This window comes from Nitrosomonas sp. (assembly GCF_019752095.1).
Lineage (GTDB): Bacteria > Pseudomonadota > Gammaproteobacteria > Burkholderiales > Nitrosomonadaceae > Nitrosomonas.
Map to the genome: position 1 here is coordinate 1 of NZ_JAIEMO010000042.1, position 45,629 is coordinate 45,629.

47 protein-coding genes and 2 pseudogenes are annotated in these 45,629 nt (G+C 44.8%); 22 read left to right on the forward strand and 27 right to left on the reverse strand.

Going from position 1 to position 45,629, the window contains the following annotated elements:
* Nucleotides 1-269 (reverse strand): annotated as a pseudogene (locus tag K2Q13_RS12050) (hypothetical protein); the annotation flags it as partial.
* 823 nt (nucleotides 270-1,092) lie between these two features.
* On the opposite strand from K2Q13_RS12050, the gene K2Q13_RS12055 reads away from it, so the two are divergent.
* From K2Q13_RS12055 to K2Q13_RS12070, 4 genes are all read left to right on the forward strand, one after another.
* Complete coding sequence (locus tag K2Q13_RS12055) at nucleotides 1,093-1,740, forward strand: PEP-CTERM sorting domain-containing protein (RefSeq protein ID WP_292921393.1); 648 nt, start codon at nucleotides 1,093-1,095, stop codon at nucleotides 1,738-1,740.
* 425 nt (nucleotides 1,741-2,165) lie between these two features.
* On the forward strand, nucleotides 2,166-2,774 hold the full coding sequence (locus K2Q13_RS12060) for a protocatechuate 3,4-dioxygenase (RefSeq protein WP_292921394.1): 609 nt from the start codon (nucleotides 2,166-2,168) through the stop codon (nucleotides 2,772-2,774).
* Nucleotides 2,775-2,779: 5 nt separating this feature from the next.
* Nucleotides 2,780-3,730, forward strand: coding sequence for a thioredoxin-disulfide reductase (gene trxB, locus K2Q13_RS12065; RefSeq protein WP_292921395.1), 951 nt, complete (start codon nucleotides 2,780-2,782; stop codon nucleotides 3,728-3,730).
* Nucleotides 3,731-3,773: 43 nt separating this feature from the next.
* The gene (locus K2Q13_RS12070) at nucleotides 3,774-4,322 is read left to right on the forward strand and encodes a Smr/MutS family protein (protein WP_292921396.1); all 549 of its coding nucleotides are present in this window, start codon (nucleotides 3,774-3,776) and stop codon (nucleotides 4,320-4,322) included.
* A gap of 20 nt (nucleotides 4,323-4,342) precedes the next feature.
* On the opposite strand, the gene K2Q13_RS12075 is transcribed toward K2Q13_RS12070, so the two are convergent.
* The 6 genes and pseudogenes from K2Q13_RS12075 to mutL form a co-directional block, all read right to left on the reverse strand.
* Nucleotides 4,343-4,714, reverse strand: a complete 372-nt coding sequence (locus K2Q13_RS12075) for a TraR/DksA family transcriptional regulator (RefSeq protein WP_292921397.1) — start codon at nucleotides 4,712-4,714, stop codon at nucleotides 4,343-4,345.
* Nucleotides 4,715-4,817: 103 nt separating this feature from the next.
* Nucleotides 4,818-5,351: a peroxiredoxin gene (locus K2Q13_RS12080; RefSeq protein ID WP_292921398.1), complete on the reverse strand. Its 534-nt coding sequence runs from the start codon at nucleotides 5,349-5,351 to the stop codon at nucleotides 4,818-4,820.
* 15 nt (nucleotides 5,352-5,366) lie between these two features.
* Nucleotides 5,367-5,750, reverse strand: coding sequence for an MFS transporter (locus tag K2Q13_RS12085; protein ID WP_292921399.1), 384 nt, complete (start codon nucleotides 5,748-5,750; stop codon nucleotides 5,367-5,369).
* A 48-nt stretch (nucleotides 5,751-5,798) separates the two neighbouring features.
* Nucleotides 5,799-5,942: a hypothetical protein gene (locus K2Q13_RS12090; protein WP_292921400.1), complete on the reverse strand. Its 144-nt coding sequence runs from the start codon at nucleotides 5,940-5,942 to the stop codon at nucleotides 5,799-5,801.
* A 4-nt stretch (nucleotides 5,943-5,946) separates the two neighbouring features.
* Nucleotides 5,947-6,678: pseudogene (locus K2Q13_RS12095) on the reverse strand (IS3 family transposase); the annotation flags it as partial.
* A gap of 68 nt (nucleotides 6,679-6,746) precedes the next feature.
* The gene (mutL, locus tag K2Q13_RS12100) at nucleotides 6,747-8,540 is read right to left on the reverse strand and encodes a DNA mismatch repair endonuclease MutL (RefSeq protein WP_292921402.1); all 1,794 of its coding nucleotides are present in this window, start codon (nucleotides 8,538-8,540) and stop codon (nucleotides 6,747-6,749) included.
* A 93-nt stretch (nucleotides 8,541-8,633) separates the two neighbouring features.
* On the opposite strand from mutL, the gene K2Q13_RS12105 reads away from it, so the two are divergent.
* From K2Q13_RS12105 to K2Q13_RS12115, 3 genes are all read left to right on the forward strand, one after another.
* The gene (locus K2Q13_RS12105) at nucleotides 8,634-9,239 is read left to right on the forward strand and encodes a glycoside hydrolase family 19 protein (protein WP_292921403.1); all 606 of its coding nucleotides are present in this window, start codon (nucleotides 8,634-8,636) and stop codon (nucleotides 9,237-9,239) included.
* Between the two features lie 2 nt (nucleotides 9,240-9,241).
* Complete coding sequence (locus tag K2Q13_RS12110) at nucleotides 9,242-9,757, forward strand: hypothetical protein (RefSeq protein ID WP_292921404.1); 516 nt, start codon at nucleotides 9,242-9,244, stop codon at nucleotides 9,755-9,757.
* 181 nt (nucleotides 9,758-9,938) lie between these two features.
* Nucleotides 9,939-10,397 (forward strand): PEP-CTERM sorting domain-containing protein, encoded by a 459-nt coding sequence (locus K2Q13_RS12115; RefSeq protein ID WP_292921405.1) that lies wholly within the window; start codon nucleotides 9,939-9,941, stop codon nucleotides 10,395-10,397.
* A gap of 252 nt (nucleotides 10,398-10,649) precedes the next feature.
* Here K2Q13_RS12115 and K2Q13_RS12120 read toward each other — a convergent pair whose 3' ends face one another.
* From K2Q13_RS12120 to K2Q13_RS12140, 5 genes are all read right to left on the reverse strand, one after another.
* Entirely contained in the window at nucleotides 10,650-11,948 is a 1,299-nt protein-coding gene (locus tag K2Q13_RS12120) for a GGDEF domain-containing phosphodiesterase (RefSeq protein ID WP_292921406.1), read from the reverse strand.
* Nucleotides 11,949-11,978: 30 nt separating this feature from the next.
* Entirely contained in the window at nucleotides 11,979-13,322 is a 1,344-nt protein-coding gene (locus K2Q13_RS12125; protein ID WP_292921407.1) for an HD-GYP domain-containing protein, read from the reverse strand.
* 142 nt (nucleotides 13,323-13,464) lie between these two features.
* Entirely contained in the window at nucleotides 13,465-14,343 is an 879-nt protein-coding gene (locus K2Q13_RS12130) for a hypothetical protein (protein ID WP_292921408.1), read from the reverse strand.
* Nucleotides 14,344-14,353: 10 nt separating this feature from the next.
* Nucleotides 14,354-14,755, reverse strand: coding sequence for a biopolymer transporter ExbD (locus tag K2Q13_RS12135; RefSeq protein ID WP_292921409.1), 402 nt, complete (start codon nucleotides 14,753-14,755; stop codon nucleotides 14,354-14,356).
* Entirely contained in the window at nucleotides 14,742-15,389 is a 648-nt protein-coding gene (locus K2Q13_RS12140) for a MotA/TolQ/ExbB proton channel family protein (RefSeq protein ID WP_292921411.1), read from the reverse strand. Before K2Q13_RS12140 ends, K2Q13_RS12135 begins: the two co-directional genes overlap by 14 nt.
* A 382-nt stretch (nucleotides 15,390-15,771) precedes the next feature.
* Between K2Q13_RS12140 and K2Q13_RS12145 the strand changes: the two genes are divergently transcribed.
* Nucleotides 15,772-16,158 carry a surface-adhesin E family protein gene (locus K2Q13_RS12145; RefSeq protein WP_292921412.1) on the forward strand — a complete coding sequence of 129 codons (387 nt, stop codon included), beginning with the start codon at nucleotides 15,772-15,774 and terminating at the stop codon, nucleotides 16,156-16,158.
* Nucleotides 16,159-16,235: 77 nt separating this feature from the next.
* A complete protein-coding gene (locus K2Q13_RS12150; RefSeq protein WP_292921413.1) occupies nucleotides 16,236-16,589 on the forward strand; it encodes a DUF488 family protein in 354 nt (117 codons plus the stop codon).
* A 95-nt stretch (nucleotides 16,590-16,684) separates the two neighbouring features.
* On the opposite strand, the gene K2Q13_RS12155 is transcribed toward K2Q13_RS12150, so the two are convergent.
* From K2Q13_RS12155 to K2Q13_RS12195, 9 genes are all read right to left on the reverse strand, one after another.
* Nucleotides 16,685-17,221, reverse strand: a complete 537-nt coding sequence (locus tag K2Q13_RS12155) for a YaeQ family protein (RefSeq protein WP_292921414.1) — start codon at nucleotides 17,219-17,221, stop codon at nucleotides 16,685-16,687.
* Between the two features lie 69 nt (nucleotides 17,222-17,290).
* Entirely contained in the window at nucleotides 17,291-17,935 is a 645-nt protein-coding gene (locus K2Q13_RS12160) for a DUF2959 domain-containing protein (RefSeq protein ID WP_292921415.1), read from the reverse strand.
* Nucleotides 17,936-17,995: 60 nt separating this feature from the next.
* Nucleotides 17,996-19,990 carry a diacylglycerol kinase family protein gene (locus K2Q13_RS12165; protein ID WP_292921416.1) on the reverse strand — a complete coding sequence of 665 codons (1,995 nt, stop codon included), beginning with the start codon at nucleotides 19,988-19,990 and terminating at the stop codon, nucleotides 17,996-17,998.
* Between the two features lie 26 nt (nucleotides 19,991-20,016).
* Nucleotides 20,017-21,249, reverse strand: coding sequence for a CDP-alcohol phosphatidyltransferase family protein (locus tag K2Q13_RS12170; RefSeq protein ID WP_292921417.1), 1,233 nt, complete (start codon nucleotides 21,247-21,249; stop codon nucleotides 20,017-20,019).
* A gap of 268 nt (nucleotides 21,250-21,517) precedes the next feature.
* Entirely contained in the window at nucleotides 21,518-22,576 is a 1,059-nt protein-coding gene (lptG, locus tag K2Q13_RS12175; protein WP_292921418.1) for an LPS export ABC transporter permease LptG, read from the reverse strand.
* Nucleotides 22,576-23,658: an LPS export ABC transporter permease LptF gene (gene lptF, locus K2Q13_RS12180; protein ID WP_292921419.1), complete on the reverse strand. Its 1,083-nt coding sequence runs from the start codon at nucleotides 23,656-23,658 to the stop codon at nucleotides 22,576-22,578. The genes lptG and lptF overlap by 1 nt, the downstream gene beginning before the upstream one ends.
* The gene (locus K2Q13_RS12185) at nucleotides 23,655-24,467 is read right to left on the reverse strand and encodes a nucleotidyltransferase family protein (protein WP_292921420.1); all 813 of its coding nucleotides are present in this window, start codon (nucleotides 24,465-24,467) and stop codon (nucleotides 23,655-23,657) included. The genes lptF and K2Q13_RS12185 overlap by 4 nt, the downstream gene beginning before the upstream one ends.
* Entirely contained in the window at nucleotides 24,464-25,615 is a 1,152-nt protein-coding gene (locus K2Q13_RS12190; protein WP_292921421.1) for an N-acetyltransferase, read from the reverse strand. The genes K2Q13_RS12185 and K2Q13_RS12190 overlap by 4 nt, the downstream gene beginning before the upstream one ends.
* Nucleotides 25,616-25,704: 89 nt before the next feature.
* On the reverse strand, nucleotides 25,705-26,175 hold the full coding sequence (locus K2Q13_RS12195) for a hypothetical protein (protein WP_292921422.1): 471 nt from the start codon (nucleotides 26,173-26,175) through the stop codon (nucleotides 25,705-25,707).
* 529 nt (nucleotides 26,176-26,704) lie between these two features.
* Here K2Q13_RS12195 and K2Q13_RS12200 point away from each other — a divergent pair.
* The 4 genes from K2Q13_RS12200 to folE2 all read left to right on the forward strand — a co-directional run bounded on the left by K2Q13_RS12200 (nucleotide 26,705) and on the right by folE2 (nucleotide 30,610).
* Entirely contained in the window at nucleotides 26,705-26,968 is a 264-nt protein-coding gene (locus K2Q13_RS12200; protein WP_292921423.1) for an exodeoxyribonuclease VII small subunit, read from the forward strand.
* Nucleotides 26,958-27,851: a polyprenyl synthetase family protein gene (locus K2Q13_RS12205; protein WP_292921424.1), complete on the forward strand. Its 894-nt coding sequence runs from the start codon at nucleotides 26,958-26,960 to the stop codon at nucleotides 27,849-27,851. Before K2Q13_RS12200 ends, K2Q13_RS12205 begins: the two co-directional genes overlap by 11 nt.
* Before the next feature lie 41 nt (nucleotides 27,852-27,892).
* Entirely contained in the window at nucleotides 27,893-29,737 is a 1,845-nt protein-coding gene (gene dxs / locus K2Q13_RS12210) for a 1-deoxy-D-xylulose-5-phosphate synthase (RefSeq protein WP_292921425.1), read from the forward strand.
* 66 nt (nucleotides 29,738-29,803) lie between these two features.
* A complete protein-coding gene (gene folE2, locus K2Q13_RS12215; protein ID WP_292921426.1) occupies nucleotides 29,804-30,610 on the forward strand; it encodes a GTP cyclohydrolase FolE2 in 807 nt (268 codons plus the stop codon).
* Between the two features lie 202 nt (nucleotides 30,611-30,812).
* Here the strand turns inward: folE2 and K2Q13_RS12220 are convergent, their stop codons facing one another.
* Nucleotides 30,813-32,417 carry an ABC-F family ATPase gene (locus K2Q13_RS12220; RefSeq protein WP_292921427.1) on the reverse strand — a complete coding sequence of 535 codons (1,605 nt, stop codon included), beginning with the start codon at nucleotides 32,415-32,417 and terminating at the stop codon, nucleotides 30,813-30,815.
* Between the two features lie 348 nt (nucleotides 32,418-32,765).
* On the opposite strand from K2Q13_RS12220, the gene K2Q13_RS12225 reads away from it, so the two are divergent.
* The 3 genes from K2Q13_RS12225 (at nucleotide 32,766) to K2Q13_RS12235 (ending at nucleotide 34,287) form a co-directional block, all read left to right on the forward strand.
* Nucleotides 32,766-33,362, forward strand: a complete 597-nt coding sequence (locus K2Q13_RS12225; RefSeq protein WP_292921428.1) for a hypothetical protein — start codon at nucleotides 32,766-32,768, stop codon at nucleotides 33,360-33,362.
* A 200-nt stretch (nucleotides 33,363-33,562) separates the two neighbouring features.
* The gene (locus K2Q13_RS12230; protein ID WP_292921429.1) at nucleotides 33,563-34,048 is read left to right on the forward strand and encodes a VOC family protein; all 486 of its coding nucleotides are present in this window, start codon (nucleotides 33,563-33,565) and stop codon (nucleotides 34,046-34,048) included.
* Between the two features lie 98 nt (nucleotides 34,049-34,146).
* On the forward strand, nucleotides 34,147-34,287 hold the full coding sequence (locus K2Q13_RS12235; protein ID WP_292921430.1) for a hypothetical protein: 141 nt from the start codon (nucleotides 34,147-34,149) through the stop codon (nucleotides 34,285-34,287).
* A 14-nt stretch (nucleotides 34,288-34,301) separates the two neighbouring features.
* Here the strand turns inward: K2Q13_RS12235 and K2Q13_RS12240 are convergent, their stop codons facing one another.
* The 5 genes from K2Q13_RS12240 to pgeF all read right to left on the reverse strand — a co-directional run bounded on the left by K2Q13_RS12240 (nucleotide 34,302) and on the right by pgeF (nucleotide 38,723).
* Complete coding sequence (locus K2Q13_RS12240) at nucleotides 34,302-35,048, reverse strand: hypothetical protein (protein WP_292921431.1); 747 nt, start codon at nucleotides 35,046-35,048, stop codon at nucleotides 34,302-34,304.
* 75 nt (nucleotides 35,049-35,123) lie between these two features.
* Complete coding sequence (locus tag K2Q13_RS12245; RefSeq protein WP_292921432.1) at nucleotides 35,124-36,392, reverse strand: OFA family MFS transporter; 1,269 nt, start codon at nucleotides 36,390-36,392, stop codon at nucleotides 35,124-35,126.
* Nucleotides 36,393-36,638: 246 nt separating this feature from the next.
* Nucleotides 36,639-37,055 (reverse strand): DUF4019 domain-containing protein, encoded by a 417-nt coding sequence (locus K2Q13_RS12250; RefSeq protein ID WP_292921433.1) that lies wholly within the window; start codon nucleotides 37,053-37,055, stop codon nucleotides 36,639-36,641.
* Nucleotides 37,056-37,101: 46 nt separating this feature from the next.
* Nucleotides 37,102-37,902 (reverse strand): ZIP family metal transporter, encoded by an 801-nt coding sequence (locus K2Q13_RS12255; RefSeq protein ID WP_292921434.1) that lies wholly within the window; start codon nucleotides 37,900-37,902, stop codon nucleotides 37,102-37,104.
* 74 nt (nucleotides 37,903-37,976) lie between these two features.
* Complete coding sequence (gene pgeF / locus K2Q13_RS12260) at nucleotides 37,977-38,723, reverse strand: peptidoglycan editing factor PgeF (protein WP_292921435.1); 747 nt, start codon at nucleotides 38,721-38,723, stop codon at nucleotides 37,977-37,979.
* Nucleotides 38,724-38,964: 241 nt separating this feature from the next.
* Here pgeF and K2Q13_RS12265 point away from each other — a divergent pair, with 241 nt between their 5' ends.
* From K2Q13_RS12265 to K2Q13_RS12290, 6 genes are all read left to right on the forward strand, one after another.
* Nucleotides 38,965-40,122 carry an ankyrin repeat domain-containing protein gene (locus tag K2Q13_RS12265; RefSeq protein WP_292921436.1) on the forward strand — a complete coding sequence of 386 codons (1,158 nt, stop codon included), beginning with the start codon at nucleotides 38,965-38,967 and terminating at the stop codon, nucleotides 40,120-40,122.
* 15 nt (nucleotides 40,123-40,137) lie between these two features.
* Nucleotides 40,138-40,899 carry a glycerophosphodiester phosphodiesterase gene (locus K2Q13_RS12270; protein ID WP_292921437.1) on the forward strand — a complete coding sequence of 254 codons (762 nt, stop codon included), beginning with the start codon at nucleotides 40,138-40,140 and terminating at the stop codon, nucleotides 40,897-40,899.
* The gene (locus K2Q13_RS12275; RefSeq protein WP_292921438.1) at nucleotides 40,896-42,485 is read left to right on the forward strand and encodes a glycerol-3-phosphate dehydrogenase/oxidase; all 1,590 of its coding nucleotides are present in this window, start codon (nucleotides 40,896-40,898) and stop codon (nucleotides 42,483-42,485) included. Before K2Q13_RS12270 ends, K2Q13_RS12275 begins: the two co-directional genes overlap by 4 nt.
* A complete protein-coding gene (locus K2Q13_RS12280) occupies nucleotides 42,458-43,873 on the forward strand; it encodes an FGGY family carbohydrate kinase (RefSeq protein WP_292921439.1) in 1,416 nt (471 codons plus the stop codon). The genes K2Q13_RS12275 and K2Q13_RS12280 overlap by 28 nt, the downstream gene beginning before the upstream one ends.
* 185 nt (nucleotides 43,874-44,058) lie before the next feature.
* Nucleotides 44,059-44,649 (forward strand): protoglobin domain-containing protein, encoded by a 591-nt coding sequence (locus K2Q13_RS12285; RefSeq protein WP_292921440.1) that lies wholly within the window; start codon nucleotides 44,059-44,061, stop codon nucleotides 44,647-44,649.
* Between the two features lie 77 nt (nucleotides 44,650-44,726).
* On the forward strand, nucleotides 44,727-45,452 hold the full coding sequence (locus K2Q13_RS12290; protein WP_292921442.1) for a glycosyltransferase: 726 nt from the start codon (nucleotides 44,727-44,729) through the stop codon (nucleotides 45,450-45,452).
* Nucleotides 45,453-45,629 lie beyond the last annotated feature (177 nt).

Below are 45,629 nucleotides of genomic sequence, written 5' to 3' on the forward strand. Positions count from 1 at the left end.
CAGGGATATCCTTTTACATTGCGCAGATACAGGAAGCATAAACCAAAGCCCCAGTTTCTCCGATTGTGTGTCAGCCGTAGCAGCAAATCAGCGATGGTACGATTATCATCGCTGAGCCTAGCTCGATAGCGGTAGCAGTTTTCACTGATATCATAGGTCTTACAGGCCAAACGGATACGGATCTTTCTTTGCTTAACTGCCTGTTTGGCCATATCGCGCCGATCAGGTGCAGGTTCGCTTGACTCCGCCTGTTTGAGAATCGCCTTGATCTGGCTATCACTGAATCTCGATTATTTCATTGCAGAACCTACTGTTTATTCATTACAAGAAGATTCTACTTTTGATCTCCGTTATTTTTCGGGGGGGCTACCGGACGACCTTCATCGTGGTAACAATCAATAAACCAAGCTTTGCTTGGTGCCGAGAATGCTGTACATAACACACAAAATAGACTTAATTCTGATCAATCGCTAAAAACATGTCAAAAAAGTGAACATAAAAAGACTGCAAAACTACTAGGTTATGCTGCTGATTTACCCAGGAGTTTTATAGGACAAGTTGACTAGTAATTTAGTATCAATTGCGATAAATCTCCCATTCCCTGTGTTTATTAGAACAAAGGTAATTGACCTTTCTTTTACTACTATGGTGCACCCGATATGCGAAGTAATTATTAAAAATTGATGCGTAATATCAATATAATGAATTATTTTGTGGTGATGTTTGTTTCTGTTTCGAACATGAAAAGGTGTGCGGTGATCGAGAATTAAAAAGAATAATGATCAGCTGATAAAAAATTTGAAACTGTATCAAACACGCAGTGATTAGCTCAATTTGACTTAGGACTTTTATAGGACATTTCCCTATTTCTTGCAGTATGTTTTCAGGATACTCGTCTCTATTCTCAGCTGAATATTGAGCCTACTATATCTGCGTGGGTGATTCTGATTAAGTCTTTCGAAGAGTTCGAAGCGAACGGTAACTTATTACGCTTGCTGTGAGATTCTCCAACCATAAATATAATCGGCTTATTCAAAGTTTCCTTAATGTGTTTTGCAATTTTTATTAACAATTAGTTTTTGGGGCAATACAATGAAAAATTCTTTACGATTATTAACAGTGTCTATGATTCTTTGGTCTGGTCTGTTTTCGATAGCCCATGTAAAAGCGGCTTCGACTTCATATGCAGATGCAGGGGCACCTGTTCAGAATACTTACACCTTCACAGCAACAACAACCGGTTATATCGGTGCTTACTTCCAATCAAGCTCAGCATCTTATACCAATACTTTATCATTACTCGTAAATGGAGTAGTTACACCAGAGTCATCTCTAGGTGTTTTAAATAATCAAACTTCAAGTGTGGGCGATTTTGTTAATCTTGGTTACGTCAATGCAGGGGATGTTCTTACATTCCAACTAAATGTTCTAGATACTGGGAATGTTTGGAACTCCAATTCCGCATCTAATGCTGATGGAATGAATCACATTTACTCAGCCGGTTTTTCTGGAGATGAAATTCTTGGCATTCCCGCTGGTACCTATGTGGGATTTGAAGACTTATATGGCGGCGGAGATCTTGATTATAATGATCAAGCATTTGTATTTACAAACATTAATGCGTCGTCATTGTTGGCTGAGAACATAAGTCCAGTACCTGAGCCAGAAACTTATGCCTTGTTGTTGGTAGGATTAGGGTTGATAGCTTTTGCGGCGCGATCTAGAAAGATTAGCGCATAGTAAACTGGAGGCATACATTTTTCCTGTTTAATCTCTTCCGGGTTTAATTCCTCGCCCCTTGGGGCGAAGGCTGGTTGAAAACCAGCAGTCTGAAGAGCGCTTTTAATACCTCGCTGCTTGCGGCGGGGTGCTTTATTGCGCTATTTACGGAATCAATGAGGAAATAGGGCCAGTTTACATTTGAAACTTATGCCCTAGTGCTTAATGTTCTTTCTTGCGACAGATTCTGATGCAAATGAGGGATGTGTACACAAGAATTTTACGTAGCAAATGTATCGGATATCCATTAAATCGGTTTTCTCATCTGAATTTTTATTCATATCGCTGCTCTAAAAAATTATAATAGAATTCATAAAGCGGTCGAGTCATTCAGCATGAAAAATATTTCCCGAAGGAAAGTGATTAAATTGTGTGCTCTGAGCAGCATGGCTAGTGCGCTTGGCAGTAATAGTTTTGCTAAAGTATTAGCGCTAATGCCCACGCCCAAAGAGACAGAAGGTCCATTCTATCCGGTAAAAAATCAGAAAGATAAGGATGATGACCTAACACAAATAGATGGATACGTTGGCAATGCCAGCGGTCAACATATCGTGATAGGTGGACGTGTAACCGATATCTTTGGTAATCCAGTTGAAAATGCGCTACTTGATATTTGGCAAGCAGATGCCAATGGTCGTTATCGTCATCCGCGTGATCCTAATAAAGCAAGGCTGGATCAGAACTTCCAAGGGTGGGCGGTTATCAAGACTGATGATAAGGGTTCTTTTCGCTTTAAGACCGTAATGCCCGGCGCTTATCCGGCTAGCGGAACTTGGGTTCGACCTCCGCATATCCATTTAAAGATTTTTAAACCTAATTATTCCCCTCTTACAACGCAGATGTATTTTCCCAATCAGGAATTGAACAAGAAGGATTTATTGCTGAATCAAAAGTCCACCAGTGAACAATCGGCTATGGTGGCCAGAGAAATCGGTCAGCAAGGAAATTTAATCATTTACGAGTACAATATCGTCCTCGATTTACTCCGTAAATGATATTTATGACAACCAAACACAATTCATTGCTTATTCTTGGCTCTGGGCCGGCTGGTTATACTGCCGCTGTTTACGCGGCACGCGCCAATCTGAATCCGGTTTTGATCACCGGCTTGGCTCAGGGCGGACAATTAATGACAACAACCGATGTGGACAACTGGCCAGCCGATGCAATGGGTGTGCAAGGACCGGAATTGATGGAACGTTTTCAGAAACACGCGGAGCGTTTTGATACTGAAATCATTTTTGATCATATCCATACCGCAAAACTGACAGAAAAACCGATTACCTTGATTGGTGATCAGGGGACGTATACCTGTGAGGCACTTATTATTGCCACTGGCGCATCTGCGCAATATCTTGGGTTACCTTCCGAAGAAGCATTTATGGGGCGCGGTGTGTCAGGATGTGCAACTTGCGATGGTTTCTTCTATAAAGGACAAGATGTTGCCGTTGTCGGTGGTGGCAATACGGCAGTGGAGGAAGCATTGTATCTTTCGAATATTGCCCGCAGCGTGACAGTAGTGCATCGGCGTGATCAGTTCCGCTCGGAAAAAATTCTGATTGATAAGTTAATGGAAAAAACCCGCGCCGGTAATATTAAATTAAAACTGAACCATGTACTGGATGAAGTGCTGGGCGATCAATCCGGAGTTACCGGCATGCGCATTAAAAATACTCAGAATGATTCTACGCAAGCAATAGATTTACAAGGTGTTTTTATCGCTATCGGTCATAAACCCAATACCGATATTTTTGCTGGACAATTGCAAATGGATAATGGCTATATTGTTACTCACGGTGGTGATCAAGGTAATGCGACAGCTACTAACATTTCCGGCGTATTTGCTGCGGGCGATGTGCAGGATCACATCTATCGCCAAGCGGTAACTAGTGCTGCCAGCGGCTGTATGGCGGCACTGGATGCGGAAAAATATCTGGATAACTTGAAATAGTTATTGAATCTTAGACTCAACAACTGCTTGTTGACGAAACTAGATGCCTAAAAAAGATTCTGTTGTGGATGAGGATGAAATATCGCTGTTTCAGGCAGCAATGAGTGATGTGGCGCGATTGCCAGCCTCAGATAAAATAATTTCCGGCGGCATTAAAACTTCACCGTTTCCACGCAAAAATAAGAGTCAGGAAAATGCAACGTTAGAAGATGCGCTAACAGACTATGTTTTCGTTGAAATCGAAGCGGGAGATGGGTGGTCTTTTGTGCGGCCGGGCATGTCGCATCAAACCTTGCGACGTTTGCGGCGCGGTTACTGGAGGATTCAGGATAGTCTCGACTTACATGGATATACGCGTGATGAAGCCAGACAGGAATTAGGTGATTTTCTGGGTATCTGTGTACAACAAAAATTTCGTTGTGTTCGTGTCATTCACGGTAAGGGATTGAGTTCCAGAAACCGTGAGCCAGTTTTAAAAACGAGAGTTGGAAATTGGCTGATGCAGCGTTCAGATGTATTGGCTTTTTGCCAATCAAGACCGGAAGACGGAGGAGGAGGCGCTATCCTCATTTTGCTCAAATCTAAAGTATAAACTGGTAAAGTATTTAACAATTATAATGAAGGATTTGACTCTTGCGGAAAAGCCTTTTCGTATTGAACTTGACACTGAATGCAACGTTGTGCGGATGGATATACTAGCAATCGCTCAAACCCGATCTCGTTACCACAATCGATACAGTCACCGAATTCTAGTTCGCTTAGATACTTCATCGACATCTCCAGTTCGCGCATTTCGTTGATTTGCCGGTCGACTAATGCCGTATCAATGTCGTCCGGTATATTGTTTACATACTCTGCTAGCTCAGCATCACTGATATCTTGAGTGTGTGCAAGCTCGTTACGTATTTCTTTTTGTAGACCTAGATAACGCTTATGTAACGCAGCTTTCAACTGGATTAATTGCTCTTCACTAAAATTTGCCATTCTGCCTCCATTTCTTGTTATGCCTTACATGTTGTCTGAGATGTAATTTCTAATCTTTGATGAAAATCAAAAGAGTGTAAATCTATAGACAGTGTACTATGCCCTATATTGCTTGCAACTGTTTCAAATCTGCAATTACCTCGGAAGAATTGCGTGCTGCACTAGCCGATAAATACATGCGTGCAATTTTTCCGTGTGGATCGATCAAAAATGTATTGCGCTTGGCAAACTTGATAATGCCCAGATTGATTAGCGAATGATATCGAGTGGCCGTTTCTGTAGTGGTGTCCGCCAATAGAGAAAATTGCAGATGAAATTTTTTAGAAAATTCAGCATGACTATTTGTGTCGTCCACACTTACACCAATCACTTCGGCGCCCAAGTCAGTTAACTGCTGAAGGTCATCACGAAAAGAGCAAGCCTGCTTGGTGCACCCGGGCGTGTCGTCTTTCGGATAAAAATATAACGCCAGCCATTTACCATGGAAATCTGCCAAAGTATGTATTTCCCCAGATTGATCCGTCAGGCTGAATTCAGGTGCAGGCTGACCCAGCTTTAGTGCTTTTTTAGTTGTGGAAAAAAACCAGAACATGAATCCCACTGTGATTATCGACAAGATAATAGCTAACCATTCCATGATACTTATCCATCCTCATTTGTTATATTTATGCCGCGCAGGCCAAGCCCACAATCGTAGCCATGCTATGGCTAGTAACGCCAATATGCTGGCAAATAAAAATGCTGCCGCCGCATTGTATACATGCCATATTATCCCAAACAATAATCCTGAAGGAATGGCGGCGATACCACTGATAAGATGATACCAGCCAAAAGCAGTGCCACGCTCATCGGGTGTTGCATAATCACTAATTAATGCACGTTCGGCATCTTCTTTCATACCCATACATAAGCCATAACAAATACTTACTACCCATAATCCGATATTGGTTGTCACCTGGCTTATAGCCATAAACGGAATGGCAAGGGCTGACCAACCGATCAGAATCAAAGCGCCGCGGCCAAAATGATCCGCCAATTGCCTTCCCTGCGAGGAAGTAATGGCCTTAGCAAGATTAACTGCTGATCACAACAGTAGCAATTTAATAACACTAACGCCTAATTCATGACCAAATAGTAAAATAAAAGTTTCAGAAGCAGCGTGCAAACGTGGAACACCATCAATACCAATAAATAATGCTGTGATATGTGCTGTGATATTGGAGTCCATGTAGTTAAGCAGCAGCTAGATTTGCATAGTATCGCTGGGTAAATTCTGCTGGTGATAGATAGCCAAGTCTTTCTTGCTCACACTGTCGGTTATAAAAGATTTCTATGTATTCGGTAATTTCCTGAATTGCTTGTTGTCGTGTTTTGAATTTTCGATGATACGCCAGTTCGGTTTTAAGTATTCCCCAGAAGCTTTCCATCGGGGCATTATCGTAGCAATCGCCTTTGCCACTCATGGAAGCGAGCATGCCAAATTGCTTCAATAGCTTCTGGTTATCATGTGCACAGTATTGGCTGTCGCGATCTGAGTGAGCAATGAGTCCTTTATCCGGATATTTTTTGGCTGTTGCACGAAACAGGGCTTGTATAACCAAGTCCTTTGTCATTCTCTCATTCATCGCATAACCGACCAGTTCTCCATTAAACAAATCTTTTACTCCAGCTAAATACAACCAACCCTCGTCTGTAGGGATATAGGTGATGTCACTGACCCACACTTTACCCGGTGCGTTAACAGAAAATTCCCGGTTCAGAATATTGGGTGCAATTGGCAAATTATGTTTAGAATGGGTCGTTACTTTGAATTTCAGTTTTTGCTTACAACGCAAACCCAACTTCTTGCGCAATGCCCGAACACGGTATTGCGTGGTCTGTACACCGTAATCAGTTAATTCACTATGCAAGCGCATAGCGCTATAATTGCGACGTCGGGTATGGCGGTGTTTTACAATCATCTGGCAAATGCCACGAAAATCAATATGGACGAAGGATTTGCCAAAATACTTGCGGATCAGTAACAGCTTGTTTACTTTCCGCGCATAAACAACTTGTCCAGATCAGATAGGCTGGTTTCAAACCAAGTGGGTCTGCCGTGGTTGCATTGATCGGCGCGTTTGGTCATTTCCATTTCACGCAGTAAGGCATTCATTTCTTCAAGGGTCAGCTTGCGGTTGGCGCGAATTGCGCCGTGGCAAGCCATCGTTGCTAGTATTTCATTGCGTTTGGCGGTTAGAATCTGACTGGCGCCGTATTCGCGGATTTCGTGCAGAATGTCGCGCGCAAGCTGTGCAATATCGGCATGTTGCAGTGTAGCTGGCACTGCGCGCACTGCCACAGTAGTTGGCGAAAGCACTGCGATCTCAAATCCCAGTTGATCCAGGATTGCTTGGTTTTCTTCGATCACGGTGACATCCAGCTGGTTGGCATAAAAGGTGACCGGAATGAGCAACGGTTGTCTCGGTATTTCGTGCTGATCAAGCGCTTGTTTGAGTTTTTCATACATAATCCGTTCATGTGCGGCATGCATGTCGACAACTATCAGTCCCCGCACGTTTTGCGCCAGAATGTAAATGCCGTGCAGTTGCCCCAACGCAAAACCGAGCGGATGGTTGTCTTGAGTTTCTTCCACTGTGATGGATTGATCAGTCCTTGCTGTCGGTATGACAGGAGTTAGGTTAGTCGGGACTGTAGGAATAGAACGAACTTCCGTGCTAAACAAAGTACCGTAAAAGCTGGCCGGTTGCGATACCATACCGGCTTGAGCTTGCCCAGTTTTTGGATAAGCCGGATAAGATCGAGCGATTGGTGTTGGTTCTTTAGACTGTGACTCTGTTTGCGGTGAAGCCAGTGCTTTGTTGATTGCATGAAAAATAAATTGATGCAGCGCACGCGGTTCGCGGAAACGCACTTCTGTTTTGGTCGGATGTACATTGACATCAACGCCTTCCGGATTAAGGTCAAGAAACAGAACGAAAGCCGGATGCCGGTCCAGATGCAGCACATCCCGGTACGCTTCGCGCAGCGCATGCGAAATCAGCTTGTCGTTGACAAAACGATGGTTGACAAAGAAATACTGCGTATCGCGCGATGAACGCGCATAAGCCGGTAACGCAACCATGCCGTGTAAATGCATCTCGGCTGACTGTTCGTCAACCCAGGCGGCAGTTTGTTTGAATTCTTCCCCTAACACCGCTGCAATTCTTTGCGCTGAATCGCCCGCACGTAAATGCCGCCGTGCTTTGCCATTATGTTGTAGAACGAATTCAATGCTCGCTTGCGATAAGGCAATGCGCTTAAAGGTCTCGTCGCAATGCGCAAATTCGGTGGCTTCCGACTTCAGAAATTTGCGTCTAGCAGGAATATTAAAGTACAAATCATTGACATCCAACGTAGTGCCCTGTGCCAATGACGAGGGCTTGGGCTGCGAGATTGTTTTGCCTTCTACCAGAATTTGCCAGGCATGGCTTTGCTCTGCGTGACGGCTAGTCAAGGTCAACCGTGAAACCGCTGCAATACTAGCTAACGCTTCACCACGAAAGCCCAGGCTGGTGATCTGATGCAAATCTTCCAGCGTGCTGATTTTGCTGGTGCTGTGGCGCATCAAGGCTAACTGCAATTCATCTTTGGCAATGCCAGCGCCGTCATCAGCGACGCGAATTTGCTTCACGCCGCCTTGCTGAAGTTGTACGGTAATTTTCCTAGCGCCCGCATCAACACTGTTTTCAAGAATTTCCTTAAGCGCAGCAGCTGGGCGTTCAATCACTTCACCAGCAGCGATTTGATTGATTAACAACTCGGGAAGCGGTTTAATCGTGGCCATATTCAGCAGGTGCTTTAAAAATTGTGATTATAATGCGTAACTGAGTATTCATTGTACTTTGGCAGAATCATTAACTGCATAAAATTGGGGGGAATGATGTTAGCACTAGATCGATTAAAAACCCATGTTCCAGATGCCGTGCTTGATCAAGTTCCTGATTGTGCGGAAAAGTTTAATATCAATACATCCTTGCGCCTGGCACACTTTCTCGCGCAGTGTGCGCATGAAAGTGCGGAGTTTAAAGCACGAGAAGAAAATTTGAATTATTCTGCCGCAGGTCTGAAAACAGTATTCCCCAGGTATTTTCCGGGGAATTTAGCGGAAAATTATGCGCGTCAGCCAGAGAAAATAGCATCCCGAGTTTATGGCGGCAGAATAGGTAATGGCAACGAAGCCAGCAAGGAGGGATATAAATACCGCGGCAGAGGGTATATCCAGTTGACTGGCAAAGACAACTACAGTGCTTTTGCTAACAGTGTTAGCGATGATATTTTGGGCAATCCCGACTTGGTGGCATCGCAGTACCCTTTGTTGTCGGCGGCATGGTTCTGGGATACTCGGTCACTCAACGCATTGGCCGATGCAGGTGCCAGCGATGATGTGGTGACGAAAATAACCAAGAAAGTAAATGGTGGTCTCAATGGCTTGGAGGATCGCATCGAGCATTTTAAAAACTATTACGCTTTACTATTGGCTTGAGAATGGCAGCTGTTGGCTTTGGCGGCTTCATAATCCTGTTTTTTCTGGCTGCTGCGGTGGATGCAGCGGAATCGCACTGCCAAGGGCAAGAGCAAGTGATATTTACCTGCTCACTGGGCGAGAGAACAGTTTCAGTCTGCGCCTCGAATGATTTTTCCGCTAACAGCGGCTATCTGCAATATCGATTCGGACCACTTGGCATGCTTGAACTGACATTTCCGGTTGTGAATGACGCATCAGTTCCAGCTGCTCAGTTTATCCAGGCACGCACCTTGATATTTGGGGGCGGCGGCGGCGGTTACTTGCGCTTTATCAACGGGCAGTATCATTACATCGTATATACCGCGATCGGTAAGGATTGGGGGACGAAAGACGGCGTTGCGGTGGAGAGAAACCATCAAGTGATCGCCAATCTCGAATGCCAGGATGTGCCTGTCTCAAGAATCAGTGCAGAGTTTTTTACTCGCGCCGGATTATCAATTGATCGAAATGAATTTGAGATTCCGGGGCTTGATTAAGTAAGAATAAGAATTTTTAGAGTACTTGGGACGGATGGATTTGGTAAAAGCGCTGGAAAATTTGATCACAAAAGATGACGTAGTTTTAGGGTGCTTCTGGTTGATAAGAAATTGAGTAGACTATTGATTTGTATATATTGTAAAGGTTGTTTGAGATTTTAATACGATAGAAACCGGTATCATGGCGGTTGAGGACTATGGTGAAGAAAGCATTGGTAATGCGATTGGCGCATTTGATGATGTAAATGGTAATGCATTAAGAATGACCTTTGCTCCAACCAATTTCATTGGCATGGATTTTGGAAATGACGAGCCGAGCCATACGAACCCAGGAGATCTGGCATTGTTACAAGTATACAATGATGCTACTTTAGTAGGTTTCTCGACGGTTGTTCTTAATCGTGATGACCTGATGAATCAGTCGATTAGTTTTAATGGCGCTTCTTTTGATTCAGCAATCTTCTCTTATACCGATTCTTTTTTTAATCCATTCACGGGTGGTGGAGTTGCTTCTACTGGTTTAATAGAAATTGTGGACAATATTTCACTCGTTCCAGAGCCAGAAACCTATGCAATGTTGTTAGCTGGTTTAGGTTTAATCGGATTCATGGCGCGGCGTAGAAAAGAAGCAATCGTGTGATTTTATCGGACATGTTGAAAAATGTTTTAGATGCGGCTGATGCAAGGCAAGAACAGGTAAAAAAGGCAATTTATGCATAATAAATGAGCATTCTGAACCTGTTTTTAACACCGCAGCAGCAATGCAGATAGTTTTTCAACATCCTGTTTGTGGAGATTGAGACTGTAACGGGAACTTTGGTTTCCGCTTTTATTTCCCAATGCTTCTGAATGCTGAGTAACTTATCAATCCCAGTGCGATCAGAGATTCTTCTTATGCGGTTGTTTGTGATGCTGTCTGCAAGTGGTAGGTAGGGGATTGATTGCTGATAGTTCTGATGAGCTCCGGCAGTGGCATGGCTTTGCCAATAAGATAGCCTTGAATGACGTCGCATCCCAATGTGCGCAGGCGTTCGTAGGTTGCAATATCTTCCACACCTTCGGCAACTACGGATAGATTCAGCCGGTGTGCAAGATTGATCATCGAGTCGACGATCCGGTCATGTTTATGATGCGTTGTCATATGCCGGACAAATACCATGTCGATCTTGACTTCGTCCAGAGGTAAATCCAGCATGCGTGCCATTGATGAATAACCGGTTCCAAAGTCATCCATGGCCAGTTTCAGTCCCATATCCTTGAGTTGACATAAGGTGTCCAGTGTTCCTGCTTGATTATCCATAACAGCTGTTTCGGTCAGTTCAATGGTGATATCTTCTGGCGGTACGTTCCAGAGAGATAAGCCCTGCAGAACGAGTTCGGTAAGTTCAGGATCGCGTAGGTCGTCAGCAGAAAAATTGATCGAAACACCGGCGTCTAATCCTGCTCTGCGATATTCGGAACATTCCCTTAATGCGGTATGGAAAACCCATAGCGTGAGTTTGGGCATGAGCGAAGTACCTTCAGCAAGTTGGATTAATTTATCGGTACGGATCGGTCCATGATGTGGATGATGCCATCTTAGCAAGGCTTCAGTGGCTTTGATCCTACCACTGGCAATATCGATCTGGGGTTGATAACCTAAATACAATCCGCCGTTATCGATGGCGTGACCTAAATCTGACCAGAGATCAATCTGGAACATTAGCGGATCTTGCATTTCGGCGTGAAAGAGCTTGATCGGAAGTTGCTCCAGTTTTGCTTGGCGCACAGCCGCGCTTGCGTTACACATCAATTGATCTAACGCGTAACTGCTTCCATTGTTCACTGCCACGCCAAAACGCGGAACCAGGATGATATTTTTTCTATCAAGCTCGAATGGAGGTGCCAGGATTCGCAGGATTTTATGGGCGGCCAGCATGGCATGTGCATCGGTAAGTAGATCGACCAGTAAACAGGTTATTTGATATCGTCCGGTGATGCCGACCATATCGCTTGGGTTCAGAGCATTTTTTAATTGTTGGGCAATTTTCTGTAAAATATTATCAACAATGGTAAATCCAAGGATGCCATCCAATTCTACTAGCCGCTCAAAGTTGATGATCAGTACGGCATTGCGACGACCCAATTGGCATTCATCATGTAATCTTCGTGAAGCTTGTTGCAGAAAGTGTTGATAAGCGAGGATGGTCATAGATTTAATGTAATGATAGATTTTGGATGTTTATAAATAATATTTCTTTGGATCAATTCCGTATGCGCCCTGGGGGAGATCATCTACGATGACGTACGCAACCCCCCCTGGATTTTTGCCAGCGGTTCTTAGATCTAAGGTTGCAGGGTGCTCATAGGGTTTCTTCTGAGCATCACAGATGATCATGATTTGAGGAAGAAATCGTTGCGTGCGATTGTGGGTGAGGACAATAGCAATTTCGCCACTGTTTAGTTCAACCAGACTGCCTACCGGGAACATGCCGATGCAGTGAGAAAATTGCTCCACCAAAATATAATTGAGTCCGTTTTGCGCATTATCTTTAAGTTCTTTTAGCGCCTGAAAAGGCTTCATACCTGGCATGCGCGATTCTCCCCAGATAAGTTCCTCATAGCAATCGATAATGGCGGCCATGCGCGCATAAGGATGTAATTGGTTGGCGTATAATCCAGAAGGATAACCGTTGCCGTTTTCGCGCTCATGATGCTGTAAAATAATTTTTATGACTTCTTCCGGTGCATCAGTTAGCTGAGCGATAATTTCTTCTCCATACGCGATGTGCTGTTTCATCAACTTGCGTTCATTCGGTGCGAGCGATATATTTCTTTTGCCCTGGATTTCTTTTGGCAGGCGTTGTTTGCCGATATCCATTAGTAATCCACCCAAGCCGAGAATTGTCATTTCCTTGTGGGGCAAGCCGAGATGACGGCCGAAAGCAAGCAGATGCACCGAAGTCTTAATGGCATTGTCATAGAGTTCTTTTCCGGTGGTTTTAAGCTGTGCCAGTAGTAATGCTGCATCGGGGTTACGAATAATGCTTTCACGTAATGTGTCGACCACTTCATGCGCTACGCGCATATTGATTTGAATATTGCATTCCAGGTTGGTATTGATATCGCTAAATAACATGGAAACGGTATTATACGCTTTGGTGGCCGCAGGGATTTCTTGTTCTGCTGTGCAGATGTCGCTGTAGGTATTAACGCGTTGCAGTAGTGAGTCGAGCGATTTAGTCTCATGCAATTTTGGTGGCTTGCCACGATCTGAAGCTGTGGAGGTGACATGAAATGAGGCGCTCGGTTCATGCGATGCTAATGGCTTACCCTGATTTGAAACAGCCTGAGGGTGGTGGAGGGTACTTGAGAGGTGTGATCGAGCAGCGAATGATTCGCTTCTGTCGATGTCCACGTAAACATGTTTGCAGTAGCGCTGGAGCTCGTTAATATCATGCTGTGATTGAATCAGGATGCCTTGAATTGGGTAAGCTGTTTCAAGCCAAGGACGATCAAGGTCACTGACATACATGCCGAGCTGCAAGTCATTAACGGAAACCTCAATGGTACTATCGCTTATCATCACAGAATAATTGGTAGAATAATAAAGTGTGGCTCATAATTAGTTCAATAAAAACACAGAGGAATGAAATTGTTCTCTGTGTTTGATAGTTACGACTTTATTAGTGTGTTACTTGAGGTAATTTATAATAATTTGAACAAGATTAACGTGTTGGGTTTATGAAAAATTCACGCATTAAGAAATCTTCCAATCCTGCGCTATCTCTCTCTCTCGCAGATAAGACGATGACACGGTGCAAGCGATGCGATTCCCAATTAAAATCTTCTTTGTAGTGTTCCCGAATCAGTTGGATCATACGGCGAATGATGGCACGTTCAATATCGCCATCTGTTCCAGTTTCGACCCGAATCATCTGTAACCGTGGATTGCTTTGACCGGTAGTCCAGGCGCGAAATGAAAATTCCGCCGTACGCGGGCCGATGCGAAGAATTTGGAATATACCGCTGGTACCAGGGTTTTGCAGATTACGCCGTACATTCGCCATACGGATCTCGTCTGCTGAAGGTTGATTTGCAGTACTGCTGGATGCTGTACTTTCCTGTGAGTCGAAGATTCCTTCCGCGGCGCGGCGGCGCGCTTTTGCTTGATTAATATACTCAGACAGATCAGTGGGCGCATCCGCAGGAGGTTCCGGAGGCGCTTTGGTCTTGGCAACTTCCTGCGCTGGGATAGGTGCTTTGGGTTGGCTCGGCTTCTCGGCTGCCTTGGGCTTGGTTGGAGGTCTTGATGGTGGTGGCTGAGCAGGTGTCGGTGGTGTTTTAGGTGCGGGTTGTGCTTCAGCTACTTGAGGCTTTTCGGGTTGCGGAGCGGGCGTTCTTGGTTGAGAGGCAGGCAGCGAATTACTAGCATCTTCGGATTCATTTACGTCGATGAAGCTGGCGGCTATGGGGAGTGGTGTATCTATTTCCACTTCAGGTAATGACAGAAAAAATCCCAGACCCCAGATGGCCAGCAGCCAGACGAGCGTAGCCAATGGCAGCGGCCACCACAGGCGGATTTCTCTCGATCGGGAACTTGCCATTCTTAACGTGCTATTTATGTTTGACTGCAATCAGAAAATGCTGGGCTCCGGCGGATCGGGCGCGCAGCATAGCTTGTACGACGATACCTTGAGGCGCTTCGTTATCCGCGGATACGATCAATTTTTGCTTGGAATCGGCGAGTAACGGCTCGAGTGTGCTTGCCAGCGTGTCCAGCGTGACTGCTGTCTGATTGATATAGATTTTGCTGTCTTTGGTTAACGTCAATGTAACCGGTTTTTCCGCGCTGAGCTTTTCTGCTTGTCCTTCGGGCAAATCGACCTGTAATGAATCCAAATTTTGCATCGATAAAGAAGCCAGCATGAATGTCGCCAGCAAGAAAAACATCACATCGATCATCGGGATGATCTCAATTTTTCCTTTCGGAATGATGCGGGATTTACGCAGTTTCATCGTGATAATCCTGTTGATCCCGACGGATGTTGTCGATCAGTCGCGTACCCAGGCGTTCCATTTCATCCATTGTTAGCGATTGCAGGCGGGAAAAGTAATTGAATCCAAACAAAGCTACCAACGCAATTGCCAGCCCTACTACGGTAGCAATGAGTGCTTCGGCAACCCCGCCGGTGACCGCTGTGGGATTAACCAAGCCTTCACTGCCGATCACCTGGAAGGCGCGCATCATGCCGATCACGGTGCCCACCAGTCCAAGCAGCGGCGCGGCAGTAACAATAGTTTCCAGTGCCCATAATCGACGTGCCAGTGATTCTTCAATAATTTGCGCCTCATCGGCGGCTCGAGATTCCGTCCACCAAGCGGGTTGATGCCGATTGGAAATTACTACTTCAAAGAAACGCTTGTAATAGTGGCGGCTATCCAGCCCGGAAAGTATTTTTTCCAAATCGTTCCATTTGAAGCCATAGGTTTCCACCAGATTGAGTAGATCGCTGGAAAGACGCGCATAACGCCAATAGATAAAAGCTTTTTCAAGCATAATTGCTACCGCAATAACACCCAATAAAACCAGCGGTATGATAATAATGCCACCAAGCTTTAACATGATCCAGGCTTGATTCAATTCTTCCATTATATTAACTCCAGATTAAGGCTATTCATAAAACTATCGCTGCTCGTATTCATTGGATGATTGTTTTAGTACAAGAAAACCCTGCGGCGTTCATGCGCTGCAAAATATCATTACAAAATACAGGTTCATCCCAACCATCAGTAAATCTGCAGCCGACGTATTATCGTGTGATTTTTCAAAAACCTGTGGATAAAGAATCCGGTATTGCAGAATATATGGATGCTAAGAATAGTTGAAAACACCAGCAGTTGGAACTATTTAATGGCAAAATGACTTACATTTATGATTTTGTTGTAGAAAGGCGAAATCTATTCAAATTACCCATAGCTTAGACACTCTGTAGAATGAAGAAACAGATGAAACGAGCAAATCATAGTAATTAATGATGATGAAATATTTAACAGTACTATTCCTGCTATTTGTTGTCATGCCTGCACAAGCCAAGTGGATTAAGCTGGATATGACTGCCAAACAAGGCGAAACCCATCATTTTGAACCTGAAACAATGCAGAAAAACGATCAATTCAGAAAAATTTGGGTGCTTTCCAGCTACGATGAGAAGCAAAAAGGAGGGCATCATGCAGTTAAAACTTTGTATGAATTCGATTGCGCTCATCACAAAGCCCGTTCGCTCACGATGTTGTTGTGTCCGGATAAAGAGGCCACAGGTAGGGTGATCGGTGCGCACCATGAAGAATCCAGAGATTGGTTTGGTTTTTCGGCTAATTCTATGTTTCGACATATTGCGGAGACGATTTGTTTTGACTAAGCAGGCTTTAGTCAAAACAATGCTAGTTTACTTAATTCGATTATTTTTCTTGTTACCACTTTGCTTGTCAAAAACTGATGACTATCCTGATTAAGCGAGCATACGAGCCATTCGCGCCAAGCGATGGGTTTCGAATCCTTGTGGATCGGCTTTGGCCGCGAGGAGTTTCCAAGCACTTGGCACATATTGATTTATGGCTCAAGGACGTGGCGCCCAGTACGCCTCTTCGTAAGTGGTTTAATCACGATCCATTAAAATGGATCGAATTTCGAGATCATTATTTTCTGGAACTTCGTCATAATACGGAAGCGGTTGAGCAACTTGTCGGGCACGTGCGCCATGATGTGGTGGTTACACTCGTATATGGTGCGAAGGATATGGAGCATAATCATGCTGTCGTACTCAAAGAGTATCTTGAGAATATGAAGTGACTGACAAGCCAGGGCGGCATTTCTGAAGCCGACCTAACTCAGATGTCGGGAATTGCAGGATAATTTAATCTCAAGAATTGAGTCGCATTAAAAAATTAATTAACGCTTAACGATACCCAATTTACCTCACACTCACCCGATTCTGTGGCCACATAAGCAGATTCCTCGGAAATCGTGACAGAGATATCCATTGTTCGTTGCGCCAGTTTTGCCAGGGTTTGGATGTTGTGCCATTGGAACTGGAAAATAGTTGCCGTCAGTGCATTAAATTTGGTTTGTTCTTGTCTCCACCACACATTCGACTTGGAGTTAAAACTATACACTTTGACAGTCTGGGCGAGCCGTGTAGCTTTTTTGATTCGATCCGGGGCAGGCTCGCCAATGTCGATCCACAATGCAATTCGGCCATCCGGAGTATGTGCCCATAGGTCAGGTTCTTCCGCGGTGCTTAATCCTTTAGTAAGCGCGAGAGATTCCTGAGCATTGATGCAAAATGCGAGCATGCGTGTCATCATGCGTTCAAGCGTTTCGGATGGGTGCTGGGCGATGGTCAGGTTAAGTGTGTCGTAATAATTGCGATTGAGATCCGTCAGCGCAATCTTGAATTTATAAATAGTTGGTTTTAAAGCCACTGGCGTTTCCTGATTGTTGGAAACCTCGGAATAGCGCCTGATGAGTATTTCGAGATTTCTAGCGGTGATTTATTTCTCCATCGTACTGATAAACGCGTTGGCCTCATTGATCGACCGCTCCATCGAAGCAATGAGCGCGGATACATCGGACTTGATCGTGCCCAGTTCATTCTTGAGCGAAGCTATCGCACGCGCATTCAGGTTGTGCTTGAGGAGCATGACTTGATCTTGGAAAACGCGCAGGATTGGCTCAATCTTGGCCTCGGCTTGTTTCATCGAGGCAATCAGTTGGTGGTAGTGCGCTTGCGTGGTGTCGAGTTTTTTTTGGCTGCTTTGTTTCATTGATGCATTGCTGTATTGCGTGATTTCTTGTTTCCATTCGGTAAACAATGCTTCAGAAACGCTTTCAATATCGGCAATGCGACTGTTCACTTCCTCGGCTTTGCTCACGCTGTCTTCATAGGCATCATTCAGCTTGTTATAAGTGGCTTCGAGATCGCCGCCTTGAAAGTTGGTGGCGGCGGTGAATTGTTCTAAGGCGGACTTGAATTGCTCCTTGGTTTCTTCTTGCGTGTCGCGCGCTTTCTCAACCCGATAGACCATGACGTCCCGTTTGGGAATGCCGACTTTTTCCAAGCCTTCGAGATACATCGTGGTGCAAGCAGTTAGCAGCAAGAGAACCGGAAGTAAAAATAAGCGATTTAAATGATTCATCAATATCTCCCTAAGAAAGTCCAGTTTGTGAGTATATAGCGCAGCGGGTGATTAATCTTTCTAGCGTACCACGCCGCGTCTTAATAACTGCCAGGCTACCTTTAAGCCCCACAGAATAGGATGGCGGCGTAATTTCGGCGTGACTTCCACGCGCACGCCGGTATGCCGTTCAATTTTCCATGCGGCGTAATCTACGCTATTACTAAATGTTAGTGTAGCTTTGGATAAGCGCAGGATGGAAAGGATTCTTCCCTGCCAGCGACGCCAACGCCAATGCCATAACGCCCGTCGTTGCATTTCTGGTGTGGTTAGACAGCGATATTTCCCATTGTCTTGTTTTTCTAATATTCCTTCCAGCATGGGGCTCGCTACATCGGTGAGACGGGTAAATGCATCCAGGTTGGTTTGGGCCAGATGGCGTGCGCGTGTCTCCCGCTCAGCACGTAATTCAGCTGCATAGGTGAGCATCAGGCAGCGAGTCCAAATTTCTTCAACATTAATGATACCAGGGTCGATTGTTACGACACCTGATTTCAGGAAATTAATCACAGCATGGGCTTGTGCTACATAGAGGCGTTCCCGTACGGAATCATCACGAAAATACAGCATTCTCGCTGGCTGTGCGAAGCGTGCCCAGATATACGGATGAAACCAGAATTGTGCACCACGTTCAAAATCTTTGGTTGAAATGACGGCGTATTTGGCACGTAATATGCGTTCTTGATACGGTATTTCGAGATAAAAAACATTGGGTGCCAGCCCAGTGTTTAAATTGGCTAAATATCGTTCGGGATAAGCTTGATAGTAGCTGTTAACGATGACATACAAATCGACAATACCTTCGTCCAGACTGACAGCGGAATGTAGGCAGGATCCATAAAGCATCACGGCATCCAGTGATTCACCGAAACGCATCGTAAGGGAATCTATCAAAGGTACAAGATCGGGTGATGTTTCTTTGTTGTTTTCCCAGGCAACTTCGCTAATCAACCGAATGGGTAGTTGTTGGGTGGGCAGTGGTATAGAAGAGATCATGGTGCTAACGGTGTCCTTGAGTACTAAAAAAGTGATGGGGTTAGTTGCGGTAATTCGCAGGGGGTTCTGTGTATTGATTGATTGATACAATTCGCCGTCCACAATGTATTCGTCATTCATGTGTACAGTCAGAGCGGAGGTGTTATGGCTATAGTAGCCATCTTTTTCCTGTAGCACCTTCCCTCCACCCGAAAGTAGCGGCCACAATGATCGCCACAAGCGTTTGGATTGCTGATCAACCCATGTCACATGGAGTGGTTCTGATTCTTTGCCCCAATAGGGGCGGATATTGAGCAACAGACAATCCAATGCACTGACGAGTGCAAATAAATAGGTGCCTTGGTGAATCCGACCATTTGCCTCCGTCATTGTCATTTTGACAGGCATCCACTCCTTTTGCTGGCGGCCTAATATCATTCCGGTAATGATGCCTACAAGGGATCGCAGCATAATCAGAAAGGTAAAAATGCTACCGGTGATTCCGATTTGCTTTACCGAGCTGCGCGAAAATTTGACGCCGCGTGCTACGAGTCCAGCGGCAAAGAACATGCCGTAAATGGGGTTTGTTCCTGTTTGTTCGATACGCAACACCGGGCGTTGTGCCAGTTTAGGTGCGGATGGTTCGAGTAGATAATGATGTAATTGCCGGATGATTTTCTCCGGCTTGCCGTGAATTCCTAGATCCAGCGGTGTCATGTTGGTGGTTCCGCCAGGAACAATCATAATGAGTGGCCATTGTTCAGGTGCCAGCGATGTGAATAGATGACCGAAAATAGCGTGTGTGGTGCCGTCTCCTGCAACGATGACCAGCAAGTCTATTTTTGCACGGATGAGCTGATTAATCGCAGTTTCAAAACCGGAGGCATCGCTGGCTTCGCATATGAGAATGCTTGGTATCGCCTCCAATGCCTGCCGGATGGCTAGGTTGTGTTTGCGTACTTGGCCACCCATAGGGTTAAGTAGGCAACCGACCTTGGCTGTTCCGGCTGTTATGCGATCGATCCGCGATTGTAAAGTCATCAAGTGTTGTTGTAAGCCGTTAAATTTCAGGATAGCGGGAACGGTTTCCTGAGATCAATCGGAGCACGCGTAAAAATTCTGACAGCGAGTATTTCCCGGTCACGTGTTGGATCCACATCCTGTAACCAGGATTTCAGTGTTCCTTCTGCATTTTTGGTTCGCCAAGCCATTAGCACGCGCCATGCGAGAAACACGGTCGAAATCAAGTGCCAGAACACGACCAGGTACAATCCGATATCCGGACGATCAACCCACCAACCATAGCTAAGAAAGAGTAGATTGGGGTTACGTCGGGCTGTAATCAAGCGATTAAATGAATCCAGTTTTTGCCAGATAAACATATCAAACGGCGCTAACCATAGTTGAAATGTGCCTTCGCACAATCGTCCGCCGATATAACCTAGAAACATCAGTAGCATGAAAATTTCCAAGCCGGGAATAGCTGTTTGTGTCCCCGCTAATCCTGCTCCCCATGCCAGGTACCATAACGGTGGATGGACAATATCCAAGCCGTGATCCAGGACGTCTCCAATGCGACTTGAAGTGACTGTGACCCGCGCCAATTTTCCATCGACCGTATCGAGGAAAGTCATGAACCATCCCATCAACAATCCAATGCCAAAGAATCCAGCCCAGAATGCCAGTCCGGTTAGAATGGCAAGTACAATGCTGAGATACGTTACGTGATTAGGTTGCCAGCCCTGGCGCACGCAAAAATGTGTAGTCCAGTATGCCGGTAATGGCCAAATCCATTTAGTAACGAGATCGGTGACACCTTTGTATGATCCTGAGAATAGTTCTTTTTCCAGTAATGAACGATTCTCCTCGCTGATAGGCAGAATGTACGGTGGGTCTTTCTTTTTTAGATTCTGTTGAAAATCAATTTTCAAATCTTTTAAATCAATTCGCGGCATGGTTAGCAACACGAATTTATAATTTTGACTTTTGTTATTGTTAAGATTTTTAAGTAGCCGCGATGCCTGGTTACCATCGGTGCGTATCGCAGCCGGGCAACCTTCTTCACTGTATAAAGCGATTCTCTTATCCAGTCCGAGCAATGCCGAAAGCACGCGTGCATCAAACAGAAAGTTAGCATTCAGGAATAATGCATTGGCATGCATGGGAATTTTCTCGACATCATCGACAAGAGTGACTTGTTCGTGTGCTTTCAGCATGCGTTGCAAACGTTCGAGGCCTGTTAATCCCCAAATGGTTATTTGATTGTCACCGAAAATATGAATATAGGTTGAAGTCGGCATGTTTAATAGGTACCTGGTTCTTATATGAATTGATTATCCGACCTTGGCGAGCGTATACTGGATTTAGCAAGGTTATGCGATTTTAGATGTTTTATGACAACAATAATAGACTGTTGCGCGCTACGAATTGTCAACGAAGTTTTGAAGAAGAATCTACATAAACGAACTAATGTGTTAAAGCGTGTTTGAAAACTATATGATTTTTTATTTACTTCAGGTGGTTTTTGCTGCTTTCTCATTTACAGTTTTATGATAGGTTCAGAGTGACTTAATAAGTTCGGTTTAACCATAGATGAGCCAGAATAATCATAGTAAAACCGGGTGCCAATGCAATCAGCGCTGGGTTTAATTGCAATATCAACCCAGTATTTGCAATAATTTGATCGAGTAAATAAACTGCAATACCAATCAGCGAAGCAAATACCAGTTTGTTGCTTAAACCGCTGCGAATCGATCCGAAAACAAAAGGAATGGATAATAGCAGCATTGCGATGGTCATCAGCGCACTACCGATTTTTCGCCATAGCGCTAGTGCGTAAGAATCTGCGTCCTGGCCGGTGCTGCGCAGAAATTCAACATGCCGGAACAACTCAAGTGGTGACAGACTTTCTGGTGGTTTAGTCAGTGTGGCGATGTCTTCCGGGCTGACAAAGGAAGTCCAGTTTAAAGTGTTATGGCGAATGGCCAAGATTTGGTTGTTTTCGAATGTTCTGACAATAACATTGCTGAGTTCCCAGGTTTCATTATCAATAATTTCTGCAGTTTGAGCCTGGATATGTGCGGCTAAAAAGTCTTCTTGATCCAGTTGCAAGATTTCAATATCGGCCGCTTTTTTATTGTGGATGATTTGACCGATGCGCAGAATATTCTTTTCATTGCGGGTCCAGATTCCCAGGTTTCCACCGAGTTCAGCACTTTGTTCCAGTGCAATAGCCCGATAAGTAATTGCTTTTTGTTGTAGTTGCGGTGCAACAAATTGCTCTAAAATGGCAACGCCCAGCAAGAGTAAAATACCGACACTTAAAGGTGCGATGCTAATGCGCCAGGGGGAAAGTCCGGCAACTCGCATGGCAATCAATTCTGAATGTATCGCTAATTTTCCAAGTGCCGAGACAGTGCCTAATAAAGCCACGAAAGGGGCGATTTGAATAAATCTGCGTGGCAACAGCATGGCGGTATAGAGAAATGCATCACTAATACGATAAGTGCCTCTACCTACATCATCTAATTCCTCCAGTAAGTCAAAGAAACTGAAAAGCGGCAATAATACAGCGATGGCAATCAAGAAGCCGATAAAAACTTGAATGGAGATATATCGATAAATCATTATTTCGGGCGCGATAATTGTTTTTGTCTAACAATCAGGGCATAAATGATAAGCGCAAGAAGCATGAGCAGCTCTAGCCACCATACGCCGGGTATGCTGCCAACAGTTTCTTGTTCTACCCAGGTTTTTGCTAACCCACTCAGATTGTAGTACGCGGCGAAAACCAAGGCAGCAATGAGATAGGTTTTCTCCGTTTTATCTTGGCGTGGAGCAGCGGTGTGAATAAAAGTTAAGGCAATCAGTGCCAGTAGTATGGTAGCCAGCGGACGTGAGATACGCCATTGTAACTCTGCGATATCACGCGGCAGATCGGATTCCCACAGTGTTCTTGTCGCGGCTGCTTTACGTCGGTAATTCATAACAAAATCATTATCGATGAAATACATCAATTTTCTGAACTGAATGACATCATCAATGTTGGCCGTGCTGGTTAATTGGTAAATGACACCTTCTGATAACTGAATGTGCGGTCTATCGTCTTCTGTTGTTGGTTTAATCTGTCGAGCTTGTTTAGCAATGACGATTTCACTGGCATCAGGTTTCTTGATGTAGTGAAAAATATTTTGCATTTGTTTATTGCTATCATCTTTATTACGCACATAAATGACTCTGCCACTTTTTTCACTACCATAAAACCGTCCGGCTTGGAACCGGTTGGTATTGAGTTCCGCTTCGGCTTGTGCGTCGAGGACATAACTTTCTCCATAGGCCCAAGGGCGAACATACGATGACAGCATGCCACTGATGATACCAATCGGTATAGCAACTGTCAGCACCGCAAGAACGATACGGCTGCCGCTGATACCTACTGAACGGATAACATTCAGCTCTTGATCTTTGTTGAGTCTGCCTAAGCCAATAATGACTGAAATATAGAGAGCAATGGGGATTAGCACCTCCAATGCGATTAGAGTTTTTAAAAAAACCAGTTTAATTAAGCCGGCGATTCCCAATGTTTCCGTGACGGCTCCAGCTAGAAGCCTGGCGCTGCTGAAACTGGCGAACAGTCCGATCAGAATGAGAATGACTACCGTGAAAGGTAGCATTATTTCCCGTGCAATATAGCGCTCGATTAATTTCATGAATCTGCTTTGAGTATCGATTCAGCCAGCGCTAAGTCTTCGACTTTATCTACGTCTACTCCTGCGCGCGGGTCATCCTGCATAATTGCTTGTATGGTTACTCCTGATTTTTCCGATACGGCTGCTAAGGCCTGGTGCAAGGTTAAGGATCCGAATAAATAAGATAATACCGTTTTCAACCCCAGTACCTGTGCAATTAAGCGCCATGGGCGTTTACGTAAATCTTCTGCTTTGCGCCAGAATTTGACTATGGGACGTCCTGATGGTTTGAAAGTAAATAGATTGCAGCCACAAAATCCACCGTCTCGTAGGCGAATTACAGTACGCTTGGAATTTGGGAATGCAGCCGCAACAATGCGCTGATCGATTGCACCCACTGTAGCGTCACTCTCTGAAGCCAGCGATTTTTTCAGAAAATTTTGTACAATATTAGGTGTGAGTAAAGCGTGGTCGGCAGTGGTTAATAATACCGGTGTATTGCTAGGCACTTGACTCAACCCACTCTCAGTGCTGCGGCTGGGGGAATCCAGATTGGGGAGCCAGCTTACTTGCCCTGAAACGATGCGCTGTTTTAATTCCGGGCAATGGACGTGTAACGATTCCGGTGGGCCGCATAAAATGATGGCGGAGATTTGCTCACAAGCCATCAGCGTATCCAGAACACGGATAATCATCGGAATGCCATCAACCGGCGCAAAGGCTTTGCAAGTTGAACCGGTATATTGCGTGATAGGGTCCTTGCCGGTACGGTCAGCGGCTAGAACCAGTGCGACAAATTGTTGCGATGTCGGATTGGGCGCATTACTCATAATATTTTTTGGTAGATACGATAGCGTTTGTGCTGTTCACTGCCAATAGCGTCGAGAATGCTGCGCATTGCCATGTTATCTTCCAGTATCCATGACATTTCAACCTCCTGAATGCCACGGGCAATAGTAGTCTGTCGGGGCGCGTCTATGACCAAGCAAGCTAATGCCAGACCAATGGGCGTATTGTGAAACTGTTTACGTACGCCCATCAGCGGTATACGGCCTGAACGAATCTCATGGTTTCTAATACTTTTGATGATCTTGAGCCAACCAAATGGAAACAGGCTTCCGTTCAATTTAGCTAAAACTTCGTTAAGATTGGGTAACCCCACCATAAATGCCGCAGGTTTGCCATTCACCTCGGCAATTTGGATGAATTCGTCTGATACCAGCAGGCGTAGACTACTTCCCAGTTCGGCAAATTCTTCTTGTGTAAATGGAATGAATCCCCAGTTTTCAGACCAGGCATCGTTGAAGATATCGCGTAGCGTTTCCATTTCTTCATCAAATTTATTACGTTGTATTGTACGTATTGTAATTTTTGAGGAAAATCGATTGATCAGCATCTGCATCACGCGTGGTATTTCAAAATCAACCCTGACTCGGTAAGCCAATAAATCTTTTACTGGATGATATTCCTGTTCCGCCAGTAAACGGTCATACCAGCGTGCTGAGTGTGGCATCATGATCACAGGCGGCGTATCAAATCCATCCACCAGTATGCCGCATTCTTGATTTATCGAAAGATTGAACGGGCCGCTGATACGCCGAATTTTCCGGGAAACTAACCATGCTTCTGCGTTAAGTATCAATGCAGCAAATACTTCCGAATTGTCGATACATTCCATCAGACCGAAGTGGCCGCTGTCTGTGCCGTAGCGTTCCTGGTGTAATGAATCGATTTGTGCGCTGATACGCCCAACAGGTCGATCGTCTTGAAATGCTACCCAGGCTTGCCATTCGCCATGTTTAAAAAAGGGGTTGTAGCGGGAAAAATGAAAGCGTCGTTCCAAACGCAATGGCGGCACCCACATCGGGTCATTAGCGTATATGTGCCAGGGCACATCAATAAACTTACTCATGTCACGATATGTCACCACCGGTCGCACCGTCACTCTGGGATTGCCCGGTTTATCGTGTTTAATCATGGTGCATAGTAAGCGTTATTTTGATAATGACGCTGTGAAGAATTAACTATCACAGTTTGCTATTTTGATTGGAAGCTAAAAAGATATTATTATAATTCAGTATGTTTTAGTAATTTTGAAGTTAGCTTCTGAAAAACTACTTTTGGATCGGATTCCTGCTTGACGGATTGATTGTTTTCAGTTGCTCTTTGCTCAGCTATGGCAATTTTTTCATCGGTAATATCGCGGCAGAAATCACGGAAATTGTTCCAATCTATGTTGTATTCGCGTAAGTTATCCTGTGGAATGAAAACGCGAAGTACCTCAAAATTTTGATACATTTCCGGTAATCGGGATGTGAGGTAATGGTTAATATTTTTTGGCCACCGTTTGTGTTCCGGGTACATGTCGGCCAACTCTTTTTCAAAGGTATAACGGAAATTATCGACGGCCAAAGCGCGGCGCTTACGGTTAACAATATCTACCATAATGGCTACTATCCCCAATAAGCCAAATAATACAAAAGGCCATAGCGGGACAGTTTCAAAATATCCGGAGATTTGTTCAATATATTCGTTCAAAGTTGTCCCCAGTTTCTAGTTAATAAATGTATTAGATAAAATATTCCTGTGTTGACGCAACATACCGTCTCATCTTGCCATAGTAAAGCACATGGATCAATATGGGCATTTTTCACGTATTCCGATTTTAATAAGTATTACCGAATCAGTTTTTTCTATCGAAAATGTGTTTGATGTGCAGCAATCGTTCAAATGCCAATTTTTTCATTTAATTCTCACCTTTGCGCTGTGATATTAAGCGTGCTCAGTGCAGTATTTGATTAACGAACTCTTATATCAGTCAGTTATTCTTATTTGAGTGCGAAACTAGGAGTCTGCCAAGCTTTTAGAGGTGAATTTTAGTTTTTGACAAAGCAATGGCTATTCTTCATGCTAGCAGTTCATTATTTTCACAGCTGATTATTTTAACCTATAGCAGCGATATTTGTTGTAAGTCCAAAATTTGCATTGACCTAATAGTGCTAATTGCGTTATTTTTACCAGTTTTGTAATCGCGGAAGATAAGCGCCTAAATTATATCAATCTTGTTATGGTACCCAAAAAGCCTAGTAGTAGTAATGCCACTTCATCTCAACCCGAAAGTTTTGAGGCTGCATCGGCTGAACTTGAAAAAATAGTAATGGCTATGGAAGCCGGGCAGATGTCATTGGAAGCTTCACTTTCAGCTTATCAGCGCGGCGCAGAGTTATTGCAATTTTGTCAGGATAAATTGCAAAATGCGCAGCAGCAAGTGCGTGTGCTTGAAGCTGGGAAGTTAAAAAACTTTAATCGATCTGATAGCGATGAGTCCTGATTTCCAGAATTGGGCGAGTAGCTGTCAGGCGCGTATCGAAACATTTTTGGAAGCGAGATTGCCGGCTACCGATTGTGTTCCTGAACGGCTGCATAAAGCCATGCGCTATTCGGTGCTGGGTGGTGGAAAACGAGTGCGTCCATTATTATCATTTGCGGCGGGCGAGCTTGCTGGTGCCGATTTTGAGCGTGTAACGGTTGTAGCTGCTGCAGTGGAGCTGATTCATGCTTATTCTTTGGTGCATGATGATTTGCCCTGCATGGATGACGATATTTTACGTCGGGGAAAACCCACCTGTCATATCGAATACGATGAAGCCACTGCGTTGTTGACAGGCGATAGTTTGCAAACGCTTGCATTTGAATTGTTGGCGGAAAAGTCTCTGGCGGATGTGCCTGGGACGCAACTGGAGATGATCGCGCAGTTGGCGTTGGCATCGGGTTCTCGTGGTATGGCGGGAGGACAGGCATTTGATCTGGATAGTGTCGGTAAGATGCTGAGTTTGCCAGAACTGGAGTTTATGCATATCCATAAAACCGGTGCACTGATTCGTGCTGCCGTGATGTTGGGTGCGCGGTGCAATAGCTGTTTGAGCAACGAACAATTGGCTAGGTTGGATCATTTTGCCAAATGTGTCGGTCTGGCATTCCAAGTGGTTGATGATTTGCTGGATACAGAGGCAACAACGGCGACATTGGGCAAAACCGCTGGAAAGGATGCTGAGCATAATAAACCGACTTATGTCAGTATTCTGGGTATTAGCCAAGCGCGTGAGCTGGCTGAAAAACTGCAGCAGGATGCTTATCAAGCTTTGGATGGTTTTAATGAAGCTGCGGTAAGGTTGCGCCAGGTAACTGATTTTATAATTAAACGTAAATTCTGATTCCAAGAATTTTTTCTACATCTTTTATTTTCAGGCATTGAATGTATCCATTGTTAGATACCATTAACTTACCCTTCCAATTACGCGAATTAGAGCAAAAGAAGTTACCGCAGTTCGCTAAAGAATTACGAGGTTTCTTGATAGATTCAGTCGCAAAAACGGGTGGGCACCTATCTTCTAACTTAGGTACGGTTGAATTAACTATTGCCTTACATTACGTGTTTAATACACCTCACGATCAATTGGTTTGGGATGTAGGGCATCAGACGTATGCGCATAAAATTCTGACGGGTCGTCGCAATGGCATGAATAAATTACGCATGCAAGACGGGTTGGCTGGTTTTCCACGTCGCGATGAAAGTGAATATGATGCATTCGGTACTGCGCATTCGAGTACTTCGATCAGTGCTGCTTTGGGTATGGCGGTTGCTGCGCAATTAAACCGGACTGATCGGCGAGCTATCGCGATTATTGGCGATGGTGCCATGAGCGCGGGTATGGCATTTGAGGCATTGAATAACGCTGGCGTGATGGATGCTAATTTACTGGTTATTCTGAATGACAACGACATGTCAATATCTCGCCCGGTTGGAGCACTTAACAATTATCTGGCCAAGCTGATGTCAGGGCGATTTTATGCTACGGCGCGGCGTGCGGGTGAGAAGGTGTTAGGGGTTGTTCCAACCATGCTGGAATTGGCTAAGCGTGCTGAGGAGCATGTCAAAGGTATGGTATCGCCGAGCACTTTATTTGAAGAATTCGGGTTTAATTATATTGGACCGATTGATGGTCATGATTTGGATGTATTGGTTACTACCCTGAGAAACATCAAGCAGTTAGACGGTCCGCAATTCCTGCATGTGGTAACTCGAAAAGGTGCGGGCTACAAGGTTGCGGAAGAAGATCCCATTTTGTATCACGGTGTGGGGAAGTTTGATCCGAAAAAGGGGATTGTTGCTAAAGCAAATGGGAAACCCACCTATACACAAATTTTTGGTGATTGGTTATGTGATATGGCGGCGCAGGATTCTCGTTTGATCGGCGTGACGCCTGCAATGCGGGAAGGCTCAGGGTTAGTTCGTTTCTCTCAAGAGTATCCCGAACGCTATTTTGACGTGGGCATAGCTGAGCAACATGCTGTTACATTCGCGGCAGGTGCAGCATGCGATGGCTTAAAACCAGTTGTGGCGATTTACTCAACCTTTCTGCAGCGCGCCTATGATCAATTGATTCATGATGTGGCGATCCAGAACTTGCCTGTAATATTTGCCATCGATCGGGCTGGTTTGGTCGGGGCAGATGGACCCACGCATGCGGGCAGTTTTGATTTAACCTATTTACGTTGTATTCCAAACCTGACCGTGATGGCACCAGCAGATGAAAATGAATGCAGGCAAATGTTGTATACGGCCTTTAAACTGGACACGCCGACGGCCGTTCGCTATCCCAGGGGAACTGGTGCGGGTGTACAGGTTCAAAAGGACATGCAGGCATTGCCTATAGGACGGGGAGAGATCCGACGTCAAGGGGAAAAAATTGCTTTGTTGGCTTTTGGCAGCATGTTGACACCTTGCTTAGCTGCAGGAGACGAACTGAATGCCACAGTGGTTAATATGCGTTTTATTAAACCGCTGGATGATGATCTTGTGGCATCGTTGGCTGCTAGTCATGGTTTGTTGGTGACGGTGGAAGAAAATACCGTGATGGGAGGTGCTGGCAGTGCTGTCATAGAATCGCTTAGCAGCCAGCAGATCCAAGTCAGATTGCTGCAACTTGGATTGCCGGATATTTTTATTGAACACGGCGATCATGCACAGATGCTTGCAGACTGCGGATTAGACAGCGGCGGAATTATCAAATCAGTACGAGCAGTATTGCCTGAATAATCATTAACAATCGATCAGTTGCTTGATTTGCCGTTAGCAGGAACACTTGGTCGTACAGGAGAGAATATGAATAAACAGATAGATATGCCAATTGCCGATGTGCAGAGCTCATTGGATACCCGGCGAATAGCGATAGATCGAGTTGGGATTAAGGCGATTCGTCACCCTGTGGTTGTGGCCGATAAAGATGATGGTGTGCAACATACTGTGGCGGTTTTTAACATGTATGTTAATTTGCCACATAATTTCAAGGGTACGCACATGTCTCGCTTTGTTGAGATCCTCAATAGTCACGAGCGGGAAATCTCGGTAGAGTCATTTCAAATCATCTTACAGGAGATGATTACAAAGCTGGAGACGGATTCTGGTCATATTGAAATGACTTTTCCCTATTTCATCAATAAGTCGGCGCCTGTTTCACAAGTTAAAAGCTTACTGGATTATGAAGTGACATTCATAGGCGAGATTAAAAACAGTGAATATCTGTTCACCATGAAAGTTATAGTTCCTGTTACCAGCTTGTGTCCTTGTTCCAAGAAGATATCCAATTACGGTGCGCACAACCAGCGTTCGCATGTCACCATTTCTGTGCGTACTAATAGTTTTGTCTGGATTGAAGATATTATCCAAATTGCTGAGAACAATGCTTCGTGTGAGCTATACGGTTTGTTGAAAAGACCTGATGAAAAATATGTGACTGAGAAGGCATATGATAATCCAAAGTTTGTTGAGGATATCGTAAGAGATATTGCAGAAGTGCTGAATCATGATGAACGGATTGATGCCTATGTTGTGGAATCAGAGAATTTTGAATCTATTCATAACCATTCAGCATATGCGTTGATTGAAAACGACAAGACGCAGAGCAGGTAGTATGTCATAACGGTTAACACCGTATTAATTTAGAAATGATGTGTCAGAATTTTTCCGATCACAAGGCTTGGCAGCCTTTTGCTGTAGTTCGTAGTTGAGAAGCTGCAAATAGTTCGTTGCTGGATGCCAGAATGAGCTAATAACTGGCGGACGCGATTGATAAGCGGCCGAAATAAGCATGACAGCTATAGTGTTATTTTTATTATTCAATGCCTTGTGATTCAAGATAATCTTCATAATTACCTTTGAAATCATTAATGCCATCCGGTTTCATTTCAATAATTCGTGTGGCCAGTGAAGAAACGAATTCCCGGTCATGGGAAATAAAAATCAAAGTCCCTTTAAATTTCTCAAGTGCACTGTTCAGTGATTCGATGGATTCCATGTCAAGATGATTGGTCGGTTCATCCATCAGCAAAATATTCGGTTTCCGGAGGATCAATTTGCCGAAGAGCATGCGGCCCTGTTCTCCGCCAGAAATCACGCGAGTAGATTTTTTGATGTCATCGCCTGAGAACAGTAATCGGCCCAATGTGCCCCGTATCGTTTGATCATCATCGCTGCCTTGCCGCCATTGGTCCATCCATTCGGTTAATGACAGAGCTTCTTCAAAATCAGCCGCATGATCTTGCGGATAATATCCGGAGTGTGCCTTCTCGGCCCATTTTATCTCACCGGAATCCGGTCTTAGATCACCTGCAAGGCAGCGTAAGAGCGTGGTTTTTCCGATTCCGTTAGGGCCGATGATGGCGACTTTCTCGCCGGCCTCTATGTCCAGACTTAAATGATTAAATAAAGGTTTGTCCAATCCCTGGTAACACTTGCTGATTGCTTTGATGGAAACGGCTAGGCGATGCAACTTATCCCTGTCGTTCACTTCAAACTGGATAAAAGGATATTGGCGGCTGGATGGCTTGACGTCTTCAAGTTTTATTTTCTCAATTTGCCGCGCGCGACTGGTTGCTTGTCTGGCTTTCGATGCATTCGCAGAGAAACGGCTGACAAAAGATTGCAAGTCGGCAATCTGTGTCTTCTTCTTGGCGTTATTCGCCAACATGCGCTCGCGAACCTGGGTCGAGGCGGTCATGTAGTCATCGTAGTTGCCGGGATAGATCCGTAGCTCACCATAATCCAGGTCAGCCATATGCGTGCAAACGCTGTTCAGAAAATGCCGGTCATGAGAGATAATGATAATGGTATTTTTGCTGGCGTTGATGACGTCTTCCAGCCAGCGGATTGTATTAATATCGAGATTATTGGTGGGTTCATCCAGTAATAAGATATCCGGATTGGAAAATAATGCCTGTGCCAATAATACGCGTAGCTTAAATCCTGGCGCAATCGCGCTCATCAGTCCTTGATGCTGGGAAGATGGAATGCCTACCCCAAGCAGCAGTTCTCCGGCACGTGCTTCCGCAGAATAGCCATCCAGTTCGGCGAATTGCGACTCAAGCTCGGCAGCATGCATATATTCTTCTTCGGTGGCATCCGGGTTGGCATAAATGGCGTCACGCTCCTGTTTGACGTGCCATAATTCCGCGTGCCCCATTAATACCGTATCGATAACGAAACAATCTTCAAAAGCGAATTGATCCTGGCGCAGCTTTCCCACGCGTTCACCGCTATCAACAGCAACATTTCCAGAAGTGGGTTCAAGATCCTTGCCAAGAATCTTCATGAATGTTGACTTGCCGCAACCATTGGCGCCAATTAAACCATAGCGGTTACCGTTACCAAATTTTACGGAAACATTTTCAAACAGCGGCTTGGCACCGAATTGCATAGTGATATTGGCGGTTGTAATCAAAGCGAGTACCTACGGATGATGGTTTCAAGAAAAGGGCGCACATTTTAAAGGTTTTGAGTGGGATGGTGTAAATTAATCTCATTTGGTTTTAAATTAGATTAGAAGGGATCGGTATTTCCTAGAAAAATAGGGAGCAAATTGCACGAAATGGCGATTGGGGGTTATGCTTCGCAAGTATAGAATTTTGGGGTGGGGGATCTAATACCCATCTTGTGATGAAGCTTAGAATGGTGGCAATTCCATAAAAATAAGGAGATAGTGTGAATTCTGCAGGTTTAGATATGGCTTTTGACGTGATATATTGCACCATTTAGGCTGTCTAATCCCAGCTAAGCTTCAAATACTGTGATGAACGAATATAAAAAATACCTAGTTTTGAAGTCTGCTCTTGAAAGTATCTTTGGTAAAGCTGCCTGGTACGCACTGAAGGAATCGAATCACGTTCCGACGTGGCGAAAATATGGAATCAAGACGCTACAAATCATTAAGTTAGCAATAGAGGCAACGGTTGAAATCGCCGATGAAGAATGGCGACAAGAAATCAATAACTTAATCTCTGATGGAATTGCAAGTTTAAAAACAGACCAAGAAATTGATGAAATTATTTCTACCCTCGCAGGTACTTTAATTCAAATTTCTTTTCATCAGATCGGTTTGATGCCAAATTGCAGAGGCTCAGCCAAGCCTAGTGTGCTTAAAAAAGGGCTGTGGCGCCTTAATTTATTTAGGTCAGTTGTGTACCTCCAAACTCAAAGTCAAAAAGAGCAGTTATTTCTGAGTAATCAGCGAAAAGAAATTGGCTTTGACGCACAGCTAGGCTTACAAGACAAATACAGAAAAAGCAAAACCGAGCTGTCTTTTTCTGAATGGTGTAAAAATGAAGATAACCCGCGTAAGGCGGAAGCTGAAAGCGTTCCGCCGAATGGAAATGTTCCCCCCGTATGATCCCACTGCATGAGCGTGATGATGGCATTGGATGATAGGTTAGCGCTGGTTTTGATTTGACGGATTGCCCTTCGTCCTTCGGACATCCGTCCTACGAAGCTACGCGTTTCGGCGCCGCTCAACGACACGTTAAACCGCAATGCGAAACATGTAGCAGCCGTACGGAACCGTGTAATCTCTAAGCTCAAAGGAGATGTGAAATGACAAAGATTGCAAAGAACACGATCTGCCTCTGGTACGAAAACGATGCCGAGGGCGCTGCGCGATTTTACGCCCAGACATTTCCCGATTCGTCAGTCGGCGCGGTGCATCGCGCACCAGGGGATTATCCATCGGGCAAAGAAGGGGATGTATTGACTGTCGAGTTCACCGTAATGGGTATCCCGTGCCTCGGACTCAATGGCGGGCCTGCGTTCAAGCACAATGAAGCCTTTTCTTTTCAGGTTGCGACCGAAGACCAAAGTGAAACGGATCGCTATTGGAACGCGATCGTCGGCAACGGCGGTCAAGAGAGCGAGTGCGGCTGGTGCAAGGACAGGTGGGGTATCTCTTGGCAGATTACGCCAATTGCCCTGACGGAAGCATACACCAGTCCTGACCGTATGGCCGCCAAACGAGCATTTGATGCGATGATGACGATGAGGAAAATCGACATTGCCGCAATCGAAGTGGCATTTCGCGGTTGAGATGTGAACGATCTGATAACTCGCGTAAGGCGGAAGTTATATATGCCCAAATCATGGGCATTACACTGGAGCAGAAGGCGTAATGAGGTGGTTGTGTCATGGCAACCAAGGTACCGGGTCTTGAATTAATACCTGTCATCAGAATCATCACGGTTAGTGAGGATGACATTGAGAATCCCAACATCGTTCTAACGTATCCCTATCCGGTACGATCCGAAATAATTTACGCCGTGGCTTAATGACGATCATCGAATTACAAATAATGAAAAATACCGATCAATGAAATACCTCCAGTGGCATAGATGAGCGGGCTGTCCCAGGTATGTGGAGAAAAAGCTTCCGCTAAGGTAATCAGTATCGGCATTAGCAGTAGTGCGGCGACTAACTGAGTGGAATTGAAATAGGGGTGAAATGCTAGTATGGCAATCACAGTGGTTATCCATACGCATGCGCTGCCCATATAACTACGAACGTATTTTTGCTGGGTAAAAAGCGCATAAGTCGCATATTTTCTTGTGCCGAATCTTATCCCGACGGGTTCCGCCAGACCGTCACCAACACCATTGGCAATAATGATGATCATGACGAGCGGTAGCATGTCGCGGCTTTCGAAGTAAGCCAGCAACGGGATGAGTACCAAGTAGCTGGCGATAAACTGTGTGTAAAGCCAGATCAATGTGAATGGTCTATCTTCCGGCCTGTCAAACGAGCAAAACATCACAAAAAGTACCCTGATCCTATTGCGTAAGGGTGCGATAAAAAATGTCAGAAAAATAAATACGCAGATGATATCGATGAGAAATGTTGTTGCACTATAGGGGTATTCAATGACGGATGATAGTAAAGTTGGAAGAAAGAAAAATGCGAAATGATTGATTTTGCGCGTGTAGTTAACCTTGAAATTTCGATGAATGACGAGTAATCCGCACGCATAATGAATTGAAAATAATAATGCGTAGAAAATTGCGTGATGCAGCCAATATTCGAAAGGGATAGGCATGTGCGGATCGGCTATAATTGTATCTGTTTATACGTTAACGATAGCAATTTTCCAAATCGCATTTCAGCCGGTTTATTAGCGCTTGACGGGATTCAATCCGATCGAGGCGATGATCATTCCAAGCAGTGCCAACCCCGCCACTATGGGAAATGCATCCAGATAGCTGCCGGTGATATCTTTGATACTGCCCGATATCAGAGTTCCCAGGATGGCACCGGCGCCATAGGCCGTGTACACGATCCCATAATTCTGCGCATAGTACTGCTTTCCAAAGAAAATTCCAGTTGCAGTGGGCGCCAGTGCAAGCCATCCGCCCAGGCACATCCATAATATGCAGAATGCGACTAAGTACAGCATTGCGTTTTCTTGCCCAAAAAAGGACATCATTAAGGATGCTGCAAAAATCAGGATAAATGAAAGCATCGCGCTATGTTTCGGGCCTAGCCTATCGGTAATGGCTCCAAATATTGGTCGTCCGAGGCCATTAAATACCGCAAAAAGTGAAACAGCCAGCGCCGCCATAGTTGCATCCAGCTTGGCTACTTCTGTACCCACCGGGGATGCTATGCCAATCGCCATTAATCCAGCCAGGCAACCGATTGTGTAGGTAGCCCATAACGCATAGAAACTGGGAGTTTTTAGCATTGCTTGTCTGGAGAGGTTCAAGGTTGGGAATGTAGCAGTTGCGTGGGCAGAAGAAATCGCTTCAGATCCTGCAGAAATCCATTTGTCTGGTGGAAAACTCAATAACTGCGCCGAAAGCATAATGATGACGCCAAATGCTATCCCTGAATAAAGAAACGTGTTCATGATCCCTATGTCCGGATTGTCGATCATCGCTTTCATGAGGGATGCTGTGACTAGCGCCGAGACGCCAAATCCCATAATCGTTAAACCAATCGCTAAACCGCTTTTTTGGGGGAACCATTTCGCGATTACCGCAATCGGGCAGCCGTAAACGATGCCGACCCCAGCGCCGCCTATTACTCCGTATACAATGGTCAGGATAGTAATATTCGGAGAGAAACTTGCAGCAATCCATCCTATCGCTACCAGCATGCCGCCTAGCATTGCGGTCTTTTTCGGTCCCCATTGTGCGATCAGATTGCCTGCCAGCGGCATTGCTATTGCAAATACTGCCAGAAAAACCATAAACGGATAGCCGCTTTGACTCGAAGTGATTCCCCACAAGGTCTCCAATGGTTTTCTGAAAATGCTGAATGCATAAATGGAGCCTAAGCAAACATTGATCAAAAATCCAACTGAAACGAGTAGCCACCTGCCTTTTTCTGCGGCCATGCCCAGTATTATCAATTGTCGTTCCGCATTTCTGTCTTTGTCCATCAGGTTGCTTTTTCAGTTAGTGCGTGGATTTTTGCCGTGATCTTACCGTTGTGCTTGCTTTTTACAGGAATTTAATCGGGATGATAACTGGGTGGAACGCAGTTGTGCCTGAGTTCGATTTATTTAATACGTAAATCCATTGGATGAACGCAGATACACTTAAATTGTTGAAGAAAAAAACTACGCTTGACGGTTTTGGATTACATTTTAGACGTGCGATTTCCCGTGGTTTTGCCCTAGGGTTATTTATTTGATCGCATATTCAGAAACTTGCCACATTCCATCTTGAGTCTTGGCCAGCGTTACTGTCTCCATAATCAAACCTTTTTCAGTAAAAGTGGTATAGAACTGTAAGATTACATAATCTCCGTCAGGAAATCCTGATAATGATTTTGCTGCACTTGCCGTCGCAATAAATCGAGCATTCATGGCACCACGCGATGACCTAATTGCAGTTATTGATTTGATCCACTCCGCTTCGGGTGTTTTAGCTCTTAATAGAGGAGATGAGCTTTCCCAGCTTTCTTTATATTGCCCACGATCAACCGATCCTAACCAAGAGCGTGCACTGCTCTCAACCTTTTCAAGAATATCACCCTTTTCGGCATGCACCGTATTGATATATAAAAGTAACAGAAATATCGCAAATAATCGTTTTATCATAAAAAAACTCCTAAAATTTCTCGTGTGATGTTGTCACTTCGCTTGACTAGGCATGGGGAAAGATATTTCCTATTAGCCAGATAGAAGAAATTCCTAATAAGATAAGAATAACTTGCTGGATGGTGGCATGAATCTCAGGGCGTTTATGCAAACTTGGAATCAAATCCGACATGGCTACGTAAATCATGCTCGCCGAAGCAATTCCAAGTAATGGCAGGATCAAATAATCCATTTCATTCAGCATAAAATACGCTAGCACACCTCCAACCAAAGTAGCTAAGCTGGACACTAAGTTCAATAAAAATGCCATGCGGCGCGTATAGCCAGAATTCAGCAGAATAATGAAGTCTCCCGCTTCTTGCGGTATTTCGTGAGCAATAATTGCAATCGATGTCACAATACCTAATTGCACATCAACCATGAATGAAGCTGCAATCAGAATGCCGTCGACAAAATTATGAAAGGTATCCCCTACGATTACCATCATTCCGCTGCGCCCATGATCATGCTCATGAAGGTTGCCTGGGGTTACCGCAATGCCATGTAACGGATCATGCGCTTCGCAATCCTCTAAATGGCAATGCCGCCATAACACCAGTTTTTCCAGGATAAAAAAAACTAAGATACCGAATAATACAAAGATGGTTACTTGTGTTGGATTATCTGAATGCTCAAGCGCTTCGGGCAAGGTATTTAAAAAAGCAACGCCTAATAATGCACCTATGGCATAGGATATGAGTACTGAGAGCCATGACACACGGGCGTTGAATGCCAATATTGCGGCAACCAACAGACTCAATACGCCGCCCAGCAAACTGACAGCAATAATCCAGGTAAGCGTTGACATAGCACGAATTAAAAAAGAAAGGCGGGATTATACGCTGTTGCAATGCAATAAATAACAAGTTAAGGAAGAGAGTTTTACTCAAACCAGATTAAAGCGGCCATGCGTCCGGTTACACCATCCCGACGATACGAGAAAAAATGCTCAGAATCGCTGAAAGTACAGATCCCTCCACCATAAATCTGAGCAATGCCACTGCTTGTCAAGCGTTGGCGTGCCAACAGAAAGATATCCGCGAGCCATTTTCCCCCTTGCTGCCCGCTCTTGGCTACAAATCCTTGTTTCGCCTGTGTGTCATGCTGAACAAAAGCTTCGTAGACGTCCGTGCCGACTTCAAAGTGATTCGGGCCAATTGCTGGCCCCAGCCATGCTATCAGCTCACCATGATCCGCTTGCATAGCTTGGATGGATTTTTCAATAATTCCTCCAGCCAAGCCGCGCCAACCTGCATGTACGATACCCACGGTAGTGCCCGCTGTATTACATAATAATACCGGCAAGCAATCGGCGACCATTACAGCGCAAACTGTTTTTCGCTTACGGCTAAAAACCGCATCTCCTTCTGGAATTTTCGTTGTCGTCTGATCTATCGGGATCGGTACTGTCCCGTGTACTTGTTTCAACCACCTAGGCTCGGCCGGTAAGTAGCGGCGTAATAAAGTCCGATTTTTTGTAACGTCGGCCAAATTATCATTAACGTGTGTGGCTAGATTTAGCGAAGCATAAATACCATTTGCGTCGTGACTCATACCGCCTGCGCGAGTTGTAAATAGTGCTTTTACATTGCTGGGTGCAGGCCAATCAGGAACGATCCAATCATGCATAGTTATCGAATTTCACCATTATTCAGAAAAGTGTCGAGAGGCATCATTTGTAGTTCTCGCAGCCATTAAATTGTAATAATTAGAACGCCTGCTCACAACGAATTAAACCTAAAAATAGATATTTCTGAGTTAAAATATTATCAATGAGGTCACAATCTATCTCAATGCGTGTTGCATTGTTACTGAATCCCGTTAATAACCCCGATAGTTGATAATAACAAGTCCAATATAGGTGTAATCAATGAATTATATAAAAAACTCAATTAATACAATGCACAAAACTTTCGTGTGCGCAATCATGCTCATCTTTTTATTGACATCCTTTGCCCATGCTTCAACCGAAGATGAAAGCGAATTTCTTAAAGCTGCATTTTCCGGAAATATAGAAGCTATTAAGCAGTTATTGGAAAAGGGCGTCAATGTTAATTACCAAAATGAAATGGGATTTACTGCGCTCATTGTGGCTTCCCAATTTGGACATAGCGATATTGTCGATCAATTGCTGGAAAAAAATGCTGATGTAACTATTAAAAATGCGGGTGATGTAACGGCATTGACCATTGCCGCAAAAAATGGCTATGCTGACATCGTTGGTATGCTGTTAGCCAAAGGCGCGGATATTAATGCGCAAACCACCGATGGTATTACACCATTGATGCTGGCAATACAAAAAGGCCATGAAGCGATCGTCGATACGCTGCTTGAAAAAGGTGCGGATATTCATCTGCAAACCCAGGAAAAACTTACAGCCTTGATCATTGCCGCCCTGGAAGGCAGAAGCGCCATCGTCGATAAGCTCTTGGCTAAAGGCGCAAAAATTGATGTGCAGGCGTCCGATAATACTACCGCACTATACATGGCGGCAAGAAACGGACATACGGCAATTGTTGAAACCTTATTAGCAAAAAATGCCCCTGTTGATTTGATAGCGGTCAACAATACCACGCCATTGTATGTTTCTGCACAAAATGGCCATCTTGATATTGTCAATGCTCTGCTGGCAAAGGGCGCTAAAGTTGACGCAAAAGACGAGAATGACGCGACGCCCCTGATTTTAGCGTCATTAATGGGTAACGCTGAGGTAGTAGAAGCTCTTATCAAACATGGCGCTACGGTAAATCATCAAGCCAATAATGGATTTACTCCGTTGATTCTGGCCGCGCAAAACGGACACGCGCCGGTCATAGAAATCTTACTGGATAGCGGCGCTAATATTAATCAGCAAAATGACGATGGTGTAACCGCATTAATGTGGGCAGGCTTGCACGACCATGCCGATGCGGTAAAAGTGTTATTGGCCAAAGGCGCTGACATAAAGATTAAAAGCAAAACCGGAAAAACCGCGGTTGAACTTGCCAAAGACCCTGCCATCATCGAGTTGCTGCAAGCCACTCAATAAAGCGCAATACCACGCATGAACACGATGTCCGAGCAAAACTACTCCCCGCCTAAAAAAAGTATGGTGTTTGCGCATCGTGGTGCGAATCGGGAAGCTATGGAAAACACCCGTAATGCCTTTGACAGAGCATTACGATATGCCATTGATGGCATTGAAACCGATGTGCAATTGAGCCGTGATGAAGTTGCTGTGCTATGGCATGATCGCTTTCTCGATAAAATCAGACTGAACGATAAGCGCATTGACGATTTCGATTATCATCAACTACAAACGCTGATTAATCCAAGTTCTGAAAATGAAGGCATTCTGACTCTGAAGGACTTTCTAATCACCTATCGTAAATGCTGCCACTTATTGATCGAAGTCAAAAACCGTGACTGGGAACCGCCTGCTCGTCACCAAACAAAAATGCGCCAAACGCTGGATTTGATTAGCAACAACCCTGAGCAAGGCATACTGGTTTCCTCCTTCAATCTTGTGAGTCTTGAATATGCTCACTGCTACCGGCCAGGGGTTCCATTGATTTATAACTTTGAAACTGAACAAACCATCGCCGATGCACGCCAATTACTTACTACCCATGATTTTCTGTATGGTTTTTGTCTACCGATTGCAAGCACTGATCAAGCAATGGTCAGTTTATTGCATGATCAACGCAAATGTGTCGGCGTATATACCTGCAATAGTGAGGCTGAAATCACTAAAGCTTTGCAGCTAGAGGTTGATATCTTGATCAGCGATTTACCTGAAAAAGCGCTGATACTGCGCGATCAATGAAACGGGATTTTGCAGCATTATCCGCTCAATCATTCGATCTTTTGATTTGTGGCGGTGGCATTTACGGTGCTTGGACAGCGTATGATGCTGCACTTCGCGGTCTGAAAGTGGCTATCGTCGAACAAAACGATTGGGCCAGCGGGACATCCTCAGCATCGACCAAGTTGATTCATGGCGGTTTGCGTTACCTGGAAACATACGATTTTAAGCTAGTGAGGAAATCACTCCAGGAACGAGCTATGTTGCTGCGCGTTGCGCCTCACCGTGTATGGCCGTTGCACTTTGGCGTTCCGGTTTACGCACAACAGCGCATCAACCGATTGCAATTGAAACTGGGTTTGTCGTTGTATGATTATTTGGCCAGCGATGCAAGTGCGTCCATGCATCACCGTTATTATGATGCCAAGCAATTTAACGTGCATTTTCCCATGGTTAGGGAAGATACCTTGAAAGGAGGATTCACCTACGCTGATGCACAAACGGATGACGCACGGTTGACCTTGGAATTGATTGCAGGCGCCCAAACAGCTGGTGCTTGTTGCGTCAATTATTGCCGATTGATACAACTATCGGAGACAGATGGCAAAGCCGATGGCGCAATCATTCAAGATCAACTGACTCATAATAAACAAAGAATTCACGCCAAACAAATTGTTTTTACGGCTGGACAGTGGCTGACTAAGAAAGCACCAAGCAACGCATGGTGTCGTCTTGCCAAGGGTGTTCATCTTGTCATGCCTGCTTTGTTGAATGCTGAAGCTTTGTTACTGACCACCGAATCGGATGGGCGGGTATTTTTTATGATTCCGTGGTATGGTTTAACGCTACTTGGGACAACCGATACCGATTTCAAAGGCGATGTGGAACAAGTTACAGCTGAAGACAGCGACATTGATTATTTGCTCGCCGCTGTCAATAGTTATCTGAACACACCGTGGACGCGCAGCGATATCATCGGTAGCTTTGCGGGTGTGCGGGTTTTTAAGCAAAATACATCGACAGTTTCCTCCAGTTCACCTTCAGCTGTTAGCCGCGATTGGGAATTAAAATCCGCGCCCAACGGTGTACATTATGCCATTGGCGGAAAAATCACTTCGTCGCGCCAGGACGCTACGCGTATCGTTGATGCAATATGCGCACAGCTGGGTGTTTCACTACCTTGTGCGACTCAGGATCGTTTGTTCCCTTGGGCGCCGCAAGAAAATTTCACGGTATGGTCTGCCCGTATGTCTGACCAAGCGGCGCAACTAGACATTGATGCGGAAAGCGCACATTGGTTGTTGCGTCGCCACGGTGTGCGTAGCGTAGAAATTTTCCAACGTATTGAAATGGAACCTGATTTGGCGCAACGAATTATTCCTTCTTTACCATTTCTTCGTGCTGATTTGATGCACTGTGCAGCAACCGAGATGGTGATCCATCTGGATGATTTGCTACGCCGTCGCATGCCCTTACTTATATTGTCAAAAATTACCGAAGATCAATTGCTAAAAATTGCTCGATACATAGCTGGTATTCTAAATTGGAGCAGCACGCAAATTGCTCAGGAAATTACGCGTTGCGACAGATACCGGAGCATGCAGTGACCGTGGCAATCGCGCTCGACTTGGGCACGACATCTATTAAAGCTGCTTTAATGGATCAACAAGGGAAGCTCCAACACATCGTCACTCACCCAGCACCTGTCATCGACAACTGGAATGGGCGATACGAAAGCGATGCGCTGCACTATGTTGCGACTGCTGAACGAGTCCTCAAAGAATGCCTTGCACAAACCCATGACAAACCGCCGTTAGGATTATGCAGCCAACGCTCGTCTTTCCTGCTCTGGGATAAAACCACCGGTGAACCAGTAACGCCATTAATATCCTGGCAAGATGACCGAGGTGCAAGCTGTTGTGATCACTTGCAGGCATCGTCAGACACCATTCACAAACTCAGCGGCTTGCAGTTAACACCCTATTACTTTGCAACTAAATTGAGTGTATTGTTGCGGGAAAATCCGGCATGGCGAGATAAGCTTATTCAAGGCGAATGGCTGACCGGTACGCTGGATACATTTTTGATTTGGCGCTGGACAGACAAGCAGTATTTTGTCACCGATGCATCCATGGCTGCGCGCACGCTGTTGATGGATATTTATCAGCAGCAGTGGTCAAATGCTTTATGTCATTTATTTGATATTCCCCATTCAATTTTGCCGCAAATCAGACCTTCAAACGGATTGAATCTGCTTTTAAATAATGGATTAATCTTACAAGCCAGTGTTGGCGATCAATCGGCAGCACTGATTGCCAGTTTGATTAACAGTCAGGGCGAAGCTTTGGTCAATCTTGGCACAGGCGGTTTTGTGATTCGTTCGCTTGCTAAGAAGCAAGTGGCATTTGATGGTTATTTGCAAACATTGGTTTATCAAAACGAAAACCAGCATGTGCAATTTGCTATTGAAGGCACGCTCAACTCTATTGCTGCCGCGCTTGCATCTTATCCGGTAAATGAGTGTCGCTTTGAAGATCTGGCAGGCAATGATATTTTTTGTTTGGCTGAACCCAGTGGTTTAGGCGCGCCTTATTTTTGCAAGGATTGGGGTATCCATTTTTCTCAACCTGTCACCGGATTTACTTCACGGCAAGTTGCTTCACTGTTGCTCGAAGCGATTGTTTTCCGGGTTGTGCGCATCCTAGAAGAATTTCACCAGTATGCGCCGTTAACTCGAGCTTATTTGTCTGGGGGTTTATCCGAGTTACCCTGTTTGCAATATGGCATCGCACAATGTACTACCTTTCCGGTTTATCACCTGCAACAAAAAGAAACGAGTCTGCAAGGTACTGCTGTATTGGCCTATGGATTTAAAGTAACCTGCCACCGAGAAATGCATAAAGTAGAAAGTAGGCAAACAAACATCGCGCTCTTGAAAAAATATCGACGTTGGAAAGATTGGTTGGATGCTTTATTAAGAATTCCCCGTGGTTAATCCTAAAAAGTCTACCCGAATGAATGACCAATCCTGTAAAATCGCGCATCGCGAGTGTCACTCTTATACGCAATCAAATTTTTGTATTTTATTATCATTCATTGCATAGTCTCATGATATCAATCGTATAGCATTAAAGTTGATTGTTTCGTGCGATGATGTTCTACCTTTCAAAAGGAAGCCTTGTGACAACCAATATACCTGGTTATACTTATGGCAGCGCTTCGTTGCAAAAATCTCCCGTATCCATAGATGATTTTGCCAAGTTGAAACAAGCCAGTCTGTTTGGCGATGACGACATACGTTATCTAAAAATGTCGCATGACGTGCTGAAAGATCAGGTCGAGCAAATCCTGAATGTATGGTATGGTTTTGTCGGCTCAACCCCTTTCCTGTTGCACTATTTTACCAATGCGGCCGACGGTCAGCCCAACATGGATTATCTGGGTGGTGTACGCAAACGCTTTGGACAATGGATTCTCGATACCGCCAACGCCGAGTACAATCAAGACTGGCTCAATTATCAATATGAAATCGGATTGCGCCATCACAGTTCGAAGAAAAACACCACCGACAACGTAAAATCCGTACCTATCATTCATATCCATTACATTTTTGCGTTGCTGATCCCGATTACTACTACACTTCGTCCATTCCTGGAAAAAGGCGGTCATTCTCGTGATAATGTAGATCGCATGCAAGATGCATGGCGCAAATCGGTGCTGTTGCAAGTAATTCTGTGGTCACAACCTTACATCAAATCAGACGAGTTCTAATCTTTCTGGGAGAGTATTTTTTCGCTATCCCAGAAAAATATACCTGAAATTCATTTTCTTAAAAATTCTGTTGGCACATGCGCCTATCCATCATCATTCCTGCTTTTAACGAAGAGCGACTGATTCTCGATTGTTTGAATTCCATCCAAGAATCTATCAAGGCAAACCGAGAACCCGGTTTCACTTATGAGATCATCGTCGTCGATAACAACTCCACTGACAAAACGGCACAACTCGCTACACAAGCCGGCGCGATGGTGGTATTTGAGCCGATCAATCAAATCGGGCGTGCGCGTAATACCGGCGCAGTAGCCGCCACTGGTGATTGGCTGTTGTTTGTAGATGCCGACAGTTTATTGAACTCCGGTATGGTTGGCGATATCCTGCAAATGATCGAAAGCAAGAAATATGTCGGTTGCGGCAGTGTTATGCACATGCCAAATTTACCCTGGTGGGGCAATGCTGCAATGCAACTTTGGACCGCCCTATCAATTACCTTCCGTTGGGCATCCGGTGCACTGGTTGTATGCCGCACCGATGCATTTCGCGATGTCGGCGGATTTAACCAGGAGTTATTCGCCGCCGATGAAATCGATTTAAGCCAATTATTAAAAAAATGGGGGCGCCAAAGCGGCCTGAAATTCACCATCCTGACTCGACATCCTCTGGTTACGTCACCACGCAAAGTGCAGCTATACACCGGGCGAGAAATTGCCATGCAATTCTTCAGCGTATTATTTAGTCCTCGTAAGGCCTTGCAGAACAAGGAGAAGCTTCCAATTTGGTACGATGGAAGGCGTTGATTTTATGCTTAGACTCATCACAGTTCTCATAACGCGGCTTAAAAATTAAAATACGTGGATTACACAGTTAGTGTTCAACTAATATCAACATCTACTCTCTGAGAACTTTGCACGGTTAGAGTCATTTTCAGGTGCGGATGATGATATAATAATGTTTTGAATCATATTGTTGAGTTA

Bases quoted from the DNA above. Each gene is read 5' to 3' on its own strand.
- K2Q13_RS12055 (WP_292921393.1), top strand. From the start codon at position 1,093: ATGAAAAATTCTTTACGATTATTAACAGTGTCTATGATTCTTTGGTCT.
- K2Q13_RS12060 (WP_292921394.1), top strand. From the start codon at position 2,166: ATGGCTAGTGCGCTTGGCAGTAATAGTTTTGCTAAAGTATTAGCGCTA.
- trxB (WP_292921395.1), top strand. From the start codon at position 2,780: ATGACAACCAAACACAATTCATTGCTTATTCTTGGCTCTGGGCCGGCT.
- K2Q13_RS12070 (WP_292921396.1), top strand. From the start codon at position 3,774: ATGCCTAAAAAAGATTCTGTTGTGGATGAGGATGAAATATCGCTGTTT.
- K2Q13_RS12075 (WP_292921397.1), bottom strand. From the start codon at position 4,714: ATGGCAAATTTTAGTGAAGAGCAATTAATCCAGTTGAAAGCTGCGTTA.
- K2Q13_RS12080 (WP_292921398.1), bottom strand. From the start codon at position 5,351: ATGGAATGGTTAGCTATTATCTTGTCGATAATCACAGTGGGATTCATG.
- K2Q13_RS12090 (WP_292921400.1), bottom strand. From the start codon at position 5,942: ATGGACTCCAATATCACAGCACATATCACAGCATTATTTATTGGTATT.
- mutL (WP_292921402.1), bottom strand. From the start codon at position 8,540: ATGGCCACGATTAAACCGCTTCCCGAGTTGTTAATCAATCAAATCGCT.
- K2Q13_RS12105 (WP_292921403.1), top strand. From the start codon at position 8,634: ATGATGTTAGCACTAGATCGATTAAAAACCCATGTTCCAGATGCCGTG.
- K2Q13_RS12110 (WP_292921404.1), top strand. From the start codon at position 9,242: ATGGCAGCTGTTGGCTTTGGCGGCTTCATAATCCTGTTTTTTCTGGCT.
- K2Q13_RS12115 (WP_292921405.1), top strand. From the start codon at position 9,939: ATGGCGGTTGAGGACTATGGTGAAGAAAGCATTGGTAATGCGATTGGC.
- K2Q13_RS12120 (WP_292921406.1), bottom strand. From the start codon at position 11,948: ATGACCATCCTCGCTTATCAACACTTTCTGCAACAAGCTTCACGAAGA.
- K2Q13_RS12125 (WP_292921407.1), bottom strand. From the start codon at position 13,322: ATGATAAGCGATAGTACCATTGAGGTTTCCGTTAATGACTTGCAGCTC.
- K2Q13_RS12130 (WP_292921408.1), bottom strand. From the start codon at position 14,343: ATGGCAAGTTCCCGATCGAGAGAAATCCGCCTGTGGTGGCCGCTGCCA.
- K2Q13_RS12135 (WP_292921409.1), bottom strand. From the start codon at position 14,755: ATGAAACTGCGTAAATCCCGCATCATTCCGAAAGGAAAAATTGAGATC.
- K2Q13_RS12140 (WP_292921411.1), bottom strand. From the start codon at position 15,389: ATGGAAGAATTGAATCAAGCCTGGATCATGTTAAAGCTTGGTGGCATT.
- K2Q13_RS12145 (WP_292921412.1), top strand. From the start codon at position 15,772: ATGATGATGAAATATTTAACAGTACTATTCCTGCTATTTGTTGTCATG.
- K2Q13_RS12150 (WP_292921413.1), top strand. From the start codon at position 16,236: ATGACTATCCTGATTAAGCGAGCATACGAGCCATTCGCGCCAAGCGAT.
- K2Q13_RS12160 (WP_292921415.1), bottom strand. From the start codon at position 17,935: ATGAATCATTTAAATCGCTTATTTTTACTTCCGGTTCTCTTGCTGCTA.
- K2Q13_RS12165 (WP_292921416.1), bottom strand. From the start codon at position 19,990: ATGACTTTACAATCGCGGATCGATCGCATAACAGCCGGAACAGCCAAG.
- K2Q13_RS12170 (WP_292921417.1), bottom strand. From the start codon at position 21,249: ATGCCGACTTCAACCTATATTCATATTTTCGGTGACAATCAAATAACC.
- lptG (WP_292921418.1), bottom strand. From the start codon at position 22,576: ATGATTTATCGATATATCTCCATTCAAGTTTTTATCGGCTTCTTGATT.
- lptF (WP_292921419.1), bottom strand. From the start codon at position 23,658: ATGAAATTAATCGAGCGCTATATTGCACGGGAAATAATGCTACCTTTC.
- K2Q13_RS12185 (WP_292921420.1), bottom strand. From the start codon at position 24,467: ATGAGTAATGCGCCCAATCCGACATCGCAACAATTTGTCGCACTGGTT.
- K2Q13_RS12190 (WP_292921421.1), bottom strand. From the start codon at position 25,615: ATGATTAAACACGATAAACCGGGCAATCCCAGAGTGACGGTGCGACCG.
- K2Q13_RS12200 (WP_292921423.1), top strand. From the start codon at position 26,705: ATGGTACCCAAAAAGCCTAGTAGTAGTAATGCCACTTCATCTCAACCC.
- K2Q13_RS12205 (WP_292921424.1), top strand. From the start codon at position 26,958: ATGAGTCCTGATTTCCAGAATTGGGCGAGTAGCTGTCAGGCGCGTATC.
- dxs (WP_292921425.1), top strand. From the start codon at position 27,893: ATGTATCCATTGTTAGATACCATTAACTTACCCTTCCAATTACGCGAA.
- folE2 (WP_292921426.1), top strand. From the start codon at position 29,804: ATGAATAAACAGATAGATATGCCAATTGCCGATGTGCAGAGCTCATTG.
- K2Q13_RS12225 (WP_292921428.1), top strand. From the start codon at position 32,766: ATGAACGAATATAAAAAATACCTAGTTTTGAAGTCTGCTCTTGAAAGT.
- K2Q13_RS12230 (WP_292921429.1), top strand. From the start codon at position 33,563: ATGACAAAGATTGCAAAGAACACGATCTGCCTCTGGTACGAAAACGAT.
- K2Q13_RS12235 (WP_292921430.1), top strand. From the start codon at position 34,147: ATGGCAACCAAGGTACCGGGTCTTGAATTAATACCTGTCATCAGAATC.
- K2Q13_RS12240 (WP_292921431.1), bottom strand. From the start codon at position 35,048: ATGCCTATCCCTTTCGAATATTGGCTGCATCACGCAATTTTCTACGCA.
- K2Q13_RS12245 (WP_292921432.1), bottom strand. From the start codon at position 36,392: ATGGACAAAGACAGAAATGCGGAACGACAATTGATAATACTGGGCATG.
- K2Q13_RS12250 (WP_292921433.1), bottom strand. From the start codon at position 37,055: ATGATAAAACGATTATTTGCGATATTTCTGTTACTTTTATATATCAAT.
- K2Q13_RS12255 (WP_292921434.1), bottom strand. From the start codon at position 37,902: ATGTCAACGCTTACCTGGATTATTGCTGTCAGTTTGCTGGGCGGCGTA.
- pgeF (WP_292921435.1), bottom strand. From the start codon at position 38,723: ATGCATGATTGGATCGTTCCTGATTGGCCTGCACCCAGCAATGTAAAA.
- K2Q13_RS12265 (WP_292921436.1), top strand. From the start codon at position 38,965: ATGAATTATATAAAAAACTCAATTAATACAATGCACAAAACTTTCGTG.
- K2Q13_RS12270 (WP_292921437.1), top strand. From the start codon at position 40,138: ATGAACACGATGTCCGAGCAAAACTACTCCCCGCCTAAAAAAAGTATG.
- K2Q13_RS12275 (WP_292921438.1), top strand. From the start codon at position 40,896: ATGAAACGGGATTTTGCAGCATTATCCGCTCAATCATTCGATCTTTTG.
- K2Q13_RS12290 (WP_292921442.1), top strand. From the start codon at position 44,727: ATGCGCCTATCCATCATCATTCCTGCTTTTAACGAAGAGCGACTGATT.